This is a genomic window from Leptothrix cholodnii SP-6, assembly GCF_000019785.1.
GTDB classification, from domain to species: domain Bacteria; phylum Pseudomonadota; class Gammaproteobacteria; order Burkholderiales; family Burkholderiaceae_C; genus Sphaerotilus; species Sphaerotilus cholodnii.
Map to the genome: position 1 here is coordinate 1675410 of NC_010524.1, position 54860 is coordinate 1730269.

The following is a 54860-nucleotide window of genomic DNA, read 5'->3' on the forward strand; positions in this document are numbered from 1 at the left end:
CAGCTCGAAGACGATGCGGTAGATGCCCGCGCCACGGTTGGGCAGGCCGCGCTGGGCCCAGGTGTCGGGCAGTTCGACGGCCTGCTCGGGCGCGCCGGGGCGCGGGCTGAAGTGCGCCTGTGTCAGCGCCAGCGGCGGGTTGGCGACCGCCGCCGAGCCCAGCAGCAGGCCCATCAGGCCGATGAAAAAAGCCGCGCACCTGAGCAGGTGTCGCGGCCAGTCGAACGGGGCGGGCAGGGGTAGGCGGTGGGCGATCATGGGCGGCGCCGATGATCGCAGAGACCGCTGCGCAAACCCGTCCGGACGCCGGTGCGGATCCGGCGCGGTTCAGGGTCTGCGAGTGCGACCCGCCAGCGCCTTACTTGCTTTGGAGGTTGAGGATCCAGCCGACCAGCTGCTTGACCTCGGCCGGCTTGATCGCCACGGCATTGGGCGGCATCGCCAGGCCCGAGGCCTTGCCCTTCCAGTGGCTGTCGTAGGGGTTCGAGCCCTTCAGCACCACCTGGGTCAGGTTCGCGGCGGCGGTCTTGTCGCCCTTGTATTTGGCGGCGACGTCGCGCCAGGCCGGGCCGATCGGCGGCAGGCCTTCGGGGCCCTTGGCACCGGGGTCGACGTGGTGGCAGGTCATGCAGCCGCTGGTGCTGGCCAGCTTGAGCATGGCGTCGTCGGAGGGGGCGGCGGCACGGGCGGTGGTGCTCAGCGAGAGCGCGGCGAGCAGGCTGCAGGCGGCCAGGGTGGTGCGCGCAAGGGACGATGTCATCAAGGTTCTCCGGAGGTCAAAGTTCGTCAATGGCGGCAAGTTAAGCGCCGCAGCCATCCGGACCTTGCGCAAGATCAAGTCGCCCGGTTGTTTTGCCAGACTGGAGCAAACGCCGCGCCAGCCTGGCTCAGTGCTGTGACGAACTGGAACAGACTCCGATCAGGCGCTGCTGCGTGTCAGCAACATGGCGTCGCCATAGCTGAAGAAGCGGTAGCCGCGCGAAATCGCGTGCCGGTAGAGCGCGTGCATCGTGGCGTGGCCGGCAAAGGCGCTCACCAGCATCAGCAGCGTGCTCTTGGGCAGGTGGAAGTTGGTGACCAGCCGGTCGACCACCTGGAAGGCGAAGCCGGGCGTGATGAAGATGTCGGTCTCCTGCGCACCGGCGCGCAGCACGCCGCCGCGGGCAGCCGATTCGAGCGCGCGCAGCGTGGTGGTGCCCACCGCGACCACCTTGCCACCGGCCGCACGGGTGGCGGCGATCGCATCGACCGTGGCCTGCGGCACCTCGAACCACTCGCTGTGCATGCGGTGCTGGTCGAGCCGGTCCACCCGCACCGGCTGGAAGGTGCCGGCGCCCACGTGCAGCGTGACGCTGGCGCGCCGCACGCCGCGGGCTTCGAGCGCGGCCAGCAAGGCCTCGTCGAAATGCAGCGCCGCGGTCGGCGCCGCCACCGCGCCGGGGTGGCGGGCGAACACGGTCTGGTAGCGCCGCACGTCGTCGGCCTCGTCGGCATGCGTGATGTAGGGCGGCAGCGGCACGTGGCCGTAGCGTTCGAGCAGCGCGAACGCATCCGACGGGAAACGCAGGTGGAACAGCGAATCCTCCGGCCCGCAGCGGCCCAGCACGTCGGCGCTGAACTGCTCGCCCTGGTCGTTGCGGAACAGCACCGACTGGCCGGCACGCGGCGACTTGCTGGCGCGCAGATGGGCCCAGACTTCATGCCCGCCGCCCGCCGCGGCCGGTAGCACGCGCTCGACCAGCGCCTCGACCGCGCCGCCGCTGTCCTTGGCGCCGAACAGGCGGGCGCGGATCACCTGGGTGTCGTTGAAGACCAGCAGGTCGCCGGGATTCAGCAGGCCGGGCAGCTCGTGGAAGATGCGGTCGACCGGCTGAGCGGGCGCGCTGGCGTCGAGCAGGCGCGAGCCGCTGCGCTCGGGCGCCGGGTGCTGGGCGATCAGCTCGGGCGGCAGGTCGAAATCGAAATCGGCGACGGTGTAGGCGGTGTTCACGGGGGCGATCAGGCTTGCGGAGCGACGGATAGAGCGTCAGAATATAACAAACGTTATAACCTGGAGTCGTCCATGCATGCACTCAAGCTCACCCAGATCGGCAACTCGGTCGGCGTCATCCTGCCCAAGGAGGTGCTGGCGCGCTTGAAGCTGGAGAAGGGCGACACGGTCTACATCACCGACGGCCCCGATGGCATGCGCCTGACCCCGCACGATCCGGCCTTCGAGGCGCAGATGAAGGCGGCGCGCGAGATCATGAAGGAGCGCCGCGCCGTGCTCCATGAACTGGCCAAGTGAGCGGCCATGGACGCCGTGAACCAAACCTGGGTCTGGCTCGACGCGCAGGTGCTGCATGCGGTGCATGACGAGCAACTCGCCGAGCACGGCGGGGCGGGGGGGCTGCGCGATGCAGGGCTGTTCGATTCGGCACTTGCCCGCCCGCTGAATCTGACGGCCTACGGCCACCCCGACGCGGCCGATCTGGCTGCGGCCTACGGCTGGGGGCTGACACGCAACCACCCTTTCATCGACGGCAACAAGCGCACCGCCTTCGTCGCGGTGGAACTGTTCCTGGTGTTGAACGGCTACCAGCTGATGGCTGACGATGCCGCCTGCGTCTTGACGATGCTGAACCTGGCGGCTGGCGATCTGGACGAAGCCGCCTTCGCCGCCTGGCTGCGCCAGCACATCCAGCGCCGTGCCGGTTGAGATCGCCCCCGCCGAGCCGGCTGCCACGCCGGTTGCCGCGCCGCCGCCCAAGCCGCGCAGCGCGCCGCAACGCGCGATGGACAAGCTCGGCCTCGAGCGCGACATCGATCTGGCACTGCACCTGCCGCTGCGCTACGAGGACGAAACCCGCCTGACGCCGCTGGCCGCCGCGCGCGAGGGCGACCTGCTGCACGTCGAGGGCGTGGTGCGCGAGGCCCGCATCGAGCTGCGCCCGCGCCGCCAGTTCATCGTCAAGCTGGTCGAGGCCCTGGGCGACGCACCCGGCCGCATCGAGCTGATCCTGCGCTTCGTCAACTTCTACCCCTCGCACCAGAAGACCTTTGCGCCCGGCACGCGGCTGCGGGTGCGCGGCGAGTTGCGCGGCGGCTTTTTCGGCCGCGAGATCGTGCACCCGGTGTTCAAGACCGTCGAGCCCGGCGCGCCGCTGGCGCGCGAGCTGACCCCCGTCTACCCGACCAGCGCGCAGCTGCCGCAGGCCTATCTGCGCAAGGCGGTGGCGGCGGGGCTGTCGCGGGCGCGGCTCGACGAGATCCTGCCGCCGGACCTGCTGCCGGCCGGCCTGCCGCCGCTGCGCGAGTCGCTCTACCTGCTGCACCACCCGCCGGCCGACATCAGCCTGCATGCGATCCAGGAGCGCGAGCACCCGGCCTGGCAGCGCATCAAGTTCGAGGAGCTGCTCGCCCAGCAGCTCTCGCAGCTGCAGGCCCAGCGCGAGCGCGCCAAGCTGCGTGCGCCGATGCTGCGCGGCTCGGCCGGTGGCCTGCACGAAAAGCTGCTGGCGGCGCTGCCGTTCCAGCTGACCGGGGCGCAGCGGCGTGTCGCCGAGGAGATCGCCACCGACCTCGGCCGGCCGCAGCCGATGAACCGCCTGCTGCAAGGCGACGTCGGCTCGGGCAAGACGGTGGTGGCCGCGCTCGCCGCCGCGGTGGCGATGGACGCGGGCTGGCAGTGCGCGCTGATGGCGCCCACCGAGATCCTGGCCGAACAGCATTTCCGCAAGCTGATCCACTGGCTGGCGCCGCTGGGCATCGAGGTGGCGTGGCTGACCGGCAGCCGCAAGGGCAAGGGCCGCGCCGCGATGCTGGAGAAGGTGGCCAGCGGCGCCGCGCAGCTGGTGGTCGGCACGCACGCGGTGATCCAGGACGACGTGCATTTCGCCCGCCTCGGCCTGGCGGTGATCGACGAGCAGCACCGCTTCGGCGTGGCGCAGCGGCTCGACCTGCGCCGCAAGCTGGCGCTGCAGTCGCTCGAACCCCACCTCCTCATGATGAGCGCCACGCCGATCCCGCGCACGCTGGCGATGACCTACTTCGCCGACCTCGACGTGTCCACCATCGACGAGCTGCCGCCCGGGCGCACGCCGATCGTCACCCGGGTGTTTGCGGCCGACCGGCGCGAGCAGGTGATCGCGCGGGTGCGCGACGAGGTCGCCAAGGGCAGCCAGGTCTATTGGGTGGTGCCGTTGATCGAGGAGAGCGAGGCGCTCGACCTGCAGAACGCCACCGAGACCCACCAGCAGCTCGGCGCCGTGCTGCCCGGCACGCAGGTCGGCCTGCTGCACGGGCGTATGCCGCCGGCCGAGAAGGCCTCGGTGATGGCGCTGTTCTCGGGCGGCCAGATGAGCGTGCTGGTCGCCACCACCGTGATCGAGGTCGGTGTCGATGTGCCCAACGCCAGCGTGATGGTGATCGAGCACGCCGAGCGTTTCGGCCTGGCGCAGCTGCACCAGCTGCGCGGGCGGGTCGGGCGCGGTTCGGTGGCCAGCGTGTGCGTGCTGCTCTACACCGGGCCGCTGTCGCAGACCGGCCGCGATCGCCTGAAGGCGATGGCCGAGACCACCGACGGCTTCGAGATCGCCCGCCGCGACCTCGAGATCCGCGGCCCCGGCGAGTTCATGGGCGCGCGCCAGAGCGGCGACGCGCTGCTGCGGTTTGCCGATCTGGCGCAGGACGGCGAACTGCTGCAGTGCGCCCGCGAGATCGCGCCACGCCTGCTCGATCGGCACCCGGCTGCGGCGCAGGCGCAGATCCGGCGCTGGCTGGGCGGCAAGCTCGAATACCTGAAGGCCTGAGCGGAGCCGGGGTCAGCCCGACGGCGTGCCGCTGCGCCGTGCGAATCCGGGCTTGAGCCGGCGCCGGTGCTCGGCGCTCAGATACGGCCACAGCAGCGCCATCACCTGGCGCGTGCCGGCGTCGACGGCGGTGTCCTCGTTGTCGGGTTCGAGCGCGCGGCGCGGGTCGCGCACGTATTCGAAACACAGCCAGTAGGTCAGCAGCACGACGATCGAGGTGGCCAGCGCGTCGGCGTCGTCGCTGTCGAGCGGGGCGTCGTCGATCACGCACAGCCGGGCCACGCGCTCGCGCACCGCCGCCTGCTGCAAGGCCAGCGCGGCCTGGCAGCGGGTTTCGAGCTGGCGGTTGCGGGTCAGCAGGTCGTTGAGGTCGCGGAAGATGAAGCGGTAGGCCCAGGCCAGGTGCAGCATCGCCGGCACCAGCTGCCAGGAGCCTTCGGCGTCGCTGGCCGGGCCGGCCGCGTCCAGCGCCTGCGCGAGCGCCGTCTCGTAGCGGCTCATCAGCGCGTTGACCAGCTCCTCCTTGGCCGGGTAGTGGTAATAGAGGTTGCCCGGGCTGATGTTGAGTTCGGCCGAGATCAGCGTGGTCGACACGTTGGGCTCGCCGTAGCGGTTGAACAGCGCCAGCGTGTGGTCGAGGATGCGCTCGGCGGTGCGGCGCGGGGCCTTGCGTTCGGTGTTCAAGTCGGCCTCCTCGTCATGCAGGGTGTTTTCGGATCAATCTAGCACCCGCGGGTGTCGGCCTGGCAGCGGGTTTGCCAGCGCGAGCGCGCTTGCGGTCGACTGCATACAATCCTGCGCCGATGACTCCAGCGATTTCCTTCCAGCAGGTTCACAAGACCTTTGCCACCCCTCGCGGCGAACTGCGCGCCCTGACGGACGTGAGTTTCGACATCCGGCAAGGCGAGTTCTTCGGCCTGCTCGGCCCCAACGGCGCGGGCAAGACCACCCTGATCTCGATCCTGGCCGGCCTGGCGCGTGCCACCTCCGGCCGCGTCACGGTGATGGGCCACGAGGTGGTGAGCGATTACGCCGCGGCCCGCCAGTCGCTGGGCATCGTGCCGCAGGAGCTGGTGTTCGACCCCTTCTTCAGCGTGCGCGAATCGCTGCGCATCCAGAGCGGCTATTTCGGCGTCAAGCACAACGGCGCCTGGATCGACGAGCTGCTCGAAGGCCTGGGCCTGGCCGACAAGGCCGGCGCCAACATGCGCCAGCTGTCGGGCGGCATGAAACGCCGGGTGCTGGTGGCGCAGGCGCTGGTGCACCGCCCGCCGGTGATCGTGCTCGACGAGCCGACCGCGGGTGTGGACGTCGAGCTGCGTCAGACGCTGTGGCAGTTCATCGCCCGGCTCAACAAGCAGGGCTCGACCGTGCTGCTGACGACCCACTACCTCGAAGAAGCCGAGGCGCTGTGCGGCCGCATCGCGATGCTCAAGCAGGGCCGGGTGGTCGCGCTCGACCGCACCAGCAACCTGCTGGCCGGCACCGCCAGCACGATGCTGCGCTTCAAGACCGACGACACGCTGCCCGCCGACCTGCTCGGCCAGTCGCGCGTGACCGGCCGCATCGCCCAGATCAAGGCGCGTGACGCGATCGAGGTCGAGGCTGTGCTGGCCCGCCTGCGCGCCGCCGGCGTGCGGGTCGAGGATCTGGAAATCGGCCGCGCCGACCTCGAAGACGTGTTCCTCGAGATCATGAACGGCGCCGAGCCGCCGCACGTCACGCAGCCGCCTCGGGCCGCCGATCAGGCCGAGCCGACGCTGGCGGAGGTGGCACGATGAGCCGCGTCAGCCTGGCGGGTGCGCGCACCCTGTTCTACAAGGAAGTGCTGCGCTTCTGGAAGGTCAGCTTCCAGACCGTGGCCGCCCCGGTGCTGACCGCGGTGCTGTACCTGATGATCTTCGGCCACGTGCTCGAAGACCACGTCAAGGTCTACGACTCGGTCGGCTACACCGCCTTCCTGATCCCCGGCCTGGTGATGATGAGCGTGCTGCAGAACGCCTTCGCCAACAGCTCGTCGAGCCTGATCCAGAGCAAGATCACCGGCAACCTGGTGCTGCTGCTGGTCACGCCGCTGAGCCACCGGGCCTGGTTCCTGGCGTATGTCGGCGCCTCGATGGTGCGCGGGCTGGTGGTCGGCTCGGGCGTGCTGGCGGTGACGGTGTGGTTCGCGCCGCCCGGGCTGGCGCAGCCGCTGTGGGCGCTGGTGTTCGCGCTGCTGGGCGCGGCGCTGATGGGCAGCCTGGGCCTGATCGCCGGCCTGTGGGCCGAGAAGTTCGACCAGCTGGCCGGTTTCCAGAACTTCATCGTCATGCCCATGACCTTTCTGGCGGGTGTCTTCTATTCGATCCACTCGCTGCCCGCGGTCTGGCAGACGGTCAGCCACGTCAACCCGTTCTTCTACATGATCGACGGCTTCCGCTTCGGCTTCTTCGGCGTCAGCGACGTCTCGCCGTGGCTGAGCCTGGCGGTGGTGTCGGGCAGCCTGCTGGTGGTGAGCGCCGCCACGCTGCGCCTGCTGGCCAGCGGCTACAAGCTGCGGCACTGATCGGTACAATCTGCCAACTATGGCCGACCCTACCCCCGATCACGTTCAATCCCTCATCGCCGCCGGCCTTGCCTGCGAGCACCTGGCGGTCGAGGGCGACGGCCGGCATTTCTTTGCCACCATCGTCTCGTCGCGCTTCGAGGGCCTGAGCCGCATCCGCCGCCATCAGCAGGTCTACGCCGTGCTCGGCGAGCGCATGCGCGAAGAGATTCATGCGCTGTCGATGAAGACGCTGACGCCCGCCGAGTGGGCCGCCGAGTCGGCCTCTGCCGCCGCGCCCGCGCCCACGCACCACTGACGCTCCATCCGCTGCCCCCGGGGCTGGCGGCATGGGCGTGCGTCTGGCGCGTCTGTCTTGCCGGCTCGATTGAAGTTCAGCCGTCCCACACCGCCCACGCACACGCAACGGCACAACGCCCACGTCAGCCCATGGACAAACTCCTGATCCGCGGCGGCCGCCCCTTGATGGGTGAAGTCACCATCTCCGGCGCCAAGAACGCCGCCCTGCCCGAGCTCTGCGCCGCGCTGCTGTGCCCCGAGCCGCTGACGCTGGCCAACGTGCCGCGCCTGCAGGACGTCGGCACCACGCTCAAGGTGCTGCGCCACCTCGGCGTCGAGGCCGAACGCAGCGCCGTGCTGCCCGACCAGGTGCGCCTGGACGCCACCCGCATCACCACCCGCGAAGCGCCCTACGAGCTGGTCAAGACCATGCGCGCGTCGATCCTGGTGCTGGGCCCGCTGCTGGCGCGTTTCGGCGAGGCGCGGGTGTCGTTGCCCGGCGGCTGCGCGATCGGCTCTCGGCCGGTCGACCAGCACATCAAGGGCCTGCAGGCGATGGGTGCGCAGATCGTGGTCGAGCACGGCTACATCGTCGCGCGTGCCGAGCGCCTGAAGGGCGCGCGCATCACCACCGACATGGTCACCGTCACCGGCACCGAGAACCTGCTGATGGCCGCCACCCTGGCCGATGGCGAGACGGTGCTCGAAAACGCCGCCCAGGAGCCCGAGATCACCGACCTGGCCGAGCTGCTGATCGCGATGGGCGCGCAGATCGAAGGGCAGGGCACGCACCGCATCCGCATCCAGGGCGTCGAGCGCCTGCATGCGCCGGCCGTGCCGCACCAGATCATCCCCGACCGCATCGAGACCGGCACCTTCCTGTGCGCGGTGGCCGCCACCGGCGGTGACGTGACGCTGCGCCGCACCCGCGCCGACCACCTCGACGCCGTGCTCGACAAGCTGCGAGAAGCCTGCACCGAGCTCGAATGCGGCGCCGACTGGATCCGCGTGCGCGCTGCCGGCCGGCCCAAGGGCGTGAACCTGCGAACCAGCGAGTACCCGGCCTTTCCGACCGACATGCAGGCGCAGTTCATGGCGCTCAACTGCATCGCGCAAGGCACCTCGCGGGTGATCGAGACCATCTTCGAGAACCGCTTCATGCACGTCAACGAGCTGGTGCGCCTGGGCGCGCACATCGCCGTCGACGGCCACACGGCGATCGTCGAAGGCATCGCCCGGCTGTCGGGCGCCACCGTGATGGCGACCGACCTGCGCGCCTCGGCCAGCCTGGTGATCGCCGGCCTGGTGGCCGAGGGCGAAACCACCGTCGAGCGCATCTACCACCTCGACCGCGGCTACGACCAGATGGAAACCAAGCTGCGCGGCATCGGCGCCGACATCGAACGAATCAAATGACACCCCCAAGCTCACTTCGTTCGCGTTCCCCCGAGGGGGAGCGCAAGGCCCTCCGGGCGGCCGGGCGGGCCTTGCCATGACCCAGATGATCACACTCGCACTTTCCAAAGGCCGCATCTTCGAAGAGACGCTGCCGTTGCTGGCCGCGGCCGGCATCGAGGTCACCGAAGATCCCGAGAAGAGCCGCAAGCTGATCCTGCCGACCAACCGTGCCGACATGCAGGTGGTGATGGTGCGCGCCACCGACGTGCCGACCTACGTGCAGTACGGCGGCGCCGATCTGGGCGTGGCGGGCAAGGACATCCTGATCGAGCACGGCGGCGAAGGCCTCTACCAGCCGATCGACCTGCGAATCGCCCGCTGCCGCATGAGCGTGGCCACGCGCGCCGACTTCGACTACGACAGCGCCGTCAAGAAGGGCTCGCGCATCCGTGTGGCCACCAAGTACACGGCCATCGCGCGCCAGCATTTCGCCGACAAGGGCGTGCACGTCGACCTGATCAAGCTCTACGGCTCGATGGAGCTGGCGCCGCTGACCGGCCTGGCCGATGCGATCGTCGACCTGGTGTCGACCGGCAGCACGCTCAAGGCCAATCACCTGCGCGAGGTCGAGCCTTTCATGGAGATCTCGTCGCGCCTGGTCGTCAACCAGGCCGCCCTCAAGCTCAAGCGCGAACGCCTGCGCCCGCTGATCGACGCCATCGCGGCGGCGGTTGCGGCACGCGGCTGAAGCCCTTTTCAAGCAGTTTCCACAGCAGTTCAAGCCCCCATGAGCCACGTCGCTGTCCGTCACCTCGATACCTCCGCCGCCGATTTCGAAGCCGAGTTCCGGCGTGTCCAGCATTGGTCGGCCGAGACCGATCATGCGATCGAGCAGCGCGTGGCTGAAATCCTGGACGACGTGCGCGAGCGTGGCGACGCCGCGGTGCTCGACTACACCGCGCGCTTCGACGGCCTGCAGGCCGAATCGATGGCGGCGCTGGAGCTGACGCGCGACGAGCTGAAAGCCGCGTTCGACGCCATCACCCCGGCCCAGCGTGACGCGCTGCAAGCCGCCACTGCCCGGGTGCGCAGCTACCACGAGCGCCAGCTGCAGGCCAGCGGCCTGAGCTGGAGCTATCGCGACGAGGACGGCACGCTGCTCGGCCAGAAGGTCACGCCGCTGGACCGCGTGGGCATCTACGTGCCCGGCGGCAAGGCCGCCTATCCGTCGAGCGTGCTGATGAACGCGATCCCCGCGACCGTGGCGGGCGTCGGTGAAATCATCATGGTCGTGCCCACCCCCAAGGGCGAGAAGAACGCGCTGGTGCTGGCCGCCGCTTACGTGGCCGGCGTGCACCGCGCCTTCACGATCGGCGGCGCACAGGCGGTCGGCGCGCTGGCCTACGGCACGGCCACCGTGCCGCGGGTCGACAAGATCACCGGCCCGGGCAACGCCTACGTGGCGAGCGCCAAGCGGCGCGTGTTCGGCCAGGTCGGCATCGACATGATCGCCGGCCCGAGCGAGATCCTGGTGCTGGCCGACGGCAGCACGCCGCCCGACTGGGTGGCGATGGACCTGTTCAGCCAGGCCGAACACGACGAACTGGCGCAGTCGATCCTGCTGTGCCCGGACGCCGATTACATCGCTCGCGTTCAGACCGAGATCGACCGCCTGATCGACGCCATGCCGCGCCGCGACGTCATCCGCGCCTCGCTCGAAGGCCGCGGTGCGCTGATCCGCACGCGCTCGATGGAAGAAGCCTGCGAGATCAGCAACCGCATCGCGCCCGAGCACCTCGAAGTGAGTTCTGCCGAGCCGCACCGCTGGGAGCCGCTGCTGCGCCATGCCGGCGCGATCTTCCTGGGCGCCTACACCAGCGAATCGCTGGGCGACTACTGCGCCGGCCCGAACCACGTGCTGCCGACCTCGGGCACCGCGCGCTTCTCGTCACCGCTGGGCGTCTACGACTTCCAGAAGCGCAGCAGCCTGATCGAGGTGAGCGAGCAGGGCGCGCAGACGCTGGGCCTGATCGCCGCCGAGCTGGCCTACGGCGAAGGCCTGCAGGCGCATGCGCAGGCGGCCGAGTTCCGGCTCAATCGGTGATGCGGGCGATCACGCCGGCGCCGACCGAATCCCCATCGCAAAGATTGTCGAGATGAGTTCCAGCACCGCCTCCCAGCCGCTCGCCACCCGCCTGCAAGCCACCTTGCGCCAGGACGTGCAGGGCATGCACGCCTACGCGGTGCAGCCCAGCGCCGGCTACACCAAGCTCGACGCGATGGAAAACCCGTTCACGCTGCCGCCCGAGCTGCAGCATGAGCTGGGCGAGCGCCTCGGCCGTGTCGCGATCAACCGTTACCCGGGCGGCCGCGTCGACGACCTGAAGGCTGCGCTCGCGCAGCACATCGATCTGCCCGCCGGTTGCAGCCTGATGCTCGGCAACGGCTCGGACGAGCTGATCGCCTTGCTGGCGCTGGCCTGCGACGTGCCCGGTGCCAAGATCCTGGCGCCCGTGCCCGGCTTCGTGATGTACGCGATGTCGGCGCAGTTGCAGGGGCTGGAATTCGTCGGCGTGCCGCTGACGGCCGAGTTCGAGCTGGACGAGGCGGCGATGCTCTCGGCCATCGAAACGCATCGCCCGGCCATCACCTACATCGCCTACCCGAACAACCCGACCGCGAACCTGTTCGACGAGTCGACGATCGAGAAGATCGTCGCGGCGGTGGGTGCGCAGAACGGCCTGGTGGTGTTCGACGAGGCCTATCAGCCGTTTTCGTCGCGCAGCTGGATGGGCCGCGTCGGCCGGCACGACCACGTGCTGGTGATGCGCACGCTCAGCAAGTTCGGCCTGGCCGGCATCCGCCTGGGCTACATGGCCGGCCCGGCGGCGCTGATCGCCGAGATCGACAAGGTGCGCCCGCCGTACAACGTCAGCGTGCTGAACGCGGAAGCGGCACTGTTTGCACTCGAACACGCCGACGAATACGCCCGCCAGGCCGCGATCCTGCGCGCCGAGCGCGAGCGGCTGCAGGCGGCGCTCAACGCCATGCCCGGCGTGCAGAGCCATCCGAGCGAGGCCAACATGATCCTGGTGCGTGTCGCCGACGGCGCGGCGGTGTTCGCCGGCCTGAAGCAGCGCGGCGTGCTGATCAAGAACGTCGCCGGCCTGCATCCGTCGCTGAAGAACTGCCTGCGCCTGACGGTGGGCACGCCCGAGGAAAATCAGCAGATGTTGGCGGCACTGGCCGCCGCCGTGATGTCCGTGATGGAAAAGCAGTCATGAACGAAGCAACGATGGCCGCCCCGCGCGTGGCCGAAGTCCAGCGCAACACCAACGAGACGCGCATCAGCGTGCGCATCAACCTCGACGGCAGCGGCGTTTCCAAGCTCGCCACCGGCATCGGTTTCTTCGACCACATGCTCGACCAGATCGCCCGCCACGGCATGATGGACATCGAGGTGGCCGCTGACGGCGACCTGCACATCGACGGTCATCACACGGTCGAGGACGTCGGCATCACGCTCGGCCTTGCGGTGGCCAAGGCAGTCGGCGACAAGAAGGGCATCACCCGTTACGGCCACAGCTACGTGCCGCTGGACGAAGCGCTGTCGCGCGTGGTGGTCGATTTTTCGGGCCGCCCCGGCCTGGAGATGGACGTGCATTTCAGCGCCGGCATGATCGGCGGGCTCGACACCCAGCTGATCTACGAGTTCTTCCAGGGTTTCGTGAACCACGCGCTGGTGAGCCTGCACATCGACAACCTCAAGGGCCGCAACGCCCACCACCAGGCCGAGACGATCTTCAAGGCCTTCGGCCGCGCGTTGCGCATGGCGCTGACGCCCGATCCGCGCTCGGCCGGGGTGATCCCGTCGACCAAAGGGAGCCTCTGATGACCGCCCCCACGCTCACTTTGTTCGCTGCCCCCCGAGGGGGCGCAGACCTCCCTTGGGGCGGCCCGGCGGGAGGTCTGGTATGACCCGAACCGTCGCTGTCGTCGATTACGGCATGGGCAACCTGCGTTCGGTGTCGCAGGCGGTGGCGCATGTGGCGCGCGACCTCGACATCAAGGTCATCGTCACCGCCAACCCGGAGGAAGTGCTCGCCGCCGAACGCGTGGTGCTGCCCGGCCAGGGTGCGATGCGCGACTGCATGCGCGAGCTGACCGAATCCGGCCTGAAAGAGGCCGTGCTCGAGGTGGCGCGCGACAAGCCGCTGATGGGTGTGTGCGTGGGCATGCAGATGCTGCTCGACCACAGCGACGAGCAGGACACGCCCGCGCTCGGGCTGATCCCGGGGCGCGTCAGGCGTTTTCAGCTCGAAGGCCGGATCCAGCCCGACGGCAGCCGCTACAAGGTGCCGCAGATGGGCTGGAACCGCGTGCACCAGAGCCGCGCCCATCCGGTGTGGGCGGGCGTGCCCGATCAGTCGTGGTTCTACTTCGTGCACAGCTACTTCGCGCAACCGGAATTGAGCGAACACAGCGCCGGTGAAACGGACTACGGCGATCGCTTTACCTGTGTGGTGGCGCGGGATAATATTTTTGCGACCCAGTTCCATCCTGAGAAGAGTGCCGATCAGGGCTTGGCCCTGTACCGCAACTTCCTGAGCTGGAAGCCCTGATGCCACGTGCACCGGGCTTCCGTCACTCCCTCCTCTAAATCTCGACCCCAGTCATGCTGCTGATCCCGGCCATCGACCTCAAAGACGGCAAGTGCGTGCGCCTCAAGCAAGGCGACATGAACGATTCCACCACCTTCGGCGAGGACCCTGCCGCAATGGCGCGGCGCTGGGTCGATGCCGGCGCGCGTCGCCTGCATCTGGTCGATCTGAACGGCGCCTTTGCCGGCAAGCCGGTCAACGAAGGCGCGATCAAGTCCATCATCGCCGCCGTCGGCGGTGACATCCCGATCCAGCTCGGCGGCGGCATCCGCGACCTCGACACCATCGAGCGATACCTCGACGATGGCCTGAGCTACGTGATCATCGGCACCGCCGCGGTCAAGAACCCGGGTTTCCTGCGCGACGCCTGCACCGCGTTCGGCGGCCACATCATCGTCGGCCTCGACGCCCGTGACGGCAAGGTCGCCACCGACGGCTGGAGCAAGCTGACCGGCCACGAGGTGGTCGACCTGGCGCGCAAGTTCCAGGACTACGGCGTCGAAGGCGTGATCTACACCGACATCGGCCGCGACGGCATGTTGAGCGGCATCAACATCGAGGCCACCGTCAAGCTGGCGCAGGCGTTGACCATTCCCGTGATCGCCTCGGGTGGCCTGAGCAACATGGCCGACATCGACGCGCTGTGCGCCGTCGAGCACGAAGGCGTGGACGGCGTGATCTGCGGGCGCTCGATCTATTCGGGCGACCTGGATTTCGCTGCCGGTCAGAAGCGCGCCGACGAACTCAACGGCGGCAGGGTCTGAACCGAATGAACCCGCACGCTCACTTCGTTCACTGCCTCCCGAGGGGGCTCGTTGCGCCCTTGGGGCAGCCCGGCGGTCGCTGATGCTCGCCAAACGCATCATTCCCTGCCTCGACGTCACCGGCGGCCGTGTCGTCAAGGGTGTCAACTTCGTCGAACTGCGTGACGCCGGCGACCCGGTCGAGATCGCCGCGCGCTACAACGAGCAGGGCGCCGACGAGCTGACCTTTCTCGACATCACCGCCACCAGCGACGGCCGCGACCTGATCCTGCACATCATCGAGGCGGTGGCCTCGCAGGTGTTCATCCCGCTGACGGTGGGCGGGGGCGTGCGCACGGTCGAGGATGTGCGCCGGCTGCTCAACGCCGGGGCCGACAAGGTCAGCTTCAACTCGGCGGCGGTGGCCAACCCGCAGATCATCCGCGACGCCTCCGACAAGTACGGCGCGCAGTGCATCGTGGTGGCGATCGACGCCAAGAAGCGGGTCGGCGACGACCTCGCGGCCAAGGGCCCGGGCTGGGACGTCTACACCCACGGCGGCCGCAAGAACATGCACATCGACGCGGTGGCGTGGGCGACCCGGATGGCGCAGATGGGCGCCGGCGAGATCCTGCTCACCAGCATGGACCGCGACGGCACCAAGATCGGCTTCGACCTCGACCTGACCCGCGCGGTGGCCGACGCGGTGCCGGTGCCGGTGATCGCCTCGGGCGGCGTCGGCAACCTCGAGCACCTGGCCGACGGCGTGCAGAAGGGTGGGGCGGACGCGGTGCTGGCTGCCAGCATCTTCCACTACGGCGAATACACCGTGGCGCAGGCCAAGGCGGTGATGGCTGCGCGCGGGATACCCGTGCGGTTTTGATGCGCTGAAGAACAAAAAAGCCGCGCTGTCCAGCGCGGCTTTTTTATTGAGTCAACCCAAGCGTTCAGGTATGCGCAGCGGCAGCTTGTGCTTTCTTGCGGCGGCTCATCGCACCGATCACACCCAGGCCGGCGAGCAGCATGGCGTAGGTTTCGGGTTCGGGGACGGCGGTGACGCTCAGCGTTCCGGTTGACCAGAATGCGGTTGGAGCGCCTGAACTGTAGTTCTCGGTGCGAAGCACATAGGACGAGCCCGTGCTGTGGAACAGATTCCAGCGGGGGAAACCACCCACCGAAAATGAAATGCCGTCATTCGTCAGATAATTCGCTGTGGCCTTGAACTGGTTGTCATTGCCGCCCAAGTTGTTGATGTTAAGCAGGTTGCTGACCGTCAAGTCGGAGCTGGAGGTGAGGTCGATCGTGCCCGTGAAGTCGTTGCCCGTGAGTACTTCAAAAGAACTTCCGTCTCCGGAAGTCGTGACCTGAAAATACGCGTCGACGATGTCTGTCCCGTAGAGGTTGCTGATGCCGTCGAAATGCAAATTGAAGACTTCGGCATGGGCCGTGTTCGCAACACCGAAACTGGTGGCGATGACAGCAGCACCCAACAGGGCCTTGGTGGTCGATTTCATGGCAGTACTTTCCGTTGCAGTCGGATCGGATGGAGCTCGATGGCTGATGGAGAAAGTGTGCGGCAGCGATGCCGACACCCCAATCCCGCAGGTGAGGGTCTGAACCCGGGTCTTGAGCCAGATCCTGTTGATTTTTTGTGCATCAACGACAAAAAGCCCCGCCATTGGCGGGGCTGGACATCAAGCGCAACGATTGCGCCGCTCAGATCGCGTCGTCGTGAACCTGTCGCTGTGACTGTCGACGCATGCTCACGAAACCCAGTGCGCCCAGGCCGGCCAGCAACATGGCGTAGCTCTCGGGTTCCGGCACCGGGCTGACCGGACTGACGCTCAACTGGCCGCGGCTGAAGAACGACGAGTCTTCGGCACTCAGGACATACGACCTGCTGTTGCTGCTGTAGAAGAGATTCCAGTTCAGCGCGTCGAGCGACACGCCATCGCTGCCCGCGATGAACGACACACCGCCGAATGTCAGATGCGTGCCGTCGAGGCGGAACAGATTGTCGTTGCCGCCGGTATTGCCGGGTGCCAGGAGGCCCGTGATCGAGGTGCCGCCCACGGTTCCCCAGAGGTCGGTGATGGTTTCAAAGCCGTCGGCGTTCGCCAATCCGTCGGTGGTGATGCTGAACTGTGCAAAGGTCGTACCGCCGAAACTCAGTACGTAATCGCCGGTGTAACTCGCGGCCTGTGCCGTTCCGAGCGTGCCGAAGCAGGCCAGCAGCGCAGCTGCGCCCAAAGTCTTGAGATTCATGAGGCTCCCGGTGTGGTTTGACGAATAGGTGTCAAAGCCAGTTTGCGTCGAACCCGTCGGGAGAGAACTTCGGAAACGGCAGGTATATCCGGGCCAGTTTCCGGCTTGCGCGCCTCAGACCAGGCCGTTGCGGATCGCGTAGACCGTCAGCTCGGAGTTGTTGGCCAGGCCCAGCTTCTCGAGTACCCGCGCGCGGTAGACGCTGACGGTCTTGGGGCTGAGCGTCAGCTCCTCGGCGATGTCTGACAGCCGCTTGCCCGAGGCGATCATCGTCAAGGTCTGCAATTCGCGGTCGGAAAGCTTGTCGTGCGCGGCCTCGCTGGAGGGCGTGGTGAGGTTCTCGACCAGCATCTGCGCCATCTCGGCCGTGATGTACTTGCGCCCCTGCGCCACCATGCGCGCCGCGGCGACGATCTGTGCCGGGTCGCTGCCCTTGTTGACGTAGCCGTAGGCGCCGGCCTTCAGCGCCCGCAGGGCGTACTGGTCTTCGGGGTACATCGAGACGATCAGCACCCGGATCGGCGAGCCTTCTTCCTTGAGCGCATGCAGCACGTCGAGGCCGCTGCGCCCGGGCATGTTGATGTCGAGCACCAGCACGTCGCAGGTCTGCTTGCGCAGGAGCGCGCGCAACTCGCCGTATTCGCCGGCTTCGCCGACCACTTCCATGTCGGGCTGTTCGGCCAGCGTGTCGCGGATGCCGCGTCGGATCAGGGCATGGTCGTCGCAGAGCATCACGCGAATCATAGGTCTCCCCAGGTGGATGGATCGTGCGGGCTGGTGGGCGGCGGCGGCCCGCCGTCATCGGCGTCGTGGTGCCGCATGGCGGACTGTTCGAGCGGCACCGACAGGATCAGCGTGGTGCCTTGCGGGGTGCCGGACAGGTCGACCCAGCCGCCCACGGTGTCGGCCCGTTCGTGCAGGCCGCGGATGCCGAACGAGCGGTCCTTGCCGAGGTCTCCCACGCCGAGGCCGCGGCCGTTGTCGCTGATCTCGAGCGAGAGCACGCCGGCGGCCATCGTCAGGTCGACCTGGACGCGGGTCGCTCGGGCGTGCTTGGAGATGTTGGTCAAGGCTTCCTGTGCGGTTCGGTACGCCACCAGCGGCACGCCGGCCGGCAGGCGCAGGTGGTCGTGGCTGGTGCGGAAGGTGGTCGATATGCCGCTGCGGCGCTCGAAACGCTGCGTCATCCATTGCAGCGCGGCCACCAGTCCTTGTTCGAGGATAGCCGGGCGCAGGTTGTGCATGATGCGCTGGCTGGCCTCGATGGCGTGATTGACAGTTTCCAGCGCCTGTTGTGCACGTTCGATCATCTGGGCGTTGCCGGCATGCCGCACGATCCAGGCCAGATCGAACTTGACCGCCGTCAGCGAGCCCCCGACGTCGTCATGGATCTCGCGCGAGATCGCGGTGCGCTCGAGTTCGATGCTCGTTTGCAGGTGCTGGGCCAGCTCGGACAGGCGACGACGCGATTGCGCCAGCTCGTGGTCGGCGCGCTGGCGGGCCCGCTGGGTCTCGCAGGCGTCGACCGAATGCATCAGCGCCGGCACCAGCCGTGCCAGGTTGCTCTTGAGCAGGTAGTCGGAGGCGCCGTTGCGCATCGCCTCGACGGCGGTGTCCTCGCCGATCTCGCCCGACACCAGGATGAAGGGCATCAGCTTGTCGCGTTCGCGCAGCAGCTCCAGCGCCACCAGGCCCGAGAAGCCCGGCAGGTTGTAGTCCGAGATCACCGCGTCCCAGGCGTGGCCGAGTGCGGCCATGTATTCGGCTTCGGTGTCGACCCGGCGCATCGACGGCTCGATGCCGCCGCGGCGCAGGTGGGCGAGCAGCAACTGGTGGTCGAGCTCGGAATCCTCGAGGTGGAGGATACGCACGCGGCGCAGCTTGGTCTGTCTTTGCATGGTGCGGGCTGCGGCTGTTGACGTCGTCACGCGGGCCGGCGACGTCGGTTGACAGGGGGCGGTGACCGGCGCAGTGAAACGAATTGCGCCGTGAATCACCGTGTCTTCGGCCAAAGGGAAAGGCCAGGACTGGTAAAAATTCTAACCATCGAGGCCCCATCCGCGGGCCGATCGCGCAGCCCTGAGGGGCGACCCGAATCACGAATGCGCTTGCCAGTCACGTCCACGGAGTAGCGATGCAGATGTCCGACGAAATCGATCCCGACGCGCCCGCTGCCTTTCCCTTGCTGATGGCAGCGGAACTGCAGGATCACCTGCTCACCGCCACCAACGATCTCGATCGCCTGCAGCGCCTGCTGACCGACGCGAGCGAGGAGCTGATGGGGCATTTCTACGGCGCCAACAGCCGCCTGTCGGGTCTGCTGCGCGACGCCGCCGTGCTGCCGCACGTCGACACCACGGCGCTGCATTCGGCGATGCAGAGCCTGAGCGGGGCGGTCACCGCGCTGCAGTTCCAGGACATGGCCTCGCAGCTCATCGAGCACACCCACCGCCGCCTGCGGTCCTGCGTCGACCAGCTGGCGCGCGAGGCCATGGGCTTCGATCCCGAAGGCGATGCCGTGATCGAGGATGCGCCGTTGCGCCCCAACCCGGTCACCCAGGACGAGATGGACGCCGGTTCGGTCGAACTGTTCTAGCGAACCGCCGAACCCGCCAGCCCCAGCCGAAACCCATACCCCCGGTCAAAACAGAATCTTCTCGGAGCGCGCAATGCATTCAATCCTCGCAGTAGACGACTCGGCCTCGATGCGCCAGATGGTTTCCTTCACGCTCAAGAGCGCCGGCTACAACGTGGTCGAGGCGGTCGACGGCCAGGACGCCTGGGAGAAAGCGGGTAGCCGCAGCTTCGACCTGGTGCTGACCGACCAGAACATGCCTCGCCTGGACGGCATCGGCCTGACGAGGAAGCTGCGCGAGACCTCCCAGTTCAAGAACACGCCGATCCTGATCCTGACCACCGAGTCGAGCGACCAGATGAAGCAGGCGGGCCGCAGCGCCGGTGCCACCGGTTGGCTGGTCAAGCCGTTCGACCCGACCAAGCTGATCGAGGTGATCAAGAAAGTGGTGCGCTGAGCGCACCCCCCCATCGATCGATCTGTCCGGGACCACAGGGATACACCATGGCCGAAATGACCTCCTCCGAGGGAGCCAGCGCAAGCGCGGGCATCGACCTCAGCCAGTTCTATCAGGTCTTCTTTGAAGAAGCCGGCGAGAACCTGCAGCGCATGGAACAGCAGCTGCTCGAACTCGACCTCAGCGCCGCCGACGACGAGGCGATGAACGCGATCTTCCGCTGCGCCCACTCGATCAAGGGCGGCGCCGCCACCTTCGGGTTCAGCGACGTGGCCGAGCTGACGCACGAGATGGAGACGCTGCTCGACAAGCTGCGCCGCCACGAGCTGGCGCCGCATGCCCGCATGGTCGACGTGCTGCTGGCCGCCGGCGACGCGCTGCGCGAGCAGCTCGGCCGCCACCAGGGCAGCGGTGCCGACCCGGTCGACACCACCGAGCTGCTGCTGGCCATCAAGGCGATGTCGTCGGGCGAGGTGCCGCCGGCGCAGCCTGCCGCTGCCGCCTCGGTCGCCGCCGTCGCATCGGTGGCCGTCACGGCCCAGCCGGAGCCCGTGCACGCCGGCCTGCGCGAGCTCGACCTGCGGGTCGGCCCGCTCGACGACCCGAAACAGGCCGACAACCTGCTCGACCTGTTCAAGGAGATCACCGACCTCGGCACCATCGAGCCGATCGACATCGGCCAGGCGGCCGACGGCATGCGCCGCTACAAGGTCGTGACCAGCAGCACCGACGCCGAGCTGCTCGATCTGTTCACCTTCCATGTGGCGCGTGAGCAGGTGCAGCTGCAACCCTTCGGCCCCGGCTACGGCTTCCATGCCGGCAACCCGGGCGTGCCCGAAGGTGCAACGCCGCTCGACATCGAGCCGGCCGCCGAAGCGGCCCCGCACGATCCGGGCTACGGCTTCTTCGACGGTGCGCCAGGCGCACCGGGTGCACGGGCCGCCGCCGCGCCCGCGACGCCGGTGGTCGTGCCGGTCGCCGAAGCCAAGGCCGCGCCGGTGGTGCCGGCCAGGCCGGCCGCGCGCGCCGACAAGCCGGCCTCGGGCGGGCTCGATTCCAGCACCATCCGGGTCTCGGTCGAGAAGGTCGACCAGCTCATCAACCTGGTGGGCGAACTCGTCATCACGCAGGCGATGCTGGCGCAGAACAGCCGCGACCTCGATCCGGTGCTCTACCAGCAGCTGATCGCCGGCCTGAACGACCTCGACCGCAACACCCGCGACATGCAGGAATCGGTGATGTCGATCCGCATGATCCCGATGTCGACCGTCTTCAGCCGCTTCCCGCGCATGCTGCGCGACCTGGCGGCCAAGCTGGGCAAGAAGGTCGAGCTGGTCACGCAGGGCGAGGCCACCGAACTCGACAAGGGCCTGATCGAGAAGATCACCGATCCTCTCACCCACCTGGTGCGCAACAGCTGCGACCACGGCTGCGAGATGCCGGCCGACCGCATCGCCCGTGGCAAGCCCGAGACCGGCATCATCACGCTGAGCGCCTCGCACCAGGGCGGCTCGATCGTCATCGAGGTGCGCGACGACGGCCGCGGCCTGTCGCGCGACAAGCTGCTGCGCAAGGCCCGCGAACGTGGCATCGACGCGCCCGACAGCATGAGCGACCAGGACGTCTGGGGCCTGATCTTCGCGCCCGGCTTCTCGACCGCCGACGTCGTCACCGACGTGTCGGGCCGGGGTGTCGGCATGGACGTGGTCAAGAAGAACATCACCAGCCTGGGCGGCACGGTCGAGATCGATTCGGCCGAGGGCTACGGCATGAGCGTCAAGGTGCGCCTGCCGCTGACGCTGGCCATCATGGACGGCATGAGCGTGGGCGTGGCCGACGAGGTCTACATCCTGCCGCTGGCCTCGGTGGTGGAGAGCTTCCAGGTCACCGACAAGACCATCAAGACCATCGGCGGCACCGGCCGCATCGTGCAGGTGCGCGACGAGTACATGCCGGTGATCGAGCTGGAGAAGGTGTTCGAGGTGCCACGCTTCGACTTCGAGCGCGTCGCCGCCATCATGGTGGTGGTCGAGGCCGAAGGCGGGCGGGTCGCCCTGCTGGTCGACGAACTGCTCGGCCAGCAGCAGGTGGTGGTCAAGAACCTCGAGTCCAACTACCGCCGGGTGCCCGACGTGTCGGGGGCCACCATCATGGGCGATGGCCGCGTCGCGCTGATTCTCGATACCGGTTCGCTGGTGCGTCGTTCGCGCCATTGATCCCCGCGCAACTGCCGAGCCCCAGGGCGACAAGGAGACATGATGTTTGAAAGCCTGCAGACCGTGATGCGGCAGTTCTCGATCCGCCTGCGCATGGCCGGAGCGGTGATCATGGTGCTGGCGCTGTTTGCGCTGTTTGCCGCGCTTGCGCTGGGCATCGGCATGAACCTGCAGCAGCAGAACCGCCATTTCATCGAGCACTCGATGGTCGAGCAGGGCCATGTGACGCAGATCCGCAGCCTGCTCGGCGAGGTGCAGGTGGCCGAGAAGAGCATGGTGATCGACTACGAGAACGCCGAGCTGATGACGGCCCACCGCGCTGCCTGGGACACCGCTGCCAAGGGGCTGCGCGCAGCGCTTGCCGCCATGATGGACGGCGAGGAAGACGCCGACAACCTGGTCGCGCGCGACGCGATCGCCCGGCTCGACGAATACCTCGCCACCACCGGCAAGGCGGTCAGCAACGCCCAGGCGGGTGTCTACGACAGTGCCAAGGCGGTCGACCGGGTGCTCGAGCGGTCCAAGGTGCTGATGGTCGGCGTGGTCAAGAACGTGGCCGAGATCCAGCAGATCGTGGAGGCCGAAGCGGTCGCCACGCAGGCCGAGATCGAGGCCTCGACCCGCACCGCGCTGATGCTGTTCGCGGCCTCGCTGGCGCTGGTGGTGGTGCTGGTGACGCCGATGACCTTGATCAACTCGCGCAGCATCGTGCGTCCGATCGACGAGGCACGCCGCTTTGCCGCCTCGATCGCCCAGGGCGACCTGAGCGTGCGCCTGGCGGTGACGGGCCGCGACGAAGCGGCCGAGCTGATGCGCGCGCTGGTCGAGATGCAGCAGTCGCTGCAGACGATGGTGGGCAGCATCCGCAGCAGCGCCGAGTCGATCTCGGTGGCCAGCACCGAAATCGCCAGCGGCAACCAGGACCTGTCGGGCCGCACCGAACAGACCGCCAGCAACCTGCAGCACGCCGCCAGCTCGATGGAGCACCTGACCGGCACGGTGCGGCAGACCGCCGACTCGGCCCGCACCGCCAACCAGCTGGCCGTCTCGGCCGCCGAGGCCGCGCAGCGCGGTGGCAGCGTGGTCTCGCAGGTGGTCACCAACATGGAGGAGATCAACGCCAGCTCGAAGAAGATCGCCGACATCATCGGCGTGATCGACGGCATCGCCTTCCAGACCAACATCCTGGCGCTCAATGCGGCCGTCGAAGCGGCGCGCGCCGGTGAACAGGGCCGCGGCTTCGCGGTCGTGGCCGGCGAGGTGCGCAACCTGGCGCAGCGCAGCGCCAACGCGGCGCGCGAGATCAAGAGCCTGATCGGCGCCAGCGTCGACAAGGTCGAGAGCGGCGCACGCCTGGTGCACGACGCCGGCAGCACGATGAGCGAGATCGTCTCCAGCGTGCAGCGGGTCACCGACATCATCGGCGAGATCACCGCGGCCACCACCGAGCAGAGCGGCGAGCTCGGCCAGGTCAACGCCACCGTCAACCAGCTCGATCAGATGACGCAGCAGAACGCCGCGCTGGTCGAGCAGAGCGCGGCCGCAGCCGAGAGCCTGAAGGAGCAGGCGCTCAAGCTGTCCGACGTGGTGAAGGCCTTCACCGTCGGCAGCGGCGCAATGGGCGGCGACAGCCCGGTGTCGTACACCGCCGTGCCGTCGATGCCCGCACGGCCGGTCACATCGACCTACCAGCCCAAGCCGGTGCCGGTGTCCGCGCCCAAGGCGGCTCCGCCTGCTCCCCGCGCCGAGGCGCCGGCCAAGGCCGAACCCCGGGCAGAACCGCAGGCTGCGATGGCGACATCCGACGGCGACTGGGAAACCTTCTGATGCAGGAGCCCGCGGATGCGGGCTCTTTTTTCGTTGTCCACAATCATGAAAACAGCCACTGCACAGCCTCCCACCATCAACCATGACGATCAGATCGTGCTGGCCGGCATCGGCGCGACCCTGGCCGCAGCGCTGGTCTACGCCACCACGCTGGGTGGCGAGACCGGCCTGGTGGCGCTGATCGGCGCGGTGCTCGCTGCGGCCAGTCTGGGCGTGGCAGTCGCGGCCAGCCGTGGCACGGCTGGCCGCATCCTGCTGCCGGTGCTCGGCATGGCGATGGTGGCGCTGCTGATCCACTCGGCGCGTGGCCGGGCCGAGGCGCACTTCGCGGTGTTCGCCTTCCTGGCCGTGACGGTGGTCTATCGGGACTGGCGCGCCGTGCTGGCGGCCGCCGCCGCGATCGCCGTGCACCACCTGAGCTTCAACTACCTGCAGGAGGCCGGCTGGGGCGCGATCTGCTTCACCGATCCGGGCCTGGGCCGGGTGCTCGAACACGCCGCCTACGTGGTGGTCGAGGCCGCCGTGCTGATCCTGCTGGCGCGGCGCGCCCAGGCGCAGGCCGATGCCGCCCAGGAGCTGAGCCGGCTGGCCGAGCGTCTGCTCGGCAGTGACGGCTCGATCGACCTGAGCCACGCCCACGACCCGGTGCGCTGGGAGACATCACGCCAGGTGCAACTGATGCTGCAACGGGTCGAGGCGGTGCTGAGCTCGGTGGGGCAGGCGGCCGAACAGATCCGCATCGCCAGCCGCGAGGTCGCCACCGGCAGCCAGGACCTGAGCCACCGCACCGAACAGACCGCCAGCAACCTGCAGCACACCGCCAGCGCGATGGTGCAGCTGACCGGCACGCTGCAGCAGTCGGCCGATTCGGCGCGCACCGCCAACCAGCTCGCCGGCTCGGCAGCCAGCGTGGCACAGCGCGGCGGGGTGGTGGTCTCGCAGGTGGTCGACACCATGAACGAGATCAACACCAGCTCGAAGAAGATTGCCGACATCATCGGCGTGATCGACGGCATCGCCTTCCAGACCAACATCCTCGCGCTCAACGCCGCGGTCGAAGCCGCCCGCGCCGGCGATCAGGGCCGCGGTTTTGCGGTCGTGGCCGGCGAGGTGCGCAACCTGGCGCAGCGCAGCGCCGGCGCCGCGCGCGAGATCAAGGCGCTGATCGGCGCCTCGGTCGATCGGGTCGAATCGGGCTCGCGCCTGGTGTCGGATGCGGGCTCGACGATGGACGAGATCGTCGCCTCGGTGCAGCGGGTCTCGGCCATGATCGGCGAGATCAGCGCGGCGTCTTCGCAGCAGAGCAGCGGCATCGGCCAGGTCAACGGCTCGGTCGCCCAGCTCGAATCGATGACGCAGCAGAACGCGGCGCTGGTCGAGGAAAGCGCGGCCGCCTCCGAGAGCCTGCGCGAACAGGCGCAGCGCCTGACGGCGTCGATCAGCCTGTTCCGCCTGGGTCGTGCGCCGCTCAGCGCCTTGCCGGGCTGATCATTCCTGGGCGCGGCGCAGGGTCTGATTGACGGGCTGGCGCAGCACTTCACGCAGGCTGTACCAGCCGGCCAGCCAGGCCAGCACGGCGCCGACCAGCGTGCCCACGGCCGCCACCCACAGCGGCGCGGTCCAGTCGAAATTGAACACGTAACGCGCCAGCGCCCAGCCCACCACCAGCGCCGCCGCGCTGGCCAGTGCGCCGGCCAGGGCGCCCACGCCCAGCAGTTCGGTGCGCTGCACGGCCGCCAGCAGGCGCCGGCTCGCGCCCATCGCGCGCATCAGCGCAAATTCGCGCGCGCGCGCCTCGCGGGTGGCGCTGACGGCGGCGAACAGCACCAGCAGTCCCGACGCCAGCGTGAAGCCGAACAGGAACTCCACCGCCGAGATCACCTGATCGAGCACCCGCTGGATCTGCGCGATCTGGGCCGAGACGTCGATGCTGGTGATGTTGGGGAAGTCGCGTGTCAGCGCGCCGTCGAAGCCGGCCTGCGGCGGCGCCCGGAAGGCGGCGATGTAGGTGGCCGGCAGGTCGGCCATCACGGCGCGCGGGAACATCACGAAGAAGTTCACCCGCATCGACGTCCAGTCGACCTTGCGCAAGCTGGTGATGCGGGTCGTGACGGGCACGCCGGCGATGTCGAAGGTCACGCGGTCGCCGAGTTTCAGGCCGAGGGTTTCGGCCAGGCCCTGTTCGACGCTCATCGCATCGCTGTCTTCGGCCTGCCAGGCACCGCCGACGACGCGGTTGTGGCCGGGCAGCGTGGCGGCGTGGCTCAGGTTGAACTCGCGGTCGACCAGCCGGCGGGCGCGATCGTCCTTGTAATCGTCGACCTGCACCGCGCGGTCGTTCACCGCCAGCAGGCGGCCTCGGATCATCGGGTACCAGTCGTAGTTGGCGACGCCGGACTGGCGCAGGCTGGCCTGGAAGGCGTCGGACTGCTCGGGCTGCACGTTGATGACGAAGCGGTTGGGCGCATCCACCGGCGTGGCGGCGCGCCAGCTGGCGATCAGGTCGGTGCGCAGCAGCACCAGCAGCACCAGCGCCATCAGGCCGAGCGCGAGCGCGCTGACCTGCAGCACCACCAGGCCCGGCCGGGCGCCGAGCTGGCGCGTGGCCAGCGCCAGCCAGCGCGGCGCGCCGACGTCCGGCACGGCGCGGCGCAGCAGTAGCACGCCGCCCCAGGCGCCGAGCGCGAACAGCAGCCAGGCGCCGGCAAAACCGCCGACGGCGATGCCGCCGAGCTTCCAGTCGGCCGCCACCGCCAGCAGCAGCGCCGCAAAACCGATCAGCCCGGCCAGCAGCACGCCCAGGCTGGCGGCCTTGCGCTCGCCCAGCTCGCGCCGGATCACCCGCAGCGGCGGCACGCTGGCGAGCTGCAGCACCGGCGGCAGGCCGAAGGCGGCGAGCAGCACCATGCCGACGCCGAGCCCGAACAGCGCCGGCCAGACGCCCGGCGCCGGCAGATCGCTGTTGACCAGTCCGGCCAGCAGCCAGACGAACACCAGGTGCACGACCAGCCCGATCAGCACGCCGATCACGCTGGCGGCCAGGCCGACCAGGCCGATCTCGATGCCGTAGATCGCCGCGATGCGCCGCTGCGGCAGGCCCAGCACGCGCAGCATCGCGCAGGCGTCGATGTGTCGGGCCGCGAATCCGCGCGCGGCGATGCCCACCGCCACGGCGGCCAGCAGCGCCGCCAGCACCGCCACCAGGCGCAGGAACTGGCCGGCGCGGTCGAGCGTCTGGCGCATCTCGGGTCGTGCGCCTTCGAGCGACTCGACCCGCGCGCCGCGGATCTTGCGGCCTTCGATGCGGGCCTCGGCCCAGCTCACGAAACCCTGCACCGCGCTGTCGGAGCCACGGCCTTCGCGGGCGGCCACCGCCAGGCGCCAGGTGACGCGGCTGGCCGGCTGGATCAGCCCGGTGGCGGCCAGATCGGTGTCGGCCAGCATCACGCGCGGCGCGAAGTTGATGAAACCGGCGCCGCGATCGGGCTCCTGCACGATCACCTGGGCGATGCGCAGCCGGGCGTCGCCGAGCTGCAGCGCGTCGCCCACGCCGAGCGCCAGCGCGTCGAGCACGGCGGCGTCGACCCACACCGTGCCGGCGGCCGGGCCGTTGCCGACCGCGCGCGGCGCACCTTGCGGCGTGTCGGCGATCTGCAGGCTGCCGCGCAGCGGATAGGCGGGTTCCACCACCTTGACCGACACCAGCCGGGCGGCGCCGCCCCGGGCCTCGTCGGCGCGCGCCATGCTCGGGAAGGTCGCGCTGCGTGCCGCGGCCAGGCCCATCTCGGCAGCGGTGGCGGCAAAGTCGGCCGGCAGCGGCTGGTCGCTGGCGACCACGGCGTCACCGCCCAGCAGTGCCAGGGCGTCGCGGTTCATGCCGCCTTGCAGCCGGTCGGCAAAGAAGCCGACGGCGCTCAGCGCGGCCACCGCCAGCGCCACCGCCACCAGCATCAGGCGCAGTTCGCCGGCGCGCAGATCGCGCCGCAACTGGCGCCAGGCCAGGATCCAGACCGGCGTGGGCCGGTTCGGGCGCACGGCGCGCGGCGCCGAGCCCAGGGCGCCACCGGGCGCGGTGTCGGCGGCTATCGAGGAACTGGGCGGCTGTGGGGGCATGGTGTGTCGGCGCGAGCGGTGTGCGGTGGGTGCGGCAGTGCGAGCCGAGCACCCTACACCAAGGCCGGGCGTCGCGCCGCCGGCGGGTTGCTGCGCCACGTTGACTGGCGCCCTGAACGCTGGATGCAAAGTGGCCGAATGACCGCCGGGTGCCGCGGTGATTCAATCGCCTCACCATGACGCACAGCCTGCCCCCGCTCTACCTCTCCCACGGCTCGCCGATGATCGCGATCGAGCGCTCGCCGGCCTCCGATTTCCTGGATCGTCTCGGCCCGGTGATCGACCGCACCTTCGGACGCCCGCGTGCCGTGCTGGTGGTGTCGCCGCATTCGGCCACCCGCACGCCGATGGTGATGGCGGGCGCGCGCCACGAGGCGATCCACGATTTTGGCGGCTTCCCCGACGCGCTCTACCAGCAGCGCTACAGCACCGCCGGCGCGCCGCTGCTGGCCGCCGACGTGGCGCAGCGGCTCGTCAAGGTCGGCCTGAATGCCCAGGCGGTCGACGCCTCGGGTCTTGATCACGGCATCTGGACGGTGCTCAAGCGTGCCTGGCCGGATGCCTCGATCCCCGTCGTGCCGCTGACCCTGGTGCCCAACTGGACACCCGCGCAGCAATGGGCGGTGGGCGCGGCGCTGGCCGATCTGGCCGACGACGGCGTGCTGATCATCGGCAGCGGCTCGCTGACGCACAACCTGCGGCGCTTCTTCGGCGAGCGCCCGAGCGCCGACGCGCCGGTGTCGCCCGACGTGGCGGCGTTCCAGGACTGGATCCGCCAGCGCGGCGCCGCCTGCGACTGGCCGGCGCTGTTCGACTACCGCCGCCAGGCGCCGCATGCGGCCCAGCAGCATCCGACCGACGAACACTGGCTGCCGTACTACATCGCCGCCGGTGCGGGTGGCGAGACCCAGCCGGCGGTGCGCATCCACGCCAGCGTCGACGCCGGCATCCTGGCGATGGACGGCTACGCCTTCGGACCGCAGGCCGCACGCTTGGCTGAGGCGCTGGGCTGAATCGGTTCCGACCTGGCTCAGGCCGGGTTGTCGATGTCGATGTGGCGGTGGCTGATGCCGCAGCGCTCGGCCACGTGCGCACCCAGCGCCATCGCGCCATAGCGTTCGCTGGCGTGGTGGCCGCAGGCGATGTAGGCCACGCCGCTCTCGCGGGCGTAGTGGGCCTGCGGTTCGGAGATCTCGCCGGTCAGGTAGAGGTCGGCGCCGGCCGCGATCGCCGCCTCGAAATAACCTTGCGCGCCGCCTGTGCACCAGGCCACGCGCCGGATCGGCCGGCCGTCGCCCTCGACCAGCAGCGGCGCGCGCTGCAGGCGCGCGCCGATGTCGGCTGCGATCGATGCGGCGCTTTGGCCAGGCTCTGCCGGCTGGCCGATGCAGCCGAGCGCCTTGTCGCCGAAATTGCCTTGCGGCGTCCAGCCCAGCACGCGGGCCAGCTGGGCGTTGTTGCCGAGCGTCGGGTGGGCATCGAGCGGCAGGTGGTAGGCGATCAGGCTGATGTCGTGGCGCAGCAGCGCGGCCAGGCGCTGCTTCATCCAGCCGGTGACGCGGCCGTCCTGGCCGCGCCAGAACAGGCCGTGGTGGACCAGCAGCGCGTCGGCCCCGTCGGCCGCCGCGGCCTCGATCAGCGCCAGGCTGGCCGTGACGCCGCTGACGAGGTGGCGAACCTCGGCGCGCCCCTCGACCTGCAGACCGTTCGGCCCATAATCTGCAAAACGGGCTGCATCGAGCAGTTCGTCGAGGTACTGCGTCAGCTCATCGCGATTCGCCACCATCTTTTCCTTCATGCGCAGGCTCTGGCTCGTATTTTCTCAGGCTGTCACGGTGGCCGTGGCAGTGGTTTTCGTGCTCGCCACCTTCAAGCCGGCTTGGCTCGGCGGCTGGTCGGAGTTTGGCACGCGAGACCGCGGCGGGCCGGCGGTCCAGGTGCTGATGGCACCGGCGCCCGCTGCCGTGCCGCAGGCCGCATCGGGCGTCGGCGGCGTGCAGAGCCTGGCCTACGCGGCGCGGCGCGCGGCGCCGTCGGTGGTCAGCGTGGTGACCTCCGGCAGCCGGGGGCGCGGCGAGGGCTCACCACACGGCAGCGAGCCGTGGTTCCGGCGCTTCTTCGGCGAGCAGGATCAGCCGGCCAACGGCATGGGTTCGGCGGTGATCGTCTCGACCGACGGCTATCTGCTCACCAACAACCACGTCATCGAAGGCGCCGAACAGATCGAGGTGGTGCTCGCGGATGGCCGCCGTTCGGTGGCCAAGGTGATCGGCAGCGATCCCGACAGCGACCTGGCGGTCCTCAAGATCGACGGCCGTGACTTGCCCGCCGTCACCTTCGGCGTGGCCGACGCGCTGCAGGTCGGCGACGTGGTGCTGGCGATCGGCAACCCGTTCAATGTCGGCCAGACCGTCACCTCGGGCATCGTCAGCGCGCTCGGCCGCACCGGGCTGGGCCTCAATACCTTCGAGAACTTCATCCAGACCGATGCCGCGATCAATCCCGGCAACTCGGGCGGTGCGCTGGTCGATGCCGGCGGCCAGCTGCTGGGCATCAACACGGCGATCTATTCGCGCTCGGGCGGCAGCATGGGCATCGGTTTTGCCATCCCGGTGACGACCGCGCGCCAGGTGATGGACGGCCTGATCCGCAACGGCGTGGTCACGCGCGGCTGGATCGGCGTGCAGCCGCGCGATCTGACACCCGAGCTGGCCGAGTCGATCAAGAGCCGGGCGACCCAGGGCGTGCTGATCGCCGGTGTCCTGCAGGACGGCCCGGCCAGCGACGCCGGCATGTTGCCGGGCGACGTGGTGCTGCGCATCGCCGGCCATCCGGTGGCCAACACCGCGCAGCTGCTCAACGAGGTGGCTGCGCTGGCGCCGCAGAGCCGCACCAGCGTGTCGATCCTGCGTGGCGATCAGGCGCTCGATCTGCAGGTCAAGGTGGCGCAACGGCCCAGTCTGCGGCCACGCCAGTCCGACGACCAGCGCTGAACCGGCTCACTCGCTCGCCTCGGCCGGTGCCTGGGTGTGCTTGATGAACACCTGCGCGGCCAGGATGCCGACTTCGTAGAGCAGGCCCATCGGCACCAGCAGGGCGATCATCGAGACCGCGTCGGGCGGCGTGACGAGGCCGGAGACGGCGGCGGCGGCCACCCAGAAATAGCGCCGGAAGCTGCGCAGCTGATCGAGCGTGACGACACCGAGCCGCGCCAGGATGACCACCGCCACCGGCACCTCGAAGGCCACGCCGAAGGCGATGAACATCGTGATGACGAAGTCGAGATAGGCCTCGATGTCCGGGCTCACCGAGACCGACGCGGGTGCCATCGCCTGGATCGCCGGGAAGGCCTGGCCGAAGACGAAGAAATAGCAGAACGCCACGCCGGTGTAGAACAGCATCGTGCTGGTGGCCACCAGCGGCATCACCAGCCGCTGCTCGTGCTTGTAGAGGCCCGGCGCCACGAAGGCCCAGACCTGATAGAGCACCCAGGGCAGCGAGATGCCCAGCGCGGCCAGCGCGGTGACCTTGATCGGGATCAGGAAGGGCGAGACGACGCCCACCGCGATCATCTTCGAGCCCTGCGGCAACGCCGCCACCAGCGGGCTGGCGAGCAGGTCGTAGAGCCGCGACGGGCCGGGGTAGAGCGCGAGCACGGCAAACACGGCGCCGATGCCGTAGACGGCTTTCAGCAGCCGGTCACGCAACTCGATCAGGTGGCTGACGAAGGGCTGCTCGGAGCCCGCCATTTCGTCGGGCGGAGGGGTGGGGGTCGAACTCAATGGGTCACCAGGCTCTCGCGCGCTGGCATCGGCCAGCTCCGCGGTCAGTAGGATTTCGAGGTGCGTGGGCGATGTCGGGCCACCCGGGCGGCGGCCGACTGCACATGGCGACGCACGCCTTCGCGCTGCTTGTACCACTGCGGCGTGGCGCCCCGCTTGACGCGCCACTTCTTCTGCGGATGCACGTACGAGGGGCCGGGGTTGATCCAGCCGACCGGATCATCGACGTCGTAGGGGTTGGGCGGCTCTTCGAGCTGCAGGGCACTGTTGATGTCGGAGGTGGCTTCTTCAAGACCGCTGCTGACGGTCTGCCCGACATCGCGCGCGGCGCTGTCGAACTCCTGCTTCATCTTGTTGAGCTCCTCGAGCTCGATGGAGCGGCTGACCTCGGCCTTGACGTCGGCCACGTAACGCTGGGCCCGGCCAAGGAAGGTGCCGGCCATGCGGGCGATGCGCGGCAGGCGTTCCGGGCCGATCACGACCAGGGCGATGCCGCCGATGATGAGCAGCTTGGTGACACCGATGTCGAGCATGGATGGGGCTGTGGACGCGCGTCGGCAGGCTTATTTGGTCTTGGCTTCGACGTCGATCGTCTGCGTGTCGATGCGCTTCTCGGCGCTGACCTGCGCAGCCGGTTCGGCAGCCTTGGCGGCAGCGGCGTCAGCCTCGGTCTTTTCGCCGGTCTTCATGCCGTCCTTGAAGCCCTTGACGGCACCCCCGAGGTCGGAGCCGATGTTCTTGAGCTTCTTGGTGCCGAAGATCAGCACGATGATGACGAGGAAGATGATCAGGTGGGTGGTCGAGAGGCCCATGGCATGTCTCCAGTGCGGCAGGAAGCTGTGGAAGGATTCTAGACGGCGCTGTCCGGCCGTCCTGATGGCAGGGTCGGGGCGTTCAGCCGTGTTTCCAGGGGCGCGGGCCGCCCATCACGTGCAGGTGCAGGTGATAGACCTCCTGCCCGCCGTCCGGCCCGGTGTTGATGACGACCCGGAAGCCGTTGTCGGCGCCGTTCTCGCGCGCCAGCTGCGGCGCCAGCGCCAGCATGCGGCCCAGCAGCGCCTCGTGGGCGGCATCCACCTCGGTCAGGTTGACGATGTGGGTCTTGGGGATGATCAGCAGGTGCACCGGCGCGGCCGGGCGGATGTCCTTGAAGGCCAGCAGTTCCTCGTCTTCGTAGACCTTCTGGCACGGGATCTGGCCGCTGGCGATCTTGCAGAACAGGCAGTTGGGGTCGTGGCTCATTTGGGATTCGGGCAAGGCTCAGGTCTTGGGGCTGCGTTGGGCAAATTCCTGCAGGCCCGACAGGCCCTCGCGGCGCTGCAGCTCGGCCAGCACGTCGGCCGGTGTCAGGTCGAACTGCGCCAGCACGATCATCGAATGGAACCACAGGTCGGCCATCTCGTAGACGATCTGCTCGCGCTGGCCGTCCTTGGCGGCGATGACGACCTCGGTGGCCTCTTCGCCCACCTTCTTGAGCATGCTGTCGGTGCCCTTGCGGAACAGGCGCGCGACATAGCTCTTGTCGGGGTCGCCGTCGCGGCGTGCGGCGATCACCTCGGCGAGGCGCGCCAGCACGTCCTGGGACGTCGCCGTGGCGGCGGACGGGTCGATGGCGTCGGTGCTCATTTGTAGATGCTCGAAGGATCTTTCAGGACCGGCTCGACGCTCTGCCAGGCGCCGTCCTTGAGCAGCTGGAAGAAACACGAGTGGCGGCCGGTGTGGCAGGCGATGCCGGGCTGGTGGCCGAGCTGCTCGACCTTCAGCAGCACCACGTCGGCGTCGCAGTCGATGCGGATCTCGTGCACCCGCTGCACATGGCCGGACTCCTCGCCCTTGTGCCAGAGCCGTCCGCGCGAGCGGCTCCAGTACACCGCTTCACCGCGTTGTGCGGTGAGCGCGAGTGCCTCGCGGTTCATCCACGCGAACATCAGCACGTCGTTGCTCTGCCATTCCTGCGCGATGACGGGAACGAGCCCGTCGTCGGTCCATGTGATCTGATCTAGCCAACTCATGGACTCAGTGTATCAACCGGTCCGTGACGGAATGGGTACGCCACGACAATCGCGCATGCCCGGCGGCCCTGCGGCCGACCGCCCGAACCGCGCCCACGCGCTGCGCTCCACCTGCCCCATCCGCTTGACCACGCCATGAACACGCCGTCCGTGCCCGCCGATCCGTCCTCGCCGAATCCCTTGCCGCTGCTGTTGACCCAGGGTGACGTCTGCGGCATCGGCCCCGAGATCATCATGGCGGCGGCCGGCCGGGGCGAGCTGGCCGGCGTGGTGGTGCTGGGCGATGTCGACGTGCTGCGGCGCGCCGCCGGCTGCCTGCGCAGCACCGACGACGGCCCGCGCCAGCCGATCGCCGTGCTCGACGACCTGTCCGATCTTGCCGAGGTGCCGCCCGGCGCCTTGGCGGTGCTGCCGATGCGCACGCCGATCGCCGGCCTGGCGGACCTGCCTTGGGGCCGGATCGATGCACGTGCAGGCCAGGCGGCGGCGGCCTGCATCCGCGAGGCGGTGGCCCAGGTGATGGCGGGCCGCGCGGCCGGCATCGTCACCGCGCCGATCCACAAGGAAGCGCTGTTTGCTGCCGGCGAGCCGTACCCCGGCCACACCGAGATGCTGGCCGACCTGGGCGGCCACGATGGCCGGCCGGCCGACGTGCGCATGATGCTGGCCAACGACGAGCTCAAGACCGTGCTCGTGACGGTGCACTGCGCGCTGCGCGAGGCGATCGAGCGTGTCACCACGCAGGCCGTGCTGTCGACGCTGCGCATCGCCCATCGAACTGCGGCGCAGTGGGGCCAGCCGGCACCGCGCATCGGGGTGGCCGGGCTCAATCCGCATGCCGGCGAGGGCGGGCTGTTCGGGCGCGAGGAGATCGACATCATCGCCCCGGCGATCGCCGCCGCGCAGGCCGAGGGCATCGCCGCCAGCGGGCCGCATGCGCCCGACACCGTCTTCATGCGCGCGCGCCGCGGCGAGTTCGACATCGTGCTGGCGATGTACCACGACCAGGGGCTGATCCCGGTCAAGTACCTGGGCGTCGAACAGGGCGTCAACGTGACGCTGGGCCTGCCGTTCGTGCGCACCAGCCCCGATCACGGCACCGCGTTCGATCTGGCTGGCACCGGCCGCGCCGACCCGGCCAGCCTGATCGCCGCGGTGCACATGGCGCGTCGGCTGCTGGCGGGCAGCTGAACACGCCGCACGGATCAACCGAAGCTGTAGTCGGCCACCACGCCGGCGAAGACCGCAAAACCGAGCCAGTGGTTGGCGCGGAAGGCCTTGAAACAGCCGTCGCGGCTGCGGTCGCGGATCAGCCGGAAATGCCACGCCGCCTGGGCTGCCGCCACCAGCAGGCCGATCATGAACGGCACGCGCAGCCCGGCCTGCCAGCCGAGCAGGCCCCAGATCAGCACGAAGGCGGCGTAGAAGGCCATCACGCCGATCACGTCGAACGCGCCCAGCGTGATCGCCGAGGTCTTGATGCCGATGCGCAGGTCGTCGTCGCGGTCGACCATCGCGTATTCGGTGTCGTAGGCCAGCACCCAGAACAGGTTGCCGATCAGCAGGCCGATCGCGACCGGCGGCACCTGCGACTGCACCGCCGCAAACGCCATCGGGATGCCGAAGCTGAAGGCCACGCCCAGCACCGCCTGCGGCATCGAGACGTGGCGCTTGGCGTAGGGGTAGGCCATCGCCACCGCCAGCGCGGCGAACGACCAGGTGATGGTCGGCGCATTGGTGGTCAGCACCAGCAGGAAGGCCGCCAGCGCCAGCACGGCGCCCACCAGCAAGGCCTCGCGCACGCCGATGGCGCCGCTGGTGACGGGGCGGTTGGCGGTGCGCTTGACGTGGCGGTCGAAGTCGCGGTCGGCGACGTCGTTGATGCAGCAGCCGGCGCTGCGCATCAGGATCGTGCCGAGCGTGAAGACGATCAGCAGGTGCCAGCCGGGGAAGCCGCCGGCGGCGATCCACAGCGCGGCCAGCGTCGGCCACAGCAGCAGCAGCCAGCCGGCCGGGCGATCCCAGCGGATCAGGTTCAGATAGAGCGAAAAACGGGAGGCGACCAGATTCATCGGCGCCGATTATCGGCGTGGCCGTTCGCTCAGAGGTCCATCGCCGGCTGCGTCAGGGGCAGGGCGGCGACATCGGTGTTGGCCAGCACGACCTCGCGCGGGGGCTGCGGATGCCGGCATTTGGCCCAGTCGAGCAGGAATCCGGTCACTTCGTCGGCCGGCATCGGCCGCGACACCAGGAACCCCTGTACCAGATCGCAGCCTTCGTTGCCCAGCACCGACGCCTGGGCCGGCTCCTCGACGCCTTCGGCCACGGTCGACATGCGCAGCGACTTGGCCAGCGCCAGGATGTTGCGCACGATCGCCCGGGCGTCGCGGCTGAGCAGCACCTCGCGCACGAAGGCGCGGTCGATCTTGAGGGTGTCGAACGGGAAGCGGCGCAGGTACGCCAGCGACGAGTAGCCGGTGCCGAAGTCGTCGAGCGCGATCTGCACCCCGACCTTGCGCAGGGCGTGCAGGCGGTCCACGGTGCCGCGGGTCTCGTTGATGAAGACCGATTCGGTGATTTCCAGCTCGAGCCGCCGCGGCGCCAGGCCGCTGGCCTTGAGGGCGCGGCCGACCGCTTCCGGCAGGTTCTGCGCCATCACCTGCACCGGCGAGATGTTGATCGCCACCTGCATCGGCGCCGGCCAGCGGGCCGCCTGCTGGCACGCCTGGGTCAGCACCCACTCGCCGATCGGCAGGATCAGGCCCGAGTCCTCGGCCACCGGGATGAACTCGCTGGGCGGGATGTTGCCGTGCTCGGGGTGGCGCCAACGCAGCAGCGCCTCGAAGCCGGTGACCTCCCAGGTCTGCAGGTCGACCTTGGGCTGGTAGTGCAGCGAGAGCTGCTGCTTGTCGATCGCCTCGCGCAGGTCGCGCTCGAGCACCAGGCGGCGGCGCACCTGCTCGCCCATGCGCGGGGCGAAGAACTTCATCGAGCCCGGCGCGCTGGCCTTGGCGTCGTACAGCGCCAGGTCGGCGTGCTGCATCAGCTCGTCGACCGAGGCGCCGTCCTGCGCGAAGCGCGCGATGCCTATGCTCAGGCGCACCGGCACCTGCGCGCCCAGCGCGGCGCAGGGCTCGCGCAGGGCGTCGAGGATGCGCTGCGCGGTCGCGCTGATCTGCTGCACGTCCGCGGCGTTGCGCAGCAGCACCGCGAACTCGTCGCCGCCGAGCCGGCCCACGACATCGCCGGGGCCCACCGCGGCCTTGAGGCGGCGCGCCACCTCCACCAGCAGGGCGTCGCCGGTCGGGTGGCCGAGGGTGTCGTTGACGGTCTTGAAATGATCCAGGTCGAGGCACATCACCGCGCCGCCCTGTTCCGGCGACCGGGCCTGCTGCAGGGCCGCCTCGAGCAGCACGCGGAAGTGCGCCCGGTTGGTCAGGCCGGTGAGGGTGTCGAAGTGCGCCAGCCAGGCCATGCGCCGGTCGGCCATGCGGGCCTGCGTGACGTCGCGCGCCACGCCGCGCCAGCCCATCGCCACGCCGCGTTCGTTGACCAGCGGCTTGGCGGTCAGCGACCACCAGCGCGGCTGGCCCTTGACGCGCATCGGCATCAGCACGTCGCGAAACGGCTGGCCCTCGATCAGGCAGGTTTGCAGCATCTGGGTGGCGTCGCGGTCGATGTCGGACAGGCCCTGCTGCAGTTCGGTCAGCACCTCCAGCAGCGGGCGGCCCTGCAGTTCGGCGAGCGGGCGGCCCAGCGCATCGGCCAGGCGCCGGCTGACCTGCGACAGGCAGCCGCGTTCGTCGATCTGCCACAGCAGGTCGCTGCCCTGTTCCCCGAAATCGCGCAGCAGCAGGCCGATCAGCTGGCCCTGGTGTTCGGCCTGCATCTCAGCCTGCACGCGGGCGCGCACGGTGCGGCTCATCATCAGCACGCCGCCCACCATCACGGCGGCACAGCCGGCCCACTGCACCGCGCCGGCGCCCAGCTGGGCGCTCGGCTGCATGAACTGGCTGACGATCAGGCTCAGGCTCAGTCCGCCCAGGTACGCGTAGGCGGCGGCCGGCACCGCGGCCAGCGTGACGCCGCCGATGCACAGCATGCCGGTCAGGCTGCCGGCCAGCAGGGCGTGCTGGCCGGCGTTGGCCTGCGCCAGCATCCAGCCCGGCACGGCGCCCCACAAGGTGGCGAACACGCCGGCATGGGCGATCAGCGCCGTGAGGGTGCGGGTCGAGACGCGGCCGGCCTGCCGCCGCTGGCGCCACTGCCACCAGTGCCGGCCGTGGATCAGCAGCAGGGTCACCACGCTCACCAGCCACACCAGCAGTCCGGTGTCGGCGGTGACACCCGGCGTGAAGGCGGCGATCACCAGCGTGCTGGCCAGCGCGGTGCCGGCGGCCAGCGGCAGGTGGCGCATCACCGCCAGGTGCTGGCGTGCCCGCAGCCGGGCGGCGAGCGCCTCGTCAGACGTCTGGACGCTCGAGCGGCGGTCGGCACGCCGGCGTTCGCCGGTTCGGCGTCTGCTGGTGCTGGGGACGGGGCGTGTGGAATGGCTGGCGGGCATGACGGACAAGGGGCGATGCCGTGCAATGGCGAGCGGCTTGTCCGTTGCTTTCGGCATTCGCGCCGAGGTCTTGAGTTGCGCATTTCGGGTGCAACCGGCGCGCCGTCCGTCCGTCAGTCGGTCAGCCGGCTCACGCCCGGCAGGCTGCAGGCGTAGATCGCGTTGCGCAGCGCGGCGATCGCCTCGTAGCGCGTGAAGGTGCGCCGCCACACCAGCACCACGCGCCGGGTCGGCACCGGCTCGTCGAAGGGCACGTAGCTGATCAGCGGCGTGCCGTCGCTGAAGCCGGCGCGCGGGATCGACAGCTGCGGCACCACCGTGATGCCCATGCCCGAGGCCACCATGTACTTGATGGTCTCGAGCGAGGAGCCCTCGAAGCTCTTGCGGATGCCTTCGGTGTCGCTGGAGAAGCGCGCGAACTCCGGGCAGACCTCGAGCACGTGATCGCGGAAGCAGTGGCCGGTGCCGAGCAGCAGCATGGTCTCCTGCTTGAGCTCGGTCGACGAGATGCACGCGCGCTCGGCCAGCGGATGTCGGCAGGGCACGGCGACCATGAACGGCTCGTCGTAGAGCGGCGCGACCGCCAGGCCGGTGTCGGGGAAGGGCTCGGCCAGGATGGCGCAGTCGAGCTCGCCGGTGCGCAGCATCTCGAGCAGGCGCACGGTGAAGTTCTCCTGCAGCATCAGCGGCATCTGCGGCACCCGCTCGATGGTCTTGCGCACCAGTTCGGGCAGCAGGTAGGGGCCGATGGTGTAGATCACGCCCAGCCGCAGCGGGCCGGCCAGCGGATCCTTGCCGCGCCGGGCGATCTCCTTGATCGAGGCGGCACTCTCCAGCGTGGCCTGGGCCTGGCGCACGATCTCCTCGCCCAGCGGCGTGACGCTGACCTCGCTGCCGCCGCGCTCGAAGAGCTTGATCTCGAGTTCTTCTTCCAGCTTCTTGATCGCCACCGACAGCGTCGGCTGCGAGACGAAACAGGCCTCGGCGGCGCGGCCGAAATGTCGCTCGCGCGCGACGGCAACGATGTAGCGCAGTTCGGTGAGGGTCATCGGTCGCTCGCGCAGCCTGGGGCCCCCGGGTGGGCCCGACGGGCCGATTGTGCGGCTGAATGGCACCGAAGAAAGCCCGCGGCTGCCCTCACGCCGACGAGATCCGCGCAGCGCTTTTCGTCGATGCGGGCCGGAACCGCCATCCAGAAATGCCCGCGTCGGTGTGGTGTGCCGGCATCGCCGCGAAGAATCGTCTGGTTTCGTTTGTGTGACGAACTCACACCACTTCCTATAATCCGCGGCTGTTTTCTCTGATCGGCATCAAGTTCCTCACATGAAAAAGACGCACTACGTCCTGATGGCGCTGGCGATGACGGCAGGTCTGTCGTCGGTTCAGGCACAAGAAGCCAAGCCGGGCGATGCGGCTGCCGGACAGACGAAAGCGGCCATGTGCATCGGCTGTCACGGCATCCCGGGCTATCGGGCCAGTTTCCCGGAGGTCTACCAGGTGCCGATGATCTCGGGCCAGGGTGGCAAGTACATCGCGGCCGCGCTCGCCGCCTACAAGAAGGGCGACCGCAAGCACCCGACGATGCGCAGCATCGCCGGCTCGCTGACCGAGCAGGACGTGGCCGACCTCGCCGCCTTCTACGAGTCGCAGGGCGCTGGTGCCGCCTCTGCCGCAACCGTCCAGCCGAGCGGCCAGGTGGCCGAGCTGCTGACCAAGGGCAATTGCGCGGCCTGCCACGGCGACAACCTCAACAAGCCGATCGACGGCAGCTATCCCAAGCTGGCCGGCCAGCCCGCCGACTACCTGTTCGCGGCGCTGAAGGCCTACAAGGTCGACGGCACGTCGCACGTGGTCGGCCGCGCCAACGCCATCATGGGCGCGCAGGTCAAGCCGTACAGCAACGCCGAGCTGAAGGTGCTGGCCAAGCACATCGCCTCGCTGCCGTCCGACCTGAAGGTCGTGCCGAATCCGAAGTTCCGCTGAATCGCATCACGCACAACGGCTGACGCCCGGGTCACAACCCGGGCGTTTTGCTTGTTGCATCGGTTCGCGTCGGTTCAGCCGGGCGGCCCTGAGCCGATACTCATGGCTCGTGCCGTTGCGCTTTTCCGAACCCGTGCCCTGATGCTCAAAAAAATCCGCACCGATCAGCTTCGGCTCGGCATGTTTCTCCACGAGCTGTGTGGCTCGTGGATGGATCATCCCTTCTGGCGCGCCAAGTTCGTGCTCCAGGACGCCGACGACCTGCGCCGCCTGCGCGAGTGCGGCATCTCCGAAGTCTGGATCGACACCGCGCTCGGGCTCGACGTGGACGGCGGCTTGTCGCAGGCCGAGGTGGCGCTGCAGGTCGAAGAAGAGCTCGAGGTGGCGGCGGTCGCCCTGCCTGCGCCGGCGCCGGTCGCGACCTCGACACGCGACGAGCTGGCGCGGGCCGCGCTGGTCTCCGATCAGGCCAAGCTCAAGGTGCAGTCGCTGTTCGGCGAAGCGCGCATGGGCCAGGCGATCCACGTCGAGGGCTGCCTGCCGCTGGTCGACGACATCATCGGCTCGGTGGCGCGCAACCAGGGCGCACTCGTCAGCCTGGTGCGCCTGAAGGCGCAGGACGAATACACCTACATGCACTCGGTGGCGGTCTGCGCGCTGATGGTCGCGCTGGCGCGCACCCTCAAGCTGCCTGACGACGAGGTGCGCGCCGCCGGCCTGGCGGGCCTGCTGCACGACATGGGCAAGGCGCGCATTCCGCTGGCCGTGCTCAACAAGCCCGGCCGCCTGACGGACGACGAGTTTCGCGTCATGAGGCAGCACCCTGCCTGGGGCCACGACCTGCTGCTCACCAGCGGCGACGCGCCGGCGATGGCGCTCGACGTCTGCCTGCATCACCACGAGAAGGTCGACGGCAGCGGCTATCCGCACGCCTTGAAGGCCGATCAGATCAGCCTGCATGCCCAGATGGGCGCGGTCTGCGACGTCTACGATGCGGTGACGTCGGCGCGCCCCTACAAGGCGCCGTGGGACCCCGGCGAGGCGGTGCGGCAGATGGCGCAATGGAAGGGGCACTTCAATCCGAAGGTGTTCCAGGCCTTCGTGAAGACGGTGGGCATCTACCCGATCGGCACGCTGGTCAAGCTGCAGTCGGGGCGGCTCGGCGTGGTCACCGAGCAGAACGCCGAGTCGCTGCTGACGCCGCGGGTGAAGGTGTTCTTCTCCACCAGGTCGATGCTGCCGGTGCGCCAGGAGGTGCTCGACCTCGCCGAGCGCACCGCCGCCGACCGCATCGTGTCGGTCGAGCAGCCCGAGAAATGGAACTTCAAGGGCCTCGACGACCTGTGGATCGACGGCGCGCTGCCACGCCGCTGATCGCCCGATCGACCGAACAGCGGCTCAACGACCGGGTTCTTCCGGCGATGCCGGCGCGCCCGTTCTGCCGTCGGGCCTGACGGGCGAGAACACGCCCCGAAAGCGGCCGCTTATCGGACTCAAGTTCTGTCGCCCGCTCGCAAGAATCGGATGAAAGCTCAAGCTGACATCCATGGCCGACAGTGCACAAGACAAACACCTGCCCCCGACCGAGCGGCGCCTGCAGAAGGCCCGCGAGGACGGGCAGGTGGCGCGCTCGCGCGATCTGGCGCACTTCGCGGTGGTGGCCGCCGGCCTGGCGCTGGTGATGTTCGCCGCGCCCAGCCTGACCCAGTGGCTGCGCGACCTGATGGCCACCGGCCTGCGCTTCGACGTGCGCATGGTGACGTCGCCGCAGATGATGGGCGAGCGGCTGTCGCAGCTGATGTATCCGGCGCTGGCGCTGTGCCTCGGGCTCGGTGTCGTCACCGGCCTGGTGGCGATGGCCGCGGCGGTGGTCTCGGGCGGCTGGGTCTGGACCTTCAAGCCGCTGATGCCCGACTTCAGCAAGCTCAACCCGCTCACCGGCCTGGGCCGCATCGTCTCGAAGGCGCAGATCGGCGACATGCTCAAGGCCTGCCTGCTGGCGCTGATCCTGGCCAGCGTCGGCGCGGCCTATCTGTGGGCGCACCTGAACGATTTCGCGCTGACGCAGTCGATGCCGCTGCCGGCGGCCTTCATCGCCGCGACCGACCGCATCTCGACCGGCCTGTGGCTGCTGATGATCGTGCTGGCCGCCTCGGCGATGGTCGACGTGCCGCTGCAGCGCTTCATGCACCGCAACCGCCTGAAGATGAGCCATCAGGACATGAAGGAAGAGTTCAAGCAGCAGGAGGGCAACCAGGAGGTCAAGGGCAAGATGAAGCAGCGCATGCGCGAGGGCTCGCGCCGTCGCATGCTGGCCGCGGTGCCCGAGGCCGATCTGGTGGTGATGAACCCGACCCACTACGCGGTGGCGCTCAAGTACGACGACGCCTCGATGGGCGCGCCGCGCATCGTCGCGATGGGCGCCGACCTGCTGGCGCTGAAGATCCGCGACGTTGCCAAGGAATCCAAGGTGCCGGTGCTGCAGTCGCCGCCGCTGGCACGCGCGCTGTATGCGCACGGCGAGCTCGACCGCGAGATCCCGCTGGCGCTCTACAGCGCGGTGGCGCAGGTGCTCGCGCACGTGTTCCAGCTGCGCGCCGCGCTGGCCGGCCGCGCCGCCTGGCCGAGCGACCTGCCGCCGATCCCGGTGCCGCCCGAGCTCGATCCGCACAACACCGCCAGACCGACTGAGGACAAGGCATGAACCTCTCGAACGTGCCCCAGCTCCGGCAGTTGCAACGCCTCTTCGGCGCCAATACCGCGGCCATCAAGGGCCTGGCCGCGCCGATCCTGATCATCATGGTGCTGGCCATGATGGTGCTGCCGCTGCCGGCGTTTGCACTCGATCTGTTCTTCACCTTCAACATCGCCACCGCGCTGCTGGTGATGATGGTGGCCGCCTACATGGTGCGCCCGCTCGACTTCGCGGCCTTCCCGTCGGTGCTGCTGCTGACCACCTTGCTGCGCCTGTCGCTCAACGTGGCGTCGAGCCGCGTGGTGCTGATGGACGGCCACAACGGCCCGGGCGCGGCCGGCGCGGTGATCGAGAGCTTCGGCCACTTCCTGATCGGCGGCAACTTCGCGGTCGGCCTGATCGTGTTCGCGATCGTGGTGGTGATCAACTTCATGGTCATCACCAAGGGCGCCGAGCGCATCGCCGAAGTCGGCGCGCGCTTCACCCTCGACGCCATGCCCGGCAAGCAGATGGCGATCGACGCCGATCTCAACGCCGGCAACATCGACGAGAAGGAGGCCAAGCGCCGCCGCATCGAGGTGCAGGAAGAAGCCGAGTTCTTCGGCTCGATGGACGGTGCCTCGAAATTCGTGCGCGGCGATGCGGTCGCCGGCATCCTGATCCTGTTCATCAACATCGTCGGCGGCTTCATCATCGGCATGGCCCAGCACGGCCTGGGCGCCGGCGAGGCCGCCAGCAGCTACATCCTGCTGGCGGTGGGCGACGCGCTGGTGGCGCAGATCCCGGCGCTGCTGATCTCTGTGGCCTCGGCGATGGTGGTGTCGCGCGTGGGCAAGGAGCAGGACGTCGGCAACCAGATCATGGGCCAGATGTTCCGCTCGCCGCAGTCGGTGGCGGTGGTGGCCGGCGTGATCGGCCTGCTGGGCATGATCCCGGGCATGCCGCACCTGGTGTTCCTGATGATCGCCGGCGGCATGGCCGCGCTGTCGCGCTGGATGTACCGCGAGGCGAAGAAGCCCAAGCCGGTCGAGGCGCCGGCCGATGTCGTGGCACCGGCCAACCCGAACGCCGAAGCCAGCTGGGACGACCTGCTGCCGGTCGACACGCTGGGCATGGAGGTCGGCTACCGGCTGATCGCGCTGGTCGACAAGGACCGTGGCGGCGACCTGCTCAACCGCATCAAGGGCGTGCGCAAGAAGTTCGCGCAGGAGGTCGGCTTCCTGCCGCCGGCGGTGCACATCCGCGACAACCTCGAGCTCAAGCCCAGCATGTACCGCCTGACGCTGCGTGGCGCGGTGGTGGGCGAGGGCGAGGCATTCCCCGGCATGCACCTGGCGATCAACCCGGGACACGCCACGCTCAAGCTGCAGGGCGCGACCACCACCGATCCGGCCTTCGGCCTGCCGGCCACCTGGATCGACGAGAGGCAGCGTGAAAGCGCCCAAATGGCGGGATACACCGTGGTTGATTCCTCGACCGTGGTGGCCACGCATCTTTCACACTTGATGCAACAGCACGCGGCTCGCCTGCTGGGCCGAACCGAAACCCAGGCCCTCGTCGAGCATGTGACCAAGCTGGCTCCCAAACTGATCGAAGACGTGGTACCCAAGATGATCGGCATTGCCCCACTCCAGAAAGTGCTCCAGCTCCTGCTGGAAGAAGGCGTGCACATCCGCGACATGCGCTCGATCATCGAGGCGCTGGCCGAGCACGCCGGCAACAACGTCGACCCGGCCGAGCTGGCGCGCCGCCTGCGCATCGCGCTGGCCCCGGCGATCGTGCAGCAGATCTACGGCAGCGCCCGCGAGCTCGACGTCATCGCGATCGAACCCGACCTCGAGCGCCTGCTCTCCCAGGCCCTCAACGCCCACAACGGCGCCGTGCTCGACCCGGGCGTGGCCGACCACCTGACCCGCGGTGCCGCCGACGCGGCGCGCCGCCAGGAAGACCTCGGCCACCCCGCCTGCCTGCTGGTGCCCGACCCGATCCGCTCACCGGTGGCGCGCCTGCTGCGCCGTGCCGCACCGCGCCTGCGCGTGCTGGGGCACAGCGAGATCCCTGATACCCATTCGATCCGCATCGGCTCGATCATCGGAGCGAACGCATGACCTCCATCGCTCACATCCGTTCGCAGTCCCCGCAAGGGGGAGCGGCCTCCTTTGAGACGGCCCGGCAGGAGTCAGCATGAACGTCAAACGATTCATCGGCCGCAATTCGCGCGAGGCCATGCAGAAGGTGCGTCAGGCCTTCGGTGACAACGCCGTGGTCCTGTCGACCAAGCCCTGCAGCGAAGGCATCGAGGTGCTCGCCATGCCGCCCGAAAGCGTCGAGGCGATCGAGCGTTTCGGTGAAGCCGCGATCAACCAGCCGTCGGCAGCGCCGCGCCAGCAGAGCGCCGCGCCGGTTGCTCCGCAGCAGCGCCCGGCGTCCTCCAGCCTGCGCAGCCGCGCCGCCGAACAGGTGACCCAGCCGCAGGCCGAAGAAGCCGCGGTGCAGGAAGACGTCGGCACGCTGGCGATGAGCACGCTGTCGTTCCAGGACTACGTGCGCGAGCGCATGCTCAAGAAGCGCCAGGCCGAGATCCGCGCCCAGGCCATGAAGCCGGTGCCGGTGTCGGCCCAGGCCATCGAGCAGCGCCTGGCGCAGCGCGAGGTGCAGGAGCTGTCGAACGACCTGCCGACCTACCCCGACCTGATCTCCGGCGGCCACGCGCCGCGCCAGGCCGCCGCCGCTGCGCGCCACGCGCCGACCATGCACGAAGCGCTGCTGCAAAGCCGCAGCGCGGCGCCCGCACCGGCCCCTCAGCGCCCGGCAGCGCGCCCGGCGCTCGACCTGCACGACAGCCCGCTGACCACGCCGGCCGAGCTCGACGTGCTGCAGGGCCGCGCGCCCGGTTCCAGTTCCGGCAGCAGCAGCCAGCGTTCTTCGCGTTCGTCGGGCAGCTCGAGAAGCGCCGCCGAAGCCGCGCCGAGCGCGCAGCAGTCGGCCATGATGAACGAGATCCGCGCCATGAAGGGCATGATCGAGGAGCGCTTCGGCGCACTCGCCTTCATGGAGCGGCTGCAGAAGAGCCCGAAGCAGGCGCAGCTGACCACCAAGCTGATCGACTGCGGCTTCTCGCCGGCGCTGATCCGCAAGCTCGCCGACGGCCTGAAGGACGACGTGCACGACGAGATGGCCTGGGCCGGCGACGTGCTGCAGCGCAACCTGCAGACCGGCGAATCCGAGGCGCCGCTCGAAGACCAGGGCGGCGTGTTCGCGCTGGTCGGCTCGACCGGCGTCGGCAAGACCACCTCCACCGCCAAGCTCGCTGCCGCCTTCGCCACCCGCCACGGTGCCGCCAACCTCGGCCTGATCACGCTCGACGCCTACCGGCTCGGCGCCCACGAACAGCTGCGCGCCTACGGCCGCATCCTCGGCGTGCCGGTGCACACCGCGCACGACCGGGTCGCGCTCGAAGACCTGCTCGACCTGCTGCAGTCTAAGAAGATGGTGCTGATCGACACCGCCGGCCTGGCGCAGCGCGATGCCCGCACCCGCGAACTGCTCGACATGCTGTCGCACCCCTCGATCAAGCGCCTGCTGGTGGTCAACGCCGCCGCGCAGGGCGAGACCATCGAGGACGTGCTGGTGGCCTACAAGGCGACCCAGGCCAAGGGCATCGTGCTCTCCAAGATGGACGAGGCGGTCAAGCTCGGCCCGGCGGTCGACGCGCTGATCCGCCATCGCCTGAAGGTGGTGGCGGTGGCCAACGGCCAGCGCGTGCCCGAAGACTGGCACCGCCTGACCGCGCAGGCGCTGATGCAGCGCGCGCTGCGCACCGCCGGTGCCCAGGCCTGGCGCATGGATGCCAACGACGTCAACCTGCTGTTCGCCTCGCCGCCCGCACCTCAGGCGCCGCGACGCAGCCGCTCGTCGTCGACCCCGACGAACAGCTCGCGCTCATCCGGCGCCGACGCCTGAACCGCACACAGGACGGACCTCCATGTCGAACCCGCCCCCCTTCCCGCCGTTCCGCCGCACCCAGCCGGCCGATCAGGCCGACGGCCTGCGCCGGCTGTTCTCGTCGCGCTCGATCCGTTTCATCCCGGTCGTCTCGAACCCCTTCATCGCCCACGGCGGGGTGCTGATCGAGCGCCTGTGCAGCGCCCTCGAGGCCCTGCAGCTCGACACCCTGCTGGTCGACGCCTCCGAGCGCGGCGGCCCGCCCAAGGAGCTGGCGAACTTCGATCTGTCCGAAGGCATCGAGGTGCTGTCGGACCGGGTCTCGTACCTTGCCGCCCGCGGACTGCCGGTGCGCTGGGTCGACAGCCGCGGCTCGACGCGCGGTTTCCTCGACGCGGTGGTCGACGTGGCGCCGTCCTCGCAGGTGGTGCTGGTGCACGGCAGCGCGGTCGAGCTCGCCCGCCTGTTCGGCCGCGGCGACGAAGGCCTGAGCCGGCCGCGTCCGGTGGTGCTGTGCGACGACCAGCCCGAAGCCATGACCCATGCCTACGCGGCGCTGAAGGTGTTCGCCCAGCGCGCCGACTGGCTCAGCCACGACCTGCTGCTGTGCGCGCCGCCCAAGTCGCCCCGTGCCACCTCGGTGGCCGACCGGCTGTCGCACTGTGTCGACATGTTCCTCGGCGGCGTCCAGCACTGCTGGGTGCAGGTCGACCCCGCCGAGCCGCCCACGGCCGCACCCTCGCGGGCGCTGGTGCAGATGGTCGAGGCCTCTCTGGGCGCTGCCGCGGCGTTTGCCGTCGGCGAAACCGACTACGCCGGCCTGCGCAGCGCCTTGCCTGCGCCTCGCGTGGCGATGACCTGAACGCGGAGCCAACAGCCATGTACACCGCCACCGGACGACCCGACGTCAATTCGCTGCTCAAGCAGTACAGCCCGCTGGTGCGCCGGCTGGCGCATCAGATGATCGCCAAGCTGCCCGCCAACGTCGAGATCGACGACCTGATCCAGGTCGGCATGATCGGCCTGACCGACGCGCTCAGCCGCTTCGACATCGGCCAGGGCGTGATGTTCGAGACCTTCGCCACCCAGCGCATCCGCGGCGCCATGCTCGACGAGCTGCGCGGCTCCGACTGGATGAGCCGCGGCAACCGCAAGCACCAGCGCGACATCGAGGGCGCCGTGCACCGCCTCGAGCAGAAGCTCGGCCGCACGCCGCAGGAAAGCGAGATCGCCAAGGAAATGGGCATCACGCTGCTCGAGTACCAGGACCTGCTCAACCGGGTGCGTGGCACGCAGCTGATCTACCTCGAGGATATGGGCGGCGCCGACGGCGACAACGACTACCTCGACCGCCACGTGGCGGCCGACACCGGCGGCGACCCGCTGGCCCGCCTCAACGACCACCGCATGCGCCAGGCGCTGGTCGATGCCATCAAGAACCTGCCCGAACGCGAGCAGTACGTGATGAGCATGTACTACGAAGAAGACATGAACCTGAAGGAAATCGCCGCCGTGCTGGGCGTGACCGAATCGCGGGTCTGCCAGCTGCACAGCCAGTCGATCGCCCGCCTGCGCGCCAAGCTGCGCACCTGGTGAGCCGGTGTGGCCGCACGGCGTGCCTTCGGCCCGTTCCCTTGACCCGTTCCCTTGACCCGTTCCGGCCGCGCGCCGGGACGCAGACCCACCACTCGGGGTGCCAAGACGCCCACGAGGGCTGAGATGGAGACTGCCGATGTTTGCCTTCCTGCGTGAGCGTGCACCCGCACCCCGGACCGTTCGATCCCATGCCCATGCAGATACCGAGGTCGGCGACCGCCATGCCGTCGACAACGCCCTGGTGCAGCGCCTGGCGAGCCAGGTGTCCCAGATCGGCCGCGACGCCGCGCAGGCGCGTGGTGCGATCGAGGACACCCAGAAGCTGGTCGTCAGCCAGGTCGAGTCGCTGGGCCAGCTCAACCAGCAGCTCGAGCACGTGCAGGGTGCCCAGCTGGCCATCGGTGACGCCACGGCCGCCAGCGTGAAGGCGGTGGCGCATGCCCGCGCGGTGGCGCAGCAGGTGGCCTCCGAGGTGGCCGGCATCGTGTCGGTGCTGCAGCAGGTCTCGACCGCCGCCGCCGACATCACGCAGATCGCCCTGCAGACCCGGCTGGTCGCGTTCAACGCGATGGTCGAGGCCAAGCGGGCGGGCGAGGCCGGACGCGGTTTCGGCGTGGTCGCCGATGCGGTGAAGGACCTGGCCGGCCGCGTCGAGGTGTCGTCCAAGACCATCATGGGCACGCTCACCCAGCTCGACCAGCGCATCGAGGCGTTTTCGCAGGACATCCGGGTCGAACCCGGCGTGGAGCCGACCCGCGGCATCCACCTGGCGTTCGCCCATGTCGAGGCCGGCGTGGTGCGCATCAACGATGCCGCCACCGCCAGCCGCAGCACCTGCGCGGCGGTCAGCGACAAGACCCAGCACCTCGGCCAGGAGATGCAGCACGCCATGGTCAGCCTCGACGCCGCGATGGGCTGCAGCGACCGCTTCCTGAACCTGTCCGAACAGCTGATCGACGAGCTCGCCGGCAGCGGCGCGCAGACCGAGGACACGCCGTTCATCCAGGCCGTGCAGGACGGCGCGGCCCGCATCGCGGCGACCTTCGAGCAGGCGCTGGCCGACGGCCGCATCACGCTGGCCGACCTGTTCGACGACCAGTACCGCCCGATCGCCAACACCCATCCGGCGCAGCACCTGACGCGTCACGTGGCCTTGACCGATCAGCTGCTGCCGCCGATCCAGGAGCCGATGCTCGGCTTCAGCGACAAGGTGGTGTTCTGCATCGCCACCGACCGCAACGGCTACATCGCCACCCACAACCGCAAGTACTGCCACCCGCAGCGCGGCGATCTGGCGTGGGACACCGCCAACAGCCGCTACCGGCGCATCTTCAACGACCGCACCGGCCTGGCCTCGGCGCGCAACCAGCGCCCGTTCCTGCTGCAGACCTACCGGCGCGACATGGGCGGCGGCCAGTACGTGCTGCTCAAGGAGGCGTCGGCGCCGATCATGGTGGCCGGCCGGCACTGGGGTGGCCTGCGCTTCGCCTACAAGTTCTGAATCCTGACGGCGCTGCCAGCGGGCGCAGGGGCGCTCAGCGATGGGGCTGCACGGTGTGCAGCCAGTCGCAGCGCAACACGCCGCGCCGGTGCAGCGCCCGGCGCACGGCCCAGTAGGCCGGCAGCGCCAGCGTCAGGATCAGCGAAACGGGCAACCATGCCCACTCGTGCAGCAGTGCCACCGCGGGCAACATCATCCAGCCTGCCACCCAGGCCGCCAGAACCAGATCGCACAGACCCAGTTCCATGCCGTGGTGGTGTGGATGGCCCAGGTGCCATTGCTTGAAGTCATGAATCTGCTGCAGCGTCATGGCGTATCCCTCGATGACGGATGCCATTGACTCTAGCCACTTGTCAGCTTGGTGTCAGCTCAAATCGCGGCCGATCGGCCCCCGACCGATCCGATGGCGCGATGCCGTTCAACCGGCCCGGTTTCAGGCGTCGGAGCAGGCGGTGCTGCCGCAGCCGCTCAGCGAGGCTTCGGCCACCGGCGAGCGGATCGTGCCGGTGCGGGTGTCGTAGCCGACCTGGCCGATGTGATAGGCGAGGCCGGCGTCCATCATCTGGGCGTGGCCCTCGAACCACTGCGTCAGTTCGGGCAGCAGTTGCGCCACCATTTCCCGGCGGCCGTCGTCGACCACCTGGCGGCGCACGTCGCGCAGCACGTCGAGCACCTGGCCGTGCTGGCGGCTGTGGCAGTTTTCCGGCGCGAAACCGGTGGCCGCCATCCAGCGGTCTTCCTGCGCGAAGTGCTCGACGGTGTGCGCCAGCATCGCGTCGTAGACCGCCAGCATCGCGTCCACCGGCTGCTCGAGCGCGGCGTGCAGGCGGTCGAGGTGCTCGATGAACTCGCGGTGCGTGGCATCCATCTGCGGATGCTGGGTGGCGATGTCGTCGGTCCAGGCGATCAGGGTCATGGCGGCGGCCGGTGCGAGTGGAAAGGCCCGCAAGCCTAGGCCGCCGCACCCGCCCCGGTCTTGTGCCAGATCAAGGGTAGAGGCCACGCTCCTGGCGCGCCATCAGGATGCGCTCGCAGGCCACCGCGAAGGTGGCGGTGCGCAGCGTGATCTGGTGGCGGTCGGCGGTGTCCCAGATGCGCCGCAGCGCCTCGACCATGATCTTGTCCAGGCGCAGGTTGATCTCGTCCTCGGTCCAGAAGAAGCTCGAGAAATCCTGCACCCACTCGAAGTACGACACCGTCACGCCGCCGGCGTTGCAGATCACGTCGGGCACCACCAGCACGCCGCGGTCGGCCAGCAGGTCGTCGGCTTCGGGCAGGGTCGGGCCGTTGGCGCCTTCGAGCACCAGGCGGGCGCGGATGCGCCGGGCGCGGCCCTCGTCGATCTGGCCTTCGAGCGCGGCGGGGATCAGGATGTCGCAGTCGACGTCCCAGAAGGCCTCGTCGTCGATGCGCTCGGCGCCGGTGTTGCCGCCGGTGAATGCGCCCACGCCGCCGTCGCGCCGCACCACCGGCATCAGCTCGGCCAGGTCCAGGCCCTTCGGGTTGGCGATGGTGCCGGTGTGGTCCTGCACCGCCACCAGCGTGGCGCCGGCCTGCACGAACAGCTCGGCCGCGGCCGAGCCGACATTGCCGAAACCCTGCACCGCCACGCGCGCGCCGTTGATGTTCAGTCCCAGTCGCCGCGCCGCCTCACGGCCGGTGACGAACACGCCGCGCCCGGTCGCCTTGACGCGCCCGAGCGAGCCGCCCAGGTGCACCGGCTTGCCGGTGACCACGCCGCTGGCGGTGGCGCCGACGTTCATAGAGTAGGTGTCCATCATCCACGCCATGATCTGGGCGTTGGTGCCGACGTCGGGCGCCGGGATGTCCTGCTGCGGGCCGATGATGATGCCGATCTCGCTGGTGTAGCGGCGCGTCATGCGCTCGAGTTCCTTGATCGACAGCTGCTTCGGATCGACCCGGATGCCGCCCTTGGCGCCACCGTACGGCAGGTTGACGGCGGCGTTCTTGACCGTCATCCAGGCCGACAGCGCCATCACCTCCTCCAGCGTCACCTGCGGGTGGTAGCGCACGCCGCCCTTGCCGGGGCCGCGCGACAGGTTGTGCTGCACCCGGTAGCCCTCGAAGTGGCGCACCGAGCCGTCGTCCATCTCGATCGGGATGTCGACGATCAGCGCGCGCTTGGGGCGCTTGAGCGTCTCGGCCCACCTGGCCAGCGGGCCGAGGTACGGCACCACGCGGTCGACCTGCGACAGATAGGTGCTCCAGGCGCTGTGGGCGGTGGGCTGGATGTAGGACAGCATGTTCATGTCGTGGCTCGCCTTCCGGTGGTGACGCCGTGCACTGTAGGAGCCCGTTCAGCCGGGCGCACTGCGGCGTGATGCAAAGCAAACATGCGCGAACGGGTTTGCCGTCATCAGGCCCACCCGGATCGGGTACTCAGCCGCCGAACTCGTCGCCCAGCTCGCGGGCCCGTAGCTGTGCCGCCTTCAGCGCCGTGACGATCGCCGGCTCGACGCCCGCCTCGCGCATGGCCGTCAGCGCCGCGTAGGTGGTGCCGCCCTTGGACGTGACGCGCTCGCGCAGCACCGCCGGCGTCTCGTCGCTGCGGCGCGCCAGTTCGGTCGCGCCGGCGAAGGTCGCCAGTGCCAGCTTCTTGCCGGCTTCGGCGCCGAGGCCCATCTGCTCGGCCGCGGCGACCATCGCCTCGACGAAGTAGAAGACATACGCCGGCCCCGAGCCCGACAGTGCGGTGACGGCGTCGAGGTCGGCCTCCTGCGCCACCCACACCACCTCGCCGGTGGGCGCGAGCAGGCGCTCGACCAGCGCGCGGTCGTCGGCGTCGACAGCCGCACGCGCGAACAGCCCGGCGATGCCCATGCCGATCAGTGCCGGCGTGTTGGGCATGGCGCGCACGATGCGCTCGCTGCCGGTGGCGCGTGCGATCGCGTCGCTGCGGATGCCCGCCATCACCGACAGGTGCAGCGCACCGCCGACAAACGCGGCGCAGGGCGCGGCGGCGTCGGCAAAGCTCTGCGGCTTGACGGCCCAGATCACCGCGCCGGCCTGCGCCAGCGAGGCATCGGCCGCGGTCAGCGCCTCGATGCCGAAATCGGCGCGCAGCTTGTCGCGCTGCGGTGCATACGGCTCGACCACGAGGATCTGCGCCGCGGGCGTGCCGCTCTTGATCAGCCCGCCGATGATGGCGCTGGCCATGTTGCCGCCGCCGATGAATGCCAGTGTGGATGTGTTCATGGGGATGAAGTGTAGGCAGGCGCCGGACCGGATTCGAGCGCCAGGCGATCAGTTCGCATGCGTGTTCGCAGCGGCCGTACCCGCCAGCAGCGTCGCGTTGCCGCCGGCCGCCGCGGTGTTGATCGTCACCGTCTGCTCGCCGCAGAAGCGGTACAGGTAGTGCGGCCCGCCGGCTTTCGGCCCGGTGCCCGACAGCCCCTCGCCGCCGAACGGCTGCACGCCCACCACCGCGCCGATCATGTTGCGGTTGATGTAGACGTTGCCCACCCGCGCCTGCTCGGCGATGCGCAGCGCGCGGCCGTCGATGCGGGTGTGCACGCCCAGCGTCAGGCCGTAGCCCAGGCCGTTGATCTGCGCCACCAGCGCGTCCGGGTCGCCGCGCCAGCGCAGGACGTGCAGCACCGGGCCGAAGACTTCCTCGCGCATCGCGCCGATGTCGGCGATCTCGTAGGCGACCGGTGCGATGTGGGTGGCGGCCAGCGCATCCGGCAGCGCGCTGCGGGCGATCAGGCGGGCGCTCTCGTCGAGCCGGCGCACGTGGCGGGCGAGATTCGCGTGCGCCTCGGCGTCGATCACCGGGCCGATGTCGACGGCCCAGCTGTGCGCCGCGTCGCGCGGGTCGCCGCTCACCAGTTCGGCCATCGCGCCCGACAGCATTTCGAGCAGCTTGTCGGCCACTTCGTCGTGCACGCACAGCAGCCGCAGCGCCGAGCAGCGCTGGCCGGCGGAGCGGAAGGCGCTCTGCACGACCGCATCGACCACCTGCTCGGGCAGCGCGCTCGAGTCGACCACCATCGCGTTGAGCCCGCCGGTCTCGGCGATCAGCGGCACGATCGCGCCGTCGCGTTCGGCCAGCACGCGGTTGATCGCGCGGGCCACCTGCGTCGAGCCGGTGAAACACACGCCCGCGCAGCGCGTGTGCGCCACCAGGGCGGCGCCGACGGTTTCGCCCGGGCCGTGCAGCAGCGCGATCGCGTTCTCGGGCAGGCCGGCCTGGATCAGCAGGTGCACGAAGGCCATCGCCACCGCCGGTGTCTGCTCGGCCGGCTTGGCCGCCACGGTGTTGCCGGCGACGAGCGCGGCCACCACCTGGCCGGCGAAGATCGCCAGCGGGAAGTTCCACGGGCTGATGCAGACGAAGGCGCCGCGGCCGTGCAGGCGCAGCTCGTTGCTCTCGCCGGTCGGGCCGGGCAGCGTCTGCGGCGCCAGCTTGGTGGCGGCCTGCTCGGCGTAGTAGCGGCAGAAGTCGACCGCCTCGCGTACCTCGGAAACGCCGTCGGCCAGCGTCTTGCCGCCTTCGTGCACGAGCAGGGCGACGAACTCGTCCATGCGCGCTTCGAGCGCATCGGCCGCACGCTGCAGCACGGCGCAGCGGTGCGCCAGCGGCGTGGCATTCCAGGCCGGCTGGCTGGCGTGCAGCGCGTGCATGGCCTCGCGCGCCTGGTCGACGCTGGCCTCGCTCACCGGCGGCAGACCGACGCGGCCGCGCTCGGCGAGCGTCTGGATCATCGGCAGGCGGTGCGCGGCGATGTGCAGGTCGCGCCCGGCCGAGTTGGCGCGGCCGGCGCCGTACAGCGCCACCGGCAGCGGCAGGCTGCTGGCCGACGGCGCGTGCAGCGGCGAGGTCAGCAGCGTGATGACGTCGACCGTCGGGTCGGCCAGCTGGTGCACGAACGACGAATTGGCGCCGTTTT

At 69.4% G+C, this 54860-nt stretch carries 56 protein-coding genes (2 of these 56 cut by a window edge); 31 read left to right on the top strand and 25 right to left on the bottom strand.

The genetic code is table 11. The features are described from left to right. From LCHO_RS22050 to queA, 3 genes are all read right to left on the bottom strand, one after another. On the bottom strand, window positions 1-258 hold the beginning of the coding sequence (locus LCHO_RS22050; RefSeq protein WP_012346603.1) for an ATP-binding response regulator. It extends 2076 nt beyond the left edge of the window; the window shows 258 of its 2334 coding nt (coding positions 1-258); its start codon is at window positions 256-258; its stop codon lies off the left edge, out of view. A gap of 100 nt (window positions 259-358) precedes the next feature. After that, window positions 359-760: a c-type cytochrome gene (locus LCHO_RS07855; protein WP_012346604.1), complete on the bottom strand. Its 402-nt coding sequence runs from the start codon at window positions 758-760 to the stop codon at window positions 359-361. 159 nt (window positions 761-919) lie between these two features. Next, entirely contained in the window at window positions 920-1990 is a 1071-nt protein-coding gene (gene queA, locus LCHO_RS07860; protein ID WP_012346605.1) for a tRNA preQ1(34) S-adenosylmethionine ribosyltransferase-isomerase QueA, read from the bottom strand. A 72-nt stretch (window positions 1991-2062) separates the two neighbouring features. On the opposite strand from queA, the gene LCHO_RS07865 reads away from it, so the two are divergent. The 3 genes from LCHO_RS07865 to recG are packed head-to-tail and all read left to right on the top strand — an operon-like array spanning window position 2063 to window position 4790. Continuing rightward, a complete protein-coding gene (locus LCHO_RS07865; protein ID WP_012346606.1) occupies window positions 2063-2287 on the top strand; it encodes an AbrB/MazE/SpoVT family DNA-binding domain-containing protein in 225 nt (74 codons plus the stop codon). Between the two features lie 6 nt (window positions 2288-2293). Further along, window positions 2294-2698 carry a type II toxin-antitoxin system death-on-curing family toxin gene (locus LCHO_RS07870; RefSeq protein WP_012346607.1) on the top strand — a complete coding sequence of 135 codons (405 nt, stop codon included), beginning with the start codon at window positions 2294-2296 and terminating at the stop codon, window positions 2696-2698. After that, window positions 2688-4790, top strand: coding sequence for an ATP-dependent DNA helicase RecG (recG, locus tag LCHO_RS07875; RefSeq protein ID WP_083772698.1), 2103 nt, complete (start codon window positions 2688-2690; stop codon window positions 4788-4790). The genes LCHO_RS07870 and recG overlap by 11 nt, the downstream gene beginning before the upstream one ends. A gap of 12 nt (window positions 4791-4802) precedes the next feature. Here the strand turns inward: recG and LCHO_RS07880 are convergent, their stop codons facing one another. Then, window positions 4803-5474 carry a TetR/AcrR family transcriptional regulator gene (locus LCHO_RS07880; protein WP_012346609.1) on the bottom strand — a complete coding sequence of 224 codons (672 nt, stop codon included), beginning with the start codon at window positions 5472-5474 and terminating at the stop codon, window positions 4803-4805. 119 nt (window positions 5475-5593) lie between these two features. Here LCHO_RS07880 and LCHO_RS07885 point away from each other — a divergent pair, with 119 nt between their 5' ends. The 11 genes from LCHO_RS07885 to hisF all read left to right on the top strand — a co-directional run bounded on the left by LCHO_RS07885 (window position 5594) and on the right by hisF (window position 15302). After that, window positions 5594-6571, top strand: coding sequence for an ABC transporter ATP-binding protein (locus LCHO_RS07885; RefSeq protein WP_012346610.1), 978 nt, complete (start codon window positions 5594-5596; stop codon window positions 6569-6571). Beyond that, window positions 6568-7338, top strand: a complete 771-nt coding sequence (locus LCHO_RS07890; protein ID WP_012346611.1) for an ABC transporter permease — start codon at window positions 6568-6570, stop codon at window positions 7336-7338. Before LCHO_RS07885 ends, LCHO_RS07890 begins: the two co-directional genes overlap by 4 nt. 19 nt (window positions 7339-7357) lie before the next feature. Next, window positions 7358-7636, top strand: coding sequence for a BolA family protein (locus LCHO_RS07895; protein WP_012346612.1), 279 nt, complete (start codon window positions 7358-7360; stop codon window positions 7634-7636). Between the two features lie 131 nt (window positions 7637-7767). After that, window positions 7768-9033 (top strand): UDP-N-acetylglucosamine 1-carboxyvinyltransferase, encoded by a 1266-nt coding sequence (gene murA / locus LCHO_RS07900; RefSeq protein ID WP_012346613.1) that lies wholly within the window; start codon window positions 7768-7770, stop codon window positions 9031-9033. Window positions 9034-9118: 85 nt separating this feature from the next. Beyond that, complete coding sequence (gene hisG / locus LCHO_RS07905; RefSeq protein ID WP_012346614.1) at window positions 9119-9763, top strand: ATP phosphoribosyltransferase; 645 nt, start codon at window positions 9119-9121, stop codon at window positions 9761-9763. A 39-nt stretch (window positions 9764-9802) separates the two neighbouring features. Beyond that, the gene (hisD, locus tag LCHO_RS07910; RefSeq protein ID WP_012346615.1) at window positions 9803-11119 is read left to right on the top strand and encodes a histidinol dehydrogenase; all 1317 of its coding nucleotides are present in this window, start codon (window positions 9803-9805) and stop codon (window positions 11117-11119) included. A gap of 52 nt (window positions 11120-11171) precedes the next feature. Beyond that, the gene (gene hisC / locus LCHO_RS07915) at window positions 11172-12299 is read left to right on the top strand and encodes a histidinol-phosphate transaminase (protein WP_012346616.1); all 1128 of its coding nucleotides are present in this window, start codon (window positions 11172-11174) and stop codon (window positions 12297-12299) included. Continuing rightward, entirely contained in the window at window positions 12296-12907 is a 612-nt protein-coding gene (gene hisB, locus LCHO_RS07920; RefSeq protein ID WP_012346617.1) for an imidazoleglycerol-phosphate dehydratase HisB, read from the top strand. The genes hisC and hisB overlap by 4 nt, the downstream gene beginning before the upstream one ends. A gap of 82 nt (window positions 12908-12989) precedes the next feature. Next, window positions 12990-13637, top strand: a complete 648-nt coding sequence (gene hisH / locus LCHO_RS07925; RefSeq protein ID WP_012346618.1) for an imidazole glycerol phosphate synthase subunit HisH — start codon at window positions 12990-12992, stop codon at window positions 13635-13637. Window positions 13638-13690: 53 nt separating this feature from the next. Further along, window positions 13691-14440, top strand: coding sequence for a 1-(5-phosphoribosyl)-5-[(5-phosphoribosylamino)methylideneamino]imidazole-4-carboxamide isomerase (gene hisA, locus LCHO_RS07930; RefSeq protein ID WP_012346619.1), 750 nt, complete (start codon window positions 13691-13693; stop codon window positions 14438-14440). 82 nt (window positions 14441-14522) lie between these two features. After that, window positions 14523-15302: an imidazole glycerol phosphate synthase subunit HisF gene (gene hisF / locus LCHO_RS07935; RefSeq protein ID WP_012346620.1), complete on the top strand. Its 780-nt coding sequence runs from the start codon at window positions 14523-14525 to the stop codon at window positions 15300-15302. 64 nt (window positions 15303-15366) lie between these two features. Here hisF and LCHO_RS23330 read toward each other — a convergent pair whose 3' ends face one another. The 4 genes from LCHO_RS23330 to LCHO_RS07955 form a co-directional block, all read right to left on the bottom strand. Next, window positions 15367-15933 (bottom strand): FxDxF family PEP-CTERM protein, encoded by a 567-nt coding sequence (locus tag LCHO_RS23330; RefSeq protein WP_012346621.1) that lies wholly within the window; start codon window positions 15931-15933, stop codon window positions 15367-15369. Window positions 15934-16135: 202 nt separating this feature from the next. Beyond that, entirely contained in the window at window positions 16136-16684 is a 549-nt protein-coding gene (locus LCHO_RS07945) for a PEP-CTERM sorting domain-containing protein (protein WP_012346622.1), read from the bottom strand. A 114-nt stretch (window positions 16685-16798) separates the two neighbouring features. After that, a complete protein-coding gene (locus LCHO_RS07950) occupies window positions 16799-17428 on the bottom strand; it encodes a response regulator (protein WP_012346623.1) in 630 nt (209 codons plus the stop codon). Beyond that, entirely contained in the window at window positions 17425-18582 is a 1158-nt protein-coding gene (locus LCHO_RS07955; RefSeq protein WP_012346624.1) for a hybrid sensor histidine kinase/response regulator, read from the bottom strand. Before LCHO_RS07955 ends, LCHO_RS07950 begins: the two co-directional genes overlap by 4 nt. 236 nt (window positions 18583-18818) lie before the next feature. Between LCHO_RS07955 and LCHO_RS07960 the strand changes: the two genes are divergently transcribed. From LCHO_RS07960 to LCHO_RS24190, 5 genes are all read left to right on the top strand, one after another. After that, window positions 18819-19280, top strand: coding sequence for a hypothetical protein (locus LCHO_RS07960; RefSeq protein ID WP_012346625.1), 462 nt, complete (start codon window positions 18819-18821; stop codon window positions 19278-19280). Between the two features lie 73 nt (window positions 19281-19353). Continuing rightward, window positions 19354-19716, top strand: coding sequence for a response regulator (locus LCHO_RS07965; protein WP_012346626.1), 363 nt, complete (start codon window positions 19354-19356; stop codon window positions 19714-19716). Between the two features lie 47 nt (window positions 19717-19763). Further along, window positions 19764-21932, top strand: a complete 2169-nt coding sequence (locus LCHO_RS07970) for a chemotaxis protein CheW (protein ID WP_012346627.1) — start codon at window positions 19764-19766, stop codon at window positions 21930-21932. Between the two features lie 42 nt (window positions 21933-21974). Further along, on the top strand, window positions 21975-23759 hold the full coding sequence (locus LCHO_RS07975; protein WP_012346628.1) for a methyl-accepting chemotaxis protein: 1785 nt from the start codon (window positions 21975-21977) through the stop codon (window positions 23757-23759). Between the two features lie 45 nt (window positions 23760-23804). Continuing rightward, window positions 23805-25247, top strand: a complete 1443-nt coding sequence (locus tag LCHO_RS24190; protein ID WP_275935186.1) for a methyl-accepting chemotaxis protein — start codon at window positions 23805-23807, stop codon at window positions 25245-25247. On the opposite strand, the gene LCHO_RS07985 is transcribed toward LCHO_RS24190, so the two are convergent. After that, window positions 25248-27872 carry an ABC transporter permease gene (locus LCHO_RS07985; protein WP_012346630.1) on the bottom strand — a complete coding sequence of 875 codons (2625 nt, stop codon included), beginning with the start codon at window positions 27870-27872 and terminating at the stop codon, window positions 25248-25250. A 176-nt stretch (window positions 27873-28048) separates the two neighbouring features. Between LCHO_RS07985 and LCHO_RS07990 the strand changes: the two genes are divergently transcribed. Continuing rightward, window positions 28049-28885, top strand: a complete 837-nt coding sequence (locus LCHO_RS07990) for a DODA-type extradiol aromatic ring-opening family dioxygenase (RefSeq protein WP_012346631.1) — start codon at window positions 28049-28051, stop codon at window positions 28883-28885. Between the two features lie 17 nt (window positions 28886-28902). Here LCHO_RS07990 and LCHO_RS07995 read toward each other — a convergent pair whose 3' ends face one another. Beyond that, window positions 28903-29670, bottom strand: a complete 768-nt coding sequence (locus LCHO_RS07995) for a Nif3-like dinuclear metal center hexameric protein (RefSeq protein ID WP_012346632.1) — start codon at window positions 29668-29670, stop codon at window positions 28903-28905. Between LCHO_RS07995 and LCHO_RS08000 the strand changes: the two genes are divergently transcribed. Then, entirely contained in the window at window positions 29669-30865 is a 1197-nt protein-coding gene (locus LCHO_RS08000; protein ID WP_043704023.1) for a S1C family serine protease, read from the top strand. The genes LCHO_RS07995 and LCHO_RS08000 overlap by 2 nt on opposite strands. A 6-nt stretch (window positions 30866-30871) precedes the next feature. On the opposite strand, the gene tatC is transcribed toward LCHO_RS08000, so the two are convergent. The 6 genes from tatC to hisI all read right to left on the bottom strand — a co-directional run bounded on the left by tatC (window position 30872) and on the right by hisI (window position 33666). Next, the gene (tatC, locus tag LCHO_RS08005; protein WP_420805701.1) at window positions 30872-31654 is read right to left on the bottom strand and encodes a twin-arginine translocase subunit TatC; all 783 of its coding nucleotides are present in this window, start codon (window positions 31652-31654) and stop codon (window positions 30872-30874) included. Window positions 31655-31698: 44 nt separating this feature from the next. Then, window positions 31699-32187, bottom strand: a complete 489-nt coding sequence (gene tatB / locus LCHO_RS08010; protein WP_012346635.1) for a Sec-independent protein translocase protein TatB — start codon at window positions 32185-32187, stop codon at window positions 31699-31701. A 30-nt stretch (window positions 32188-32217) separates the two neighbouring features. After that, a complete protein-coding gene (tatA, locus tag LCHO_RS08015; protein WP_012346636.1) occupies window positions 32218-32466 on the bottom strand; it encodes a Sec-independent protein translocase subunit TatA in 249 nt (82 codons plus the stop codon). A gap of 82 nt (window positions 32467-32548) precedes the next feature. Beyond that, the gene (locus LCHO_RS08020) at window positions 32549-32896 is read right to left on the bottom strand and encodes a histidine triad nucleotide-binding protein (RefSeq protein WP_012346637.1); all 348 of its coding nucleotides are present in this window, start codon (window positions 32894-32896) and stop codon (window positions 32549-32551) included. Window positions 32897-32914: 18 nt separating this feature from the next. Beyond that, a complete protein-coding gene (locus LCHO_RS08025) occupies window positions 32915-33280 on the bottom strand; it encodes a phosphoribosyl-ATP diphosphatase (RefSeq protein WP_012346638.1) in 366 nt (121 codons plus the stop codon). Beyond that, window positions 33277-33666, bottom strand: a complete 390-nt coding sequence (hisI, locus tag LCHO_RS08030) for a phosphoribosyl-AMP cyclohydrolase (RefSeq protein WP_012346639.1) — start codon at window positions 33664-33666, stop codon at window positions 33277-33279. Before hisI ends, LCHO_RS08025 begins: the two co-directional genes overlap by 4 nt. Window positions 33667-33801: 135 nt before the next feature. Between hisI and pdxA the strand changes: the two genes are divergently transcribed. Then, entirely contained in the window at window positions 33802-34857 is a 1056-nt protein-coding gene (pdxA, locus tag LCHO_RS08035) for a 4-hydroxythreonine-4-phosphate dehydrogenase PdxA (protein WP_012346640.1), read from the top strand. Window positions 34858-34871: 14 nt separating this feature from the next. On the opposite strand, the gene ubiA is transcribed toward pdxA, so the two are convergent. From ubiA to LCHO_RS08050, 3 genes are all read right to left on the bottom strand, one after another. Beyond that, window positions 34872-35738 (bottom strand): 4-hydroxybenzoate octaprenyltransferase, encoded by an 867-nt coding sequence (ubiA, locus tag LCHO_RS08040; RefSeq protein WP_012346641.1) that lies wholly within the window; start codon window positions 35736-35738, stop codon window positions 34872-34874. 29 nt (window positions 35739-35767) lie between these two features. Continuing rightward, the gene (locus tag LCHO_RS08045) at window positions 35768-38230 is read right to left on the bottom strand and encodes a putative bifunctional diguanylate cyclase/phosphodiesterase (protein WP_050757317.1); all 2463 of its coding nucleotides are present in this window, start codon (window positions 38228-38230) and stop codon (window positions 35768-35770) included. 113 nt (window positions 38231-38343) lie between these two features. Next, on the bottom strand, window positions 38344-39279 hold the full coding sequence (locus LCHO_RS08050) for a LysR substrate-binding domain-containing protein (protein WP_012346643.1): 936 nt from the start codon (window positions 39277-39279) through the stop codon (window positions 38344-38346). A gap of 59 nt (window positions 39280-39338) precedes the next feature. On the opposite strand from LCHO_RS08050, the gene LCHO_RS23675 reads away from it, so the two are divergent. Both LCHO_RS23675 and LCHO_RS08055 read left to right on the top strand, forming a co-directional pair. After that, window positions 39339-39491: a hypothetical protein gene (locus tag LCHO_RS23675; RefSeq protein WP_190274842.1), complete on the top strand. Its 153-nt coding sequence runs from the start codon at window positions 39339-39341 to the stop codon at window positions 39489-39491. A 62-nt stretch (window positions 39492-39553) separates the two neighbouring features. Next, on the top strand, window positions 39554-40213 hold the full coding sequence (locus LCHO_RS08055) for a c-type cytochrome (RefSeq protein WP_012346644.1): 660 nt from the start codon (window positions 39554-39556) through the stop codon (window positions 40211-40213). 6 nt (window positions 40214-40219) lie between these two features. On the opposite strand, the gene LCHO_RS23680 is transcribed toward LCHO_RS08055, so the two are convergent. Continuing rightward, window positions 40220-40405: a hypothetical protein gene (locus LCHO_RS23680; RefSeq protein ID WP_190274871.1), complete on the bottom strand. Its 186-nt coding sequence runs from the start codon at window positions 40403-40405 to the stop codon at window positions 40220-40222. On the opposite strand from LCHO_RS23680, the gene LCHO_RS08060 reads away from it, so the two are divergent. From LCHO_RS08060 to LCHO_RS08090, 7 genes are all read left to right on the top strand, one after another. After that, complete coding sequence (locus LCHO_RS08060) at window positions 40355-41587, top strand: HD-GYP domain-containing protein (RefSeq protein WP_012346645.1); 1233 nt, start codon at window positions 40355-40357, stop codon at window positions 41585-41587. The genes LCHO_RS23680 and LCHO_RS08060 overlap by 51 nt on opposite strands. Window positions 41588-41759: 172 nt before the next feature. Then, window positions 41760-42917 carry a flagellar biosynthesis protein FlhB gene (gene flhB / locus LCHO_RS08065; RefSeq protein WP_012346646.1) on the top strand — a complete coding sequence of 386 codons (1158 nt, stop codon included), beginning with the start codon at window positions 41760-41762 and terminating at the stop codon, window positions 42915-42917. Then, window positions 42914-45016, top strand: a complete 2103-nt coding sequence (gene flhA / locus LCHO_RS08070) for a flagellar biosynthesis protein FlhA (RefSeq protein ID WP_012346647.1) — start codon at window positions 42914-42916, stop codon at window positions 45014-45016. The genes flhB and flhA overlap by 4 nt, the downstream gene beginning before the upstream one ends. 76 nt (window positions 45017-45092) lie before the next feature. Then, the gene (gene flhF / locus LCHO_RS08075) at window positions 45093-46871 is read left to right on the top strand and encodes a flagellar biosynthesis GTPase FlhF (protein WP_012346648.1); all 1779 of its coding nucleotides are present in this window, start codon (window positions 45093-45095) and stop codon (window positions 46869-46871) included. Between the two features lie 22 nt (window positions 46872-46893). After that, window positions 46894-47715 (top strand): protein antiactivator of flagellar biosynthesis, encoded by an 822-nt coding sequence (locus LCHO_RS08080; RefSeq protein ID WP_012346649.1) that lies wholly within the window; start codon window positions 46894-46896, stop codon window positions 47713-47715. A 17-nt stretch (window positions 47716-47732) separates the two neighbouring features. Continuing rightward, the gene (locus LCHO_RS08085; RefSeq protein ID WP_012346650.1) at window positions 47733-48449 is read left to right on the top strand and encodes an RNA polymerase sigma factor FliA; all 717 of its coding nucleotides are present in this window, start codon (window positions 47733-47735) and stop codon (window positions 48447-48449) included. 136 nt (window positions 48450-48585) lie between these two features. Continuing rightward, window positions 48586-49950, top strand: a complete 1365-nt coding sequence (locus tag LCHO_RS08090; RefSeq protein WP_012346651.1) for a methyl-accepting chemotaxis protein — start codon at window positions 48586-48588, stop codon at window positions 49948-49950. A gap of 34 nt (window positions 49951-49984) precedes the next feature. Here the strand turns inward: LCHO_RS08090 and LCHO_RS08095 are convergent, their stop codons facing one another. From LCHO_RS08095 to LCHO_RS08115, 5 genes are all read right to left on the bottom strand, one after another. After that, window positions 49985-50260 (bottom strand): hypothetical protein, encoded by a 276-nt coding sequence (locus LCHO_RS08095; RefSeq protein WP_012346652.1) that lies wholly within the window; start codon window positions 50258-50260, stop codon window positions 49985-49987. A 123-nt stretch (window positions 50261-50383) separates the two neighbouring features. Continuing rightward, the gene (locus tag LCHO_RS08100) at window positions 50384-50866 is read right to left on the bottom strand and encodes a hemerythrin domain-containing protein (RefSeq protein ID WP_012346653.1); all 483 of its coding nucleotides are present in this window, start codon (window positions 50864-50866) and stop codon (window positions 50384-50386) included. A gap of 70 nt (window positions 50867-50936) precedes the next feature. Beyond that, on the bottom strand, window positions 50937-52220 hold the full coding sequence (locus LCHO_RS08105; protein ID WP_012346654.1) for a Glu/Leu/Phe/Val family dehydrogenase: 1284 nt from the start codon (window positions 52218-52220) through the stop codon (window positions 50937-50939). Window positions 52221-52350: 130 nt separating this feature from the next. Then, a complete protein-coding gene (gene proC / locus LCHO_RS08110; RefSeq protein ID WP_012346655.1) occupies window positions 52351-53166 on the bottom strand; it encodes a pyrroline-5-carboxylate reductase in 816 nt (271 codons plus the stop codon). Window positions 53167-53214: 48 nt separating this feature from the next. Further along, window positions 53215-54860 carry the 3' portion of an L-glutamate gamma-semialdehyde dehydrogenase gene (locus LCHO_RS08115; protein ID WP_012346656.1) on the bottom strand. It continues 1444 nt past the right edge of the window, so 1646 of the gene's 3090 nt are visible here — the last part of the coding sequence; the start codon falls outside the window, past its right edge; its stop codon occupies window positions 53215-53217.

Coding starts and splice junctions, on each gene's coding strand:
- LCHO_RS23675 (WP_190274842.1), top strand. CDS start 39,339: ATGGCACCGAAGAAAGCCCGCGGCTGCCCTCACGCCGACGAGATCCGC.
- LCHO_RS07985 (WP_012346630.1), bottom strand. CDS start 27,872: ATGCCCCCACAGCCGCCCAGTTCCTCGATAGCCGCCGACACCGCGCCC.
- LCHO_RS08045 (WP_050757317.1), bottom strand. CDS start 38,230: ATGCCCGCCAGCCATTCCACACGCCCCGTCCCCAGCACCAGCAGACGC.
- LCHO_RS07990 (WP_012346631.1), top strand. CDS start 28,049: ATGACGCACAGCCTGCCCCCGCTCTACCTCTCCCACGGCTCGCCGATG.
- LCHO_RS08080 (WP_012346649.1), top strand. CDS start 46,894: ATGTCGAACCCGCCCCCCTTCCCGCCGTTCCGCCGCACCCAGCCGGCC.
- LCHO_RS08000 (WP_043704023.1), top strand. CDS start 29,669: ATGCGCAGGCTCTGGCTCGTATTTTCTCAGGCTGTCACGGTGGCCGTG.
- LCHO_RS08090 (WP_012346651.1), top strand. CDS start 48,586: ATGTTTGCCTTCCTGCGTGAGCGTGCACCCGCACCCCGGACCGTTCGA.
- LCHO_RS07995 (WP_012346632.1), bottom strand. CDS start 29,670: ATGAAGGAAAAGATGGTGGCGAATCGCGATGAGCTGACGCAGTACCTC.
- LCHO_RS08095 (WP_012346652.1), bottom strand. CDS start 50,260: ATGACGCTGCAGCAGATTCATGACTTCAAGCAATGGCACCTGGGCCAT.
- hisD (WP_012346615.1), top strand. CDS start 9,803: ATGAGCCACGTCGCTGTCCGTCACCTCGATACCTCCGCCGCCGATTTC.
- LCHO_RS08055 (WP_012346644.1), top strand. CDS start 39,554: ATGAAAAAGACGCACTACGTCCTGATGGCGCTGGCGATGACGGCAGGT.
- LCHO_RS07950 (WP_012346623.1), bottom strand. CDS start 17,428: ATGATTCGCGTGATGCTCTGCGACGACCATGCCCTGATCCGACGCGGC.
- LCHO_RS23330 (WP_012346621.1), bottom strand. CDS start 15,933: ATGAAATCGACCACCAAGGCCCTGTTGGGTGCTGCTGTCATCGCCACC.
- LCHO_RS08100 (WP_012346653.1), bottom strand. CDS start 50,866: ATGACCCTGATCGCCTGGACCGACGACATCGCCACCCAGCATCCGCAG.
- ubiA (WP_012346641.1), bottom strand. CDS start 35,738: ATGAATCTGGTCGCCTCCCGTTTTTCGCTCTATCTGAACCTGATCCGC.
- hisB (WP_012346617.1), top strand. CDS start 12,296: ATGAACGAAGCAACGATGGCCGCCCCGCGCGTGGCCGAAGTCCAGCGC.
- LCHO_RS07955 (WP_012346624.1), bottom strand. CDS start 18,582: ATGCAAAGACAGACCAAGCTGCGCCGCGTGCGTATCCTCCACCTCGAG.
- LCHO_RS08025 (WP_012346638.1), bottom strand. CDS start 33,280: ATGAGCACCGACGCCATCGACCCGTCCGCCGCCACGGCGACGTCCCAG.
- hisF (WP_012346620.1), top strand. CDS start 14,523: ATGCTCGCCAAACGCATCATTCCCTGCCTCGACGTCACCGGCGGCCGT.
- LCHO_RS07945 (WP_012346622.1), bottom strand. CDS start 16,684: ATGAATCTCAAGACTTTGGGCGCAGCTGCGCTGCTGGCCTGCTTCGGC.
- LCHO_RS07890 (WP_012346611.1), top strand. CDS start 6,568: ATGAGCCGCGTCAGCCTGGCGGGTGCGCGCACCCTGTTCTACAAGGAA.
- LCHO_RS08085 (WP_012346650.1), top strand. CDS start 47,733: ATGTACACCGCCACCGGACGACCCGACGTCAATTCGCTGCTCAAGCAG.
- hisI (WP_012346639.1), bottom strand. CDS start 33,666: ATGAGTTGGCTAGATCAGATCACATGGACCGACGACGGGCTCGTTCCC.
- LCHO_RS08105 (WP_012346654.1), bottom strand. CDS start 52,220: ATGAACATGCTGTCCTACATCCAGCCCACCGCCCACAGCGCCTGGAGC.
- LCHO_RS07865 (WP_012346606.1), top strand. CDS start 2,063: ATGCATGCACTCAAGCTCACCCAGATCGGCAACTCGGTCGGCGTCATC.
- LCHO_RS24190 (WP_275935186.1), top strand. CDS start 23,805: ATGAAAACAGCCACTGCACAGCCTCCCACCATCAACCATGACGATCAG.
- hisG (WP_012346614.1), top strand. CDS start 9,119: ATGATCACACTCGCACTTTCCAAAGGCCGCATCTTCGAAGAGACGCTG.
- LCHO_RS07965 (WP_012346626.1), top strand. CDS start 19,354: ATGCATTCAATCCTCGCAGTAGACGACTCGGCCTCGATGCGCCAGATG.
- LCHO_RS08050 (WP_012346643.1), bottom strand. CDS start 39,279: ATGACCCTCACCGAACTGCGCTACATCGTTGCCGTCGCGCGCGAGCGA.
- hisH (WP_012346618.1), top strand. CDS start 12,990: ATGACCCGAACCGTCGCTGTCGTCGATTACGGCATGGGCAACCTGCGT.
- tatA (WP_012346636.1), bottom strand. CDS start 32,466: ATGGGCCTCTCGACCACCCACCTGATCATCTTCCTCGTCATCATCGTG.
- LCHO_RS07975 (WP_012346628.1), top strand. CDS start 21,975: ATGTTTGAAAGCCTGCAGACCGTGATGCGGCAGTTCTCGATCCGCCTG.
- LCHO_RS08060 (WP_012346645.1), top strand. CDS start 40,355: ATGCTCAAAAAAATCCGCACCGATCAGCTTCGGCTCGGCATGTTTCTC.
- tatB (WP_012346635.1), bottom strand. CDS start 32,187: ATGCTCGACATCGGTGTCACCAAGCTGCTCATCATCGGCGGCATCGCC.
- proC (WP_012346655.1), bottom strand. CDS start 53,166: ATGAACACATCCACACTGGCATTCATCGGCGGCGGCAACATGGCCAGC.
- LCHO_RS07895 (WP_012346612.1), top strand. CDS start 7,358: ATGGCCGACCCTACCCCCGATCACGTTCAATCCCTCATCGCCGCCGGC.
- flhF (WP_012346648.1), top strand. CDS start 45,093: ATGAACGTCAAACGATTCATCGGCCGCAATTCGCGCGAGGCCATGCAG.
- LCHO_RS07970 (WP_012346627.1), top strand. CDS start 19,764: ATGGCCGAAATGACCTCCTCCGAGGGAGCCAGCGCAAGCGCGGGCATC.
- LCHO_RS07870 (WP_012346607.1), top strand. CDS start 2,294: ATGGACGCCGTGAACCAAACCTGGGTCTGGCTCGACGCGCAGGTGCTG.
- hisA (WP_012346619.1), top strand. CDS start 13,691: ATGCTGCTGATCCCGGCCATCGACCTCAAAGACGGCAAGTGCGTGCGC.
- LCHO_RS07960 (WP_012346625.1), top strand. CDS start 18,819: ATGCAGATGTCCGACGAAATCGATCCCGACGCGCCCGCTGCCTTTCCC.
- LCHO_RS07855 (WP_012346604.1), bottom strand. CDS start 760: ATGACATCGTCCCTTGCGCGCACCACCCTGGCCGCCTGCAGCCTGCTC.
- LCHO_RS08020 (WP_012346637.1), bottom strand. CDS start 32,896: ATGAGCCACGACCCCAACTGCCTGTTCTGCAAGATCGCCAGCGGCCAG.
- murA (WP_012346613.1), top strand. CDS start 7,768: ATGGACAAACTCCTGATCCGCGGCGGCCGCCCCTTGATGGGTGAAGTC.
- flhA (WP_012346647.1), top strand. CDS start 42,914: ATGAACCTCTCGAACGTGCCCCAGCTCCGGCAGTTGCAACGCCTCTTC.
- flhB (WP_012346646.1), top strand. CDS start 41,760: ATGGCCGACAGTGCACAAGACAAACACCTGCCCCCGACCGAGCGGCGC.
- hisC (WP_012346616.1), top strand. CDS start 11,172: ATGAGTTCCAGCACCGCCTCCCAGCCGCTCGCCACCCGCCTGCAAGCC.
- pdxA (WP_012346640.1), top strand. CDS start 33,802: ATGAACACGCCGTCCGTGCCCGCCGATCCGTCCTCGCCGAATCCCTTG.
- LCHO_RS07885 (WP_012346610.1), top strand. CDS start 5,594: ATGACTCCAGCGATTTCCTTCCAGCAGGTTCACAAGACCTTTGCCACC.